The following is a 50,116-nucleotide window of genomic DNA, read 5'->3' as shown; positions in this document are numbered from 1 at the left end:
TACTGGATACGATTAACGGTTTATCCGTATAACCTGAACCGCCGTATACGGAACCGTACGTACGGTGGTGTGAGAGGACGGCGGATGTAAATCCGCCTCCTACTCGATCTGTCGTTTGGTGTTCCTTCAGGGATATTGGTCAATCGAACCGATAAATGTCCATCCCCAGCGCTCCCATCGTGAATCCCTCATGGGCGATGTTGAACTTTCCACCGGCCCCCCGGGCAAAATACAGCGGCAGCAAGTGTTCGTCGCTGGGGTGGCTGCGTACTGCGTTGGGCGCTTGGCGACGGTAGTCGTGCAGCGCCGGCTCGTCGTCGACCGCCAGTTGTTCGACCACCCAATCGCGGAAGGCCTTGGCCCACGGCTCGACGCTGTCAGGACCGGCGTTCCAGTCCAGGTCGCGCAGGTTATGCGTGATGCTCCCGGAGCCGATCAGCAGGATGCCTTCCTGGCGCAGGCTCGCCAGGGCCTGGCCAACCTGCGTCTGTAACATCGGACCTTGGCGGCTGGGCAGGGAAATCTGTATCACCGGAATATCTGCCGCGGGGTACATCAAGGAGAGCGGCACCCAGACGCCGTGATCGAATGGCCGCGCCGAGTCGAGACGCGCCGGCAAGTGCGCGGTAACCAGCAGACCGGCGACGCGCGCAGCCAGTTCCGGGTCTCCGGGCGCGGGATATTGCACCGCGTACAAGGCTGGCGCAAACCCACCGAAATCATGCCAGGTGCGCGGCTGCGGGTTGGCGTTCACCAACAGTTCATCGCTTTCCCAATGCGCCGAGACAATCACAATCGCTTTGGGCCTGGGCAGTTGCGCCGCCAGGCGAGCCAATGCCGGGCCGCTTTCACCGGGTTCCAGGGCAAGCATGGGTGAGCCATGGGAGATAAACAGGCTGGGCAGCATGGACGAGCTCCTGAGCGTTAAGATATGCCATCTTCGGTCAGGTCGATGTCCCAGATCTAATATAAGTTTTAACCTGTATTGATCGATATTTTGGAGCGATACCATGGAGCCGGAGTTTTGGCATAAGCGTTGGGCTGCGAACCAGATCGGTTTTCACCTGCCGCAAGTGAACCCTTATCTGCAGCGTTTCTGGCCGCAACTGGGTTTGCCCCAGGGAACTCGAGTGCTGGTGCCTCTTTGCGGCAAGACCCTGGATTTGCTGTGGTTGGCGCAACAAGGGTGCTCGGTGCTGGGCGTGGAGCTTTCGGAAAAAGCCGTCAGCGATTTTTTCCTCGAGCAGCAGCTTGAACCGAGCGTGACTGAAGAGGGCGCGTTCAAGGTGTTTCGAGCCGCAGACATTGAAATTCGTTGTGGGGATTTCTTTGCGTTGACGGCGGCGGATGTGGCGGATTGCGCGACGCTGTATGACCGCGCTGCGTTGATCGCCTTGCCTGCGCCGATGCGCGAGCGGTACGTGGCCCATCTGCAGGGCATCTTGCCGGACTGCGTCGGGCTGTTGATTACGCTCGATTACAACCAGGCCGAAATGCCTGGACCGCCGTTTTCCGTTGGGCATGACGAGGTACAGCGGTTGCTGGGTGCAGCTTGGCAATTGGAGATCTTGCAGGAACAGGATGTGCTGGGAGAGAGCTGGAAGTTCTTGCAGGCGGGAGTGAAACGTCTGGAGGAGCGGGTGTATCTCATATCCCGTCTCTGATGAGGACCTTTGCTCGCAACGCCTGACCAGCAGCAAAAAAAAGCCCGCATCGCTGCGGGCTTTCGTTTGAGGCTCTGGCTGTCAGCCGCGGCGACGCAGCGCGTCGATACGTTCTTCCAGCGGCGGGTGGCTCATGAACATGCGAGCCAGGCCCTGCTTGACGCCACCGTTGATGCCAAAGGCATTCAGGGTATCGGGCATGTGCACCGGCAGGCCTTGCTCGGCGCGCAGGCGCTGCAGGGCGCCAATCATGGCGCTGGTGCCGGCCAGGCGTGCACCGGCGTCGTCGGCGCGGAATTCGCGTTTGCGCGAGAACCACATGACGATGGCGCTGGCGAGGATGCCCAGGACCAGCTCGGCGAAGATGGTCGCCACGTAGTAGGCGATACCCTGGCCTTCTTCGTTCTTGAAGATCACTTTGTCGACGAAGTTGCCGATGATACGGGCGAAGAACATCACGAAGGTGTTCACCACGCCCTGGATCAGCGCGAGGGTCACCATGTCGCCGTTGGCAACGTGGCCGATCTCGTGGGCCAGCACGGCCTTGACTTCATCGGGCGAGAACCGCTCGAGCAGGCCCTGGCTGACGGCGACCAGTGCGTCGTTCTTGTTCCAGCCGGTGGCGAAGGCGTTGGCCTCGTAGGCTGGGAAGATCCCGACTTCCGGCATCTTGATCCCGGCTTCACGGGACAGCTGCTCGACGGTTTGCAGCAGCCATTGTTCGTGGCGAGTGCGCGGCTGGCTGATGATCTGGGTGCTGGTGCTCATCTTCGCCATCCACTTGGAGATGAACAGCGAGAACAGGGAACCGGCGAAACCGAACACCGCACAGAAGATCAGCAGCTGATTGAGGTTGAGATCAACCCCGTTGGCCGCCATGAACCCGTTGAAGCCGAAAAGGCTCAGGGTGATGCTGGCAATCAGCACGACCGCCAGGTTAGTGGCCAAGAACAGCAGGATGCGCATCATGGTGGTGGAAATCTCCTCATGCTAAAGATGTAGCGTTATGCGGGGTATATAAGGTGCTGCCTCAGGCTATTCAACTCGCCTACTATTTCAAACTGTGTCCTACAGGCGTCCTAAATGTTTGAAAGACTTTTCCGAAAGTGACTGCGGAAAAAGGAATGCGGCGCCGCTGCCCTGTGAACGTTGGCCCTGGCCGAACATCCGTTCTGCAGCTCTCAGTGTAGAAGGGCTGCCGAAGCTGGCGGAACGGATATGTTGCTGAATCAAACAGCGTGCGAGCGAGGCCGCTCGCACGCGCTCCGGGTTACTGGCGGTAGGACTTGAGGAAGTTGCCGATGCGGCCAATGGCCTGGTCCAGGTCATCGACCCGCGGCAGCGTCACGACGCGGAAATGATCCGGCCATGGCCAGTTGAACGCCGTACCCTGAACGACCAGCAGCTTCTCGGACAGCAGCAGGTCGAGGACGAACTTTTCATCGTTATGGATCGGACAGACCTTCGGGTCGATCCGCGGGAACGCATACAAGGCGCCCATTGGCTTGACGCAGCTGACGCCAGGAATGTCGTTGAGCAATTCCCAGGTGCGATTGCGCTGTTCCAGCAACCTGCCCTGGGGCAGGACGAGGTCGTTGATGCTCTGGTAGCCACCCAGCGCCGTCTGGATCGCGTGCTGGCTCGGCACGTTGGCGCACAAGCGCATGTTGGCCAGCATGTCGATGCCTTCGATGTAGCTCTGGGCGTGATGCTTGGGACCGGAGATGGCGATCCAGCCGGAGCGGAAGCCGGCGACGCGATAGGACTTGGACAAGCCGTTGAAGGTCAGGCACAACAGGTCCGGCGCCAGGGAGGCGGTGCACACGTGCACGGCGTCGTCGTACAGGATCTTGTCGTAGATCTCGTCGGAGAACACCACCAGGTTGTGCTGGCGGGCCAGTTCGAGCATACCCAGCAGCACCTCTCGGGAATACACGGCGCCGGTTGGGTTGTTCGGGTTGATGATCACCAGCGCCTTGGTGTTTGGCGTGATCTTGGCCTTGATGTCCGCCAGGTCAGGGAACCAGTTCGCCTGCTCGTCGCACAGGTAATGCACCGGGTTACCGCCGGACAGGCTCACGGCGGCGGTCCACAACGGGTAGTCCGGAGCGGGCACCAGCACTTCGTCGCCGTTGTTGAGCAGGGCCTGCATGGACATGACGATCAGCTCGGATACGCCGTTGCCCAGGTAGATATCCTCGATGCCGATGCCTTCGACCTGCTTTTGCTGGTAGTACTGCATCACCGCCTTGCGCGCGCTGAACAAGCCCTTGGAATCGCTGTAGCCCTGGGCGGTCGGCAGGTTGCGGATGACGTCCTGGAGGATCTCATCGGGCGCTTCGAAACCAAAGGGCGCCGGGTTGCCGATGTTCAGCTTGAGGATGCGGTGGCCTTCCTCTTCCAGGCGCTTGGCGTGCTTGAGCACCGGGCCGCGAATGTCGTAGCAGACGTTGGCGAGCTTGTTCGATTTGCTGACCTGCATGGCGATGTGTTCCCGAAAATGAACGATCCAGGCGGCGTATGAACTACCGTACTGGGGATCCTGCGTCTGTGCCCAGGCCTGACGCGATAGATGCGCCACAATCCGTTTGAATGCGCATGGCGTGACTGCCAGACTGGCATCTGACGAGGCGCAATCATACGTGCCGCCCGATCTGCGGAAAAGCGTCGGATCGGGCTTTTTCAATTGCCGAGGTAGGACGATGGAAAAGTTGCAGAAAACCCTTGAAGAATGGCGTGCGATGCTCGACCCGGAGCAGTACAACGTCTGCCGGTTGAAAGGCACCGAGCGGCCGTTCTCCGGTAAATACAACGACACCAAGATCGACGGTGTGTACCACTGCATTTGCTGCAAGGAACCGCTGTTCGATTCGCAGACCAAGTTTGATTCCGGCTGCGGCTGGCCGAGCTTTTACGCGCCGCTCGAAGGCAGCGCAGTGGTGGAGGTGCGCGATGTCAGCCACGGCATGATCCGCACCGAAGTGGTCTGCGCCAAGTGCGATGCGCACCTGGGCCACGTCTTTCCGGATGGTCCGCCGCCGACCGGCCTGCGTTACTGCATCAACTCGGTGTGCCTGGATCTCGTGCCACGCGAGTAAAAATGGCTCAATCCTTCGCCATGAGGTCATTGGCAGGGATTGGAGCAATTAAATTGCACACAATTTAATTGCTCGCTATCTTCCTGCTTCCCACTTCTATCTGGAGCCACCCCATGACCGACAACCTGTTGAGCATCCCTTGCACGACCATCAAGGGCGAACAAAAGACCCTTGCCGATTTCGCCGGCAAGGCGGTACTGGTGGTCAATACCGCCAGCCAGTGCGGCTTCACCCCGCAGTACAAGGGCCTTGAGACGTTGTGGCAGTCCTACAAGGACCAAGGGCTGGTGGTGCTGGGCTTTCCTTGCAACCAATTCGGCAAGCAGGAACCAGGTAATGAGGGGGCGATTTCCGAATTTTGCGAGCTCAACTTCGGCGTTAGTTTCCCGCTGTTCAAGAAGGTCGAAGTCAACGGTGCCAACGCCCATCCGCTGTTCGTCCAGCTCAAGCAGCGGGCGCCGGGTCTGCTGGGGTCCAAGGGTATCAAGTGGAATTTCACCAAGTTCCTGATTGGCAAGGACGGTCAGGTGGTCAAGCGCTTTGCCCCAACCACCAAGCCCCAGGACCTTACCGCTGAGATCGAAGCCCTGCTCAAATGAACCCGCTGCCAGTCGATTCGCTGAAGCTCGACAACCAGTTGTGCTTCAAACTGTACGCCGCATCGCGGGCAGTGATCCGAAGCTACAAGCCGATGCTTGACCAACTCGGCCTGACCTACCCGCAGTACCTGGCGATGCTGGTGCTGTGGGAATGGCAGGACAACCCGCCGGAGCAACCGACGGTCAAGGCGTTGGGGGAACGTTTGCTGCTCGATTCCGGTACGCTGACGCCGCTGCTCAAGCGTTTGGAGCAGTTGAAGCTGGTCCAGCGCCAGCGCTCGGCCCGTGATGAACGGGAGATGCATCTGAGCCTGGCGGAAGGCGCAAAGGCCCTGCGCGAGCGGGTCGGTCCGCTCAAGGCCCGTCTGCTGTGCGACAGCGGGATCGACCTGGCTCGCGCGGGTGAGCTGCGCGAGGGCCTGGATCATCTGCTGGCGCAGATCAAAGCGCTGACGTAGTGGGCACCCACTGATCCAGCAGTGCCGCCAACTCTTCGCGACGGAACGGCTTGGACAAATAATCGCTCATGCCCGCGGCCCGGCAGCGCTCGCGTTCTTCAGGCATCGCATTGGCGGTCAGGGCGACAATCGGCAGGTTCGGCCAGCGCCCGCTGCGGCGAATCTGCCGGCTGGCTTCGTAGCCGTCCATGACCGGCATGTTGCAGTCCATCAACACCAGGTCGAAGTCCTGCTGTTCGAGCTGGTCCAGGCCTTCGGCGCCGTGGGCCGCGACGACCACTTCGCACCCCAGCTTCACCAGCATGCCCTTCGCCACCAGCTGGTTGACGGGGTTGTCTTCCACCAAAAGCACTCGTCCACGCCGGGAGAGGGCCTGTGCCTCGATTTGTGCGTCATTGATCGTGGTCGCCTCGCTTTGCAGGGAGCGGCGCAGAATCTGATAAAGCGCATGGCGCGCCAAAGGCCGGGCCTGCTGCAGCAAGGGGGCGAGGGCGGCCGCTTCTTCGCTGGGCATGAAGCTGCCGTAGGCGGTGACCAGCAGGATAGGGGCGTCGAAGGTGGGCCGCAGGTTGAACAGGCATTCCGGGCAGTCGGTGATCAGAATGTCCGGATTGAGGCCGAGCAGCCCGTCATCCACCGTGCGCTGTACATAATCCAAGCCCCAGCCGGGCAATAGCATGCCCAACAATTCGGCCAAGCCGCTGCTGGCGGTAGTAATCGCGACGACATTGCCACGCAACGATTCGACGGGAGTCGCAGGGATGTGGCAGGGCAGCGGCAGCTCGGCGCAGAACCGGCTGCCGAAGCCTGTCTCGGAACTGATCGTCAACCGGCCCTGCATGGCTTCGCAGAGGTTGTAGGTCAGTGCCAGTCCCAGCCCGGTGCCGCCAAATTGACGGGTAATGCCTGCTCCGGCCTGAGTGAACGGCTGCAGGATGCGAGCCTGGGCTTCCTGCGGAATGCCGATACCCGTGTCGCAGATTTCAATCCGCACGCCACCTTCGTAATGGCTCAAGCGCACATCCACCCGGCCGAACCGAGTGAACTTCAACGCGTTGGACAGCAGGTTGCTGACGATCTGGCGGACGCGGGTCGGGTCACCCAGTACTTGCGCGGGGAACTGCGGTTCGATCAGGCACGCCAGCTCGACGCTCGGGGCGGCATTTTGGGAAAGCAGGTTGGCCGTGTCTTCGACCAGGGCGCCCAGGTCGAACGGGATGCGCTCGAGCTCCAATTGGCCTGCGTCGAATTTGGACAGGTCGAGGATGTCGTTGAGCAATTCCACCAGTACCTTGCCCGAGTCATGGGCAATCGACAGCTGTTGCTGTTGTTCGGCCGTGAGTGGGCCGTCCAGGGACAGGGCAATCATCCCCAGCAGGCCGTTGAGTGGCGTGCGGATCTCGTGGCTCATGTTGGCCAGGAACGCCGAGCGCGCGTCGGCCATGTCCAGGGCGGTACGCCGGGCAACCTCCAGTTCCTCGTTGGACTGGCTGAGGCGGGCATTGATGGCCTTGAGTTCGGCGGTGCGCGCCGAAACAATGGTTTCCAGTTGCGCCAGGTAGTCGGTGAGGCGGTTTTCAGCCGTGCGCCGCTGCTGGATTTCGGTGGAGATGTTTTCGAACTGCTGGTTGGCGACTGAAACCAGTACGCCGATCTCGTCGTACTGGTGACCGGAAGGACACTCCAGCGGACTCTGTTCGCTGCTGCTGGGGTCGCGGCTGCTCAGCTCGCGGATGACCCGCACCAGCGGCTTGGTCAGCATGACGTAGAACAGAGCCAGCAACAGCCCGGTCAGGATCAGGCTGCGGGCGAAACCATTGAGCAAGGTGATTTCGGCCCGGCGCAGGAAGCGACCGCCGAACGAATAGGTGTCGACGTCAAGTCGCAACACACCCAGGGACTCGCTGGGCAAATGACTCAAGTACAGCCGGTCCTCGAACTGGCGTTGGGCGCCGAACAGAAAGTCGCTGATGAACCGGTAGCTGCTTTGCAACTCGGGGCGTTTGACGCTTGCCAGTACGGTGTTGGTGTTATCGATCAGTTCGGCGCCGATGATGGCCGGCGAGCGCAACAGGCCCAGGGCCAGCTCCTGGGCGAGTTCGGCATCGATGTTATAGGCAATGCGCGAGGCCGGGTTGTGGCTGATTTCCAGCAACGAGAGGATTTCCCGGTTGATCGACGCGTCTTCGCTGGCATAATCGATGCCGATCTGCACCAGGCTTAGCAAGGTGCCCAGCACGAAACCCACCAGGACGGTCAGTCGGGCCTGCTTGTACGACAGCCGTTGGGTGAACCTGATGTCCATTGAATGGTGAACCACTTACGTTTCCCTTCGCCGGTCAAGCATAGCTGATCATCTCTGAATGTCGGTGTGGCCGGTGTGTAGTGTTTGAACAGACCCGCCATTGGCGTCGTCGTTTCGTCGCTGAAGCGTCATCATTACCGTGAACTTGTCCGAGGAGAAGACGTGGACGCCCGATTGAATGCTTTTCTTGAGCGCGCCGATGCGGTGCTGGCCCGTATCGAGCCCCTGTTGCCCGCTCCACGACCCGCCATCGACTGGTCCCGGACTTTGGCTGCCCGCTGGCAACGCGACGGGCGTAGCGGTTTCCTGCTGCCGCTTGAAGTCAGTCTCGATATTCGTTTGTCGGACCTGATCGGCGTGGATCGCCAGGTGGAGCAGTTGGGCCGCAACACCCAACAGTTCATCGATGGCATGCCGGCCAACCATGCGTTGCTCTGGGGTTCGCGTGGCACCGGCAAATCGTCGCTGGTGCGCGCCTTGCTGGCCGAACATGCCGGGCATGGCCTGCGCTTGATTGAGATCGAGCGCGATCACCTGGCCGATCTGCCCCGGGTGGTCGAGCAGGTGGCGAAACTGCCGCAGCGCTTCGTGTTGTTCTGCGATGACCTGTCGTTCGAATCCGGCGAGGGCGAATACCGCGTGCTCAAGAGCATGCTTGACGGTTCCCTCGAGCAGGCACCGGACAACGTCCTGTTGTATGCCACTTCGAACCGCCGCCATCTGGTGCCTGAAAAGGAAAGCGACAACGAGAACTGGAAGCGGGTCGACGGCGAGCTTCACCCCAGCGAAGCCGTGGAAGACAAGATCGCCTTGTCCGATCGTTTCGGGCTGTGGTTGTCGTTCTATCCGTTTACCCAGGAACATTTTCTCGACGTGGTGGAGCATTGGATCGGTGTGCTGGCCGCGAAGGCCGGGCTGGCCTGGCAACGTGACGAAGCGCTGGATATACAGGCGGTGCGCTGGGCGACCGGACGCGGCAACCGCAACGGACGTTGCGCCTATCAGTTTGCCCGCTACTGGGTGGGCCTCAAGCTTCTGGAGCACAAGGCATGATCGATTTGACGAGCACCGGGGAAGGCCTCGAAGGCTACGGGCTGTTATCGGCACAATTGCAATCGCTGCTGGCGGATGAGCGCGACTTCATTGCCAATGCCGCGCAATTCTCGGCGTTCCTGTTCAGTCAGTTGGACGATCTGAATTGGGCTGGTTTTTACCTCAATCGTAATGACGAATTGGTGCTGGGCCCGTTCCAGGGCCAGATTGCCTGCGTGCGGATCCCGTTTGGCCGTGGCGTGTGCGGTACTGCCGCGGCGACCCGCCAGACCCAGCGCGTGGACGATGTCCATGCATTCGCCGGGCACATCGCCTGCGACAGCGCATCGAACAGCGAATTGGTGGTGCCGCTGGTCAAGGACGGGCGCCTGATCGGCGTGCTGGACCTGGACAGTCCGAAACTGGCGCGCTTTACCGAGCATGACCAGGCCGGCATTGAACAATTGGCCGCGATATTCCTGCGCTTGACCGATTGCTGATCACGCTTTCAATCCTGCCTTGGCCAACAGATTGTCCGGGTCGATTTCATCGATCTGGCGCGGGTCGAGAAACGCCTCGGCGTAGTGCAGGTAGATCCGCTCGTCGATGAACAGCCCGAACAGCTCGGGATCGATATGGGCATCGCGGCACATCGTGGCCATGATGCCCAAGGCTTCACTCAGCTTCTTGGCTTTCTTGTAGGGCCGATCGGCTGCCGTCAGCGCTTCGAAAATATCGGCGATGGCCATCATTCGAGCCGGCAGGCTCATCTGCTCGCGCTTGAGTCGCTTGGGATAGCCGGTGCCGTCCATCTTCTCGTGGTGCCCCCCGGCGATTTCCGCGACATTTTCCAGGTGGCTGGGGAAGGGCAACTGGCTGAGCATCAGGATCGTCTGGACCATGTGATGGTTGATCACGTAGCGCTCCTCGCGAGTCAGCGTGCCGCGGGTAATGCTGAGGTTATAGAGTTCGCCGCGGTTGTATTTCCAGGTCGGCACATCGAGTTGGAAACCCCACGGATTGTCGGCTGGAATCAGCTCGGCCGGATGCCGTTCGAACAGATGTTCGGGCTTGTCCGCCAGCAGCGGTTCAGCGACGGGCAGCGTCGGCGCCGGCACGCGGGCCTGGCGCCGATTTTCCTCCCAGGACACGCCCAGGCGATCGTCCAGGGTTCGGGTCCAGGTGCGTTTGGCGATGCGTTGCAGGCGTTGCAAGTCGGTGTCCGCCATGGCTTCGGAGCCCAGGTTGCAGCGTGCAACGAAGGCGAAGTCATCATCAATGGCGGCTAGCGCGGTGTCACGTCGTTGGGCCAGGAGCGCCGCTTCGCCACCGGTTGCCAGGGCCTGCCAATAGTCGACCCAGGCGTCGCGCTTGAGGACTTCGAAGCGGGTGCGAATTTCGTGGATACGATCGTTCAAGGTTTCCAGCTTGGTGGCTTTGTCCACCACGTACTCGGGCGTGGTGACCTTGCCACAGTCATGCAACCAGGCTGCGATGTGCAGCGCCTCCCATTCATCTTCCGTCGGCTTGTAGCCTTCGAACGCCGGTGCCTGGCTGGCGGCAGCCGCCTGGGCGAGCATGAGCGTCAGGGCCGGTACTCGCTGGCAATGGCCGCCGGTGTAGGGGCTTTTGGCATCGATCGCACCGGCGAGCAATTGAATGAACGAGTCCAGCAATTGCTTTTGCCTGGCTTGCAGGCGCTGGCTTTCGATGCTCACCGTTGCGGTGCCCGAGACCGCCTGCAAGAAAGCGATGCGGTCTGGCTGGAGCTTTTCCAGGTCGGCTTCGGTGCCGGTGTCAGTGATCAATAGCACTAACGCGCCGACGGTTTCCTGATGACGGTTGCACAGGCGTATGCCGATCAAGTGCACGCGGGGGGCGTCCAGTGCCAACAGGACACTACGCAAATCGGCGGCCTGCTCGAAGCCCAAGGACGACACCAGGGTTTGCGTGGCGCCCAGTTCCCGGAACCACTGCGGGCTGTCCGAGGCGTCCAGTGCATAACCTTGTAGCGCGAAGGCCTGGAGATCCCGAGGCGTTCCGTTGATGACCAGTCCGTACGGCTTGATCTGCTCGCCGTCGTTTTCGCGCAGGTAGATCAGGCCGGCCTGGGCCTGGGCGATTTTCACAGTCTCGAACAGCACCCGCTCCAGCAGTGGGGCGAAACGGGTTTCGGCGCGCAGGCTGGCGGTGATCTCGAAAAAACTCGCCAGGGTTTCTTTCATGCGGGCCATCGAAACGCCCAGTTGATCCACCTCCAGCACAGGGGAGCGACGGGACACCGGGTAACTGAAATTAAAGCTGCGGATGGCGTCGGCTTCCCTTACCAACCCACGCAACGGCTTGACCAGAATTCGCGATGTCAGCCAGCCCAAAGGCAGGCACAACAGCAAGGTGGCAAGGGTAATCAGCGCGCCTTGCCAGCGCAGGCGATAGGCATCGGCCAGCAACTCGTCCTCCGGCACCAGCAGAGCCAGTTGCAGCCCCTCTGGCCCACCCTCCTGAATGTGGCTGCGGGAGACAATCCACTGGCGCCCGGCCGCCTCCAGGCGTGGCATGTCACTGTCATTGTCGAGGGCGGCGGCGATGGCCGGGTGCAAGTCACGCGCCTTGATCAGATGGGCCGACTGGCTGTCAGTGACCAGTCGCTCGCTGTCGGGGTAGCCCACGGCGTTGCCTTGAGGGTCGATCAGGGCGATCTCGGTGCCGGTCGTTACCTTGTGCTTGGCCAGCGTCTGGGACAACGCGGCCAGGGTCAGGTCAGCGCCGATGACTGCTCGCTCGCCGCTGCGTCGGGCGAGGGTCGTGCCGATATTACGGCTGGAAAAAAACACGTAGGGTTCGGTGGTGATCTGCTCCGTGGTGTCCATTGCGCTGCGAAACCAGCCCCGGCTGCGCGGATCGTAGTCTTCACCGAGGTGATCCTGGCGGCCGATCAATGTCAATGCCTGATCATAGAACGCCGACTGGGAGTGAACCGAACCTGCGTCACCTGCGCGCTCGACGGTCCACACCTCGTAGAGCGCCTCGGCCGGAGCCTTCAGGGCGTTTTTAGAGGCTTCGGTGCGCAAAGATCGAACCATCAGGAAATTGCCATCGCGATCGCCCAGGTAGAGCGATGCCAGGTTCGGATTGTCCCGCAGAGCCTGGCTGAAAGGGCCGAGCAGGGCCAGTCGTTGCGACATCTGGGGCATGCGTGTTGCTGGATAATCGGCCAGCAGGCCGAGCAAATGGCGGATCGGCTCGTAAGTGTCGTACAGGTCCAGGCGCACCGTCTGTTCGATTCGATTGAACAGCTTTTCACTGCTGGACAGGATGATCTGGGTGGTCTGTCGATAATTGAAGACGCCCAATACCACGCCGGTCAGCAGCAGGAGCAGCGTGAACATCACGCTGATATGGACGTGCAGGGGAAACCTGCGTTTTTCCGGACGCGGTGCGCTGGGCATTTCCGTCACTCCAAGTGTTGGGGGAGATCGCCCCCTGCTACGCACTGCTGAGCGAACAGCATAGTAAACACTGGGTTATTTTGCCTTGGCGATCGCTGCTTCCAGGCTGTGGCCCAGTTCAATCATCGCCTGGCTCAGCGCATTGATGCAGCCATCGATTCGTTCGGGGGGCTGTGCTTGATGGCAGGCCTGTTCCAACGCCTCGCACAGTTGAATCAGCGCAGTGGCCTGCACGATACGGGCGACACCTTTTATCTTGTGCGCCGTCTCGGTAATCGCCTGCCGGTTTGCGCCCCGGGCGACGTCAAGCAGTTCCTGACGGTCAGCGCAGTTGCTGCTGAGCAGTTCTGCCAGCAGGCGGTGGGTGGAGACCGGGTCGCCGCCGGTCAGCGTGTGCAGGCTTTGCAAGTTGAAAGCTCGGGAAGCATTGAGGGGTTTGATGGCGTTCATCCATTGATTAAGTGCGCTCAGACTGATCGGTTTGAACAGGCAGTCGTCCATGCCGGCATCCTTGCATCGCTGTTTTTCCTCGGGCTGCGCGTTGGCGGTAAATCCCAGGATGGTGCAAGGCGGCTGTTGCTGTGCGGCTTCGTGTCGGCGAACCGCCCGGGCCAGTTCGTAGCCGCTCATGATGGGCATGTTGCAGTCGGCGATGATCAGGTCGAAATCCCCGTCAAGCCAGGCCTTGAGACCTTGCTCGCCGTCGTGGCTGACATGGTGGGGATGACCCAGATAATTCAGCTGCTGGGACATCAGCAGCCGATTGGCCGGATGGTCGTCCACGACCAGGACGTTCAGCGTGCACCTCGCTGTTTCAGTCACAGGCGTAACCGGAACGCTGGCCTCTGCCTTCGGCAGGATGGTGAGCGGCAAGGAAATCCGCACCTGGGTTCCAAGGCCCGGCTGGCTGTTCATGTGCAGTTCTCCACCCATGGCCTCGCACAAGTGACGGCTGATTACCAGGCCAAGCCCCGCGCCCTTGCGGGCCATCCGGCTGCCGTTATCGGCTTGGGCAAACGGCTCGAACAGGCGCCCGAGGTCTGCCGGACTGATGCCGATGCCGCTGTCGCTGACTTCCATCTGCAATTGCAGCGTCTTGTCCCGGGCGGCCTGGGGCAGCTTCACGCTGACCTTCACTTCGCCTTGCTCGGTAAATTTCAGGGCGTTGCTGATCAGGTTTGAAAGCACCTGCTTGAAGCGCAGTGGGTCCATTCGCACGTCCGGGTTGATTCCAGCAGGCTCGAATTGCAAGGACAATCCAATGTTCTTTTGCCGGGCCAACCCTTCGAAAACCCGCATGACCGATTGCACCAGGGCCTTCAGGTCAACCCGTTCGGGCGTCAGGCTCAGATGGCCTGTTTCGATGCGGGCGATGTCGAGGATATCGCCTATCAGCTCCAACATGCCGGACGCCGACTCGTACGCGACCTCAATCGCCGAGCGGTCAACGTGGCCCTTGTCGGCGTGTTTGAGGGCCAGTTCAAGCATGCCGATCACTGCGTTCATGGGCGTACGGATTTCATGGCTCATGGTCGCGAGGAAAGTACTCTTGGCCCGGTTGGCGTCGTCGGCCTGTTCTTTGGCGGAGCGCAGTTGCTCGACGAGCTGGCGCCGTTCGCTGATATCAATCCAGCCGCCGATGATCCCTTGCACCTGTGCCGCAGAGTTACGGTACGGAAGGATCCAGTGATAGATCGTCAGCTTCCGGTTGCCAATGTGCAGTGGCCGGTCGGTGATCAACGCGGTGCCTTCAGCCATGACGCGTTGATAGTCCGCCTGGTATTCCCGGGCTTCGAAAGCATTGCTCATGGCACCGGGCATGATGTTCTTGCCGATGACCTCCTCACGCTTCGCGTTGAACGTTTCCAAGTAACTGTCGTTGCAGCTTTGCAGCACTCCCTCGCGGTCTCGCACATAGATCGGATGGGGTGTGCCGTTGAGCAGGGCGTGCATGAACTCGAGTTGGTCATTGAGCGCCAGTTCTGCCCGCTGGCGTTGCCTGATCTGTCGTTGCATGTAGCCGTTCCATGCCAGGGAAAGCAGCAATAACAGGCCGACGCCGGCGACGATCTGGAAAAACAGGCGGTTATAGGCGCGCCATGTGTGTTCCGAGGCCGAGACGTAGCCGCGCCAGCGGTTGTTGATCACGCCCAGTTCGTCGGGATCGATGCTGGTCAAGGCCTTGTCAAGAATGGAGCTCAGCTCCGTGGCGGTTCTTGCGGTGGCCAGCGAGAACATGGCCTGCTGAGTCCCCACGGTGCTGCTGATTTGCAACTTGTCTTTGAGCGAGTGGGACGAGATGAAGTAGTTGGCCATGACCAGCGAGTTCACGCCACCGTCGGCCTGGCCTTGGGCGATCATTTCAGCGGCGTGCAAGGAACCGACGGTTTCGATTATTTTGATGCTCGGGTACTGGTTGCGTAGAAACTCTATGATCGGATTGCTTTTGGCGATTGCCAGGCTTTTGTCCCCGAACTGGTCGAGGGTGGTGGGTGTATCGGAGTGTTTACGGGTCAGCAGCACGAATGAGCTATCGAGGTAAGGGCGGCTTAACTTCATCTGTTGTTGCCGTTCGCTGCTGGGTAAAAGTGCCGCAATCACGTCGGCCTGGCCTTCCAGGACCGCGGCAATCATGTCGTTGTCGTTCTGGTGGCGTTGGACGTCCAGGCGCATGCCGGTACGCAACCGGATCAGCTCCAGCAGGTCGGCGCTGATCCCGCGAAAATCGCCGTCCGAATCAAAGAAGGTGAACGGGGCCGCGGTTTCGTTCACCGCCACTCGAACCACCGGATGCCTTGCCAGCCAGCGTTCTTCCCGGTCGGTCAGTTGTATCTTGTGCTCCGTGAGGTACAGGTCGCTGCCGGCACTCCAACGCTTGGCGATAGCCGCTTGCTCGGCGATGGAGATCTGGTTCAGCGTGGCGTTGATGACCTCCAGCAACCGGGTATCGTTGCGTCGCACCGCGAACCCGAATCCGTAGGATTCATGTTTGCCGAAGCTGGCCATGCGGATGTTGCTCAAGTAACCCTTGCTGATCATGTAGTGGGTGGAAATGGTATCGCCGAGAAACACATCGGCTTGGCCGAAGGCGACGGCGTTGATAGCGTTCTGGTAGGAGGGGTACGTGGTGATAAGTGCCTTGGGGTACAGCTTTTCGATCTCACGGGGCGGCAGGTAGTGGTAGACCATGCTCAGCCGCAGCCCGTCCAGATTATCGGTCAGGGGGCGGTTTTCGTTCGTCCGAGTGACCAGGACAGGTTGATCCACGGCATAGGGAGCCGATAGAGCAATGCCCGGGTTTCGGGCTTCGAAGCCGTTTGCGGTGCCGAGCAGGTCTATCTGCCCGCTCTCGAGCGCGGCAATGGCTGCTTCGCGGGAATCGAAGCGCAGGACTTTCATGGGCAGGCCGGTGGTCTTGGCGATGATTCCGGCATAATCGGCGGTCATGCCTTCGTAATCGCGACCACTGCTGGATAGATCGAAGGGCGGATAATCCGGCGCAGAGGTCCCCAGGACCAGTTCCTGACGGCTTTGCAGCCAGGCACGTTGGGTCTCATCAAGCTTGATTTCGAGATGATCGGCGCTCGCACGGCTCAGCAGGGCGTAGTGCTCAGGCACATTCGGCGCAGCCACGAGAAACACCGCATAAAGCCCTGAACTTAACAGCAGCAGGTACTTGCCTATGCATTTGAGCATCCTGTTATTTCTCACACCAGTGCGTTGCGCTTTGCCATTTCGATCAAATCTACCAGCGACTTCACTTTGAGTTTCTGCATGAGCCGTTTTTTATAGGTGCTGACCGTTTTATTACTTAGGAACATGCCTTTGGCTATTTCCTTGTTGGTGCGGCCCTGGGCAAAAAGTTGCAATACCATCAACTCTCGGTCGTTGACGCTTTTGAAAAGATCCAGCTCGACACTGCGCGGATCATCGTCACGTACGGGGGTGAGCGCTTGACTGGGAAAGTAGTTGTAACCGGACAGTACGGCTTTGATTGCGCTGACAAGTTCACTGAGGTCTTCTTGTTTGCAAACATAACCGGATGCGCCGGACTGCATGCATCGAATACCGAAGAGCGTGGGGGATTGTGCTGTCAGCACCAGCGTCTTGAGCGGAGTGCTCATGGCATTGAAGCGAGAAAGTATTTCCAGTCCGTCAAGTTTGGGGATGCTGATGTCCAGGATGACCAGGTCCGGCATGCACTCACGCACCATTTGCATCGCGTCGACGCCATTATCGGTTTCCCCTACGACTTTATAGCCTTCATGCTCGAGGAGCATTCGAACGGCGAGGCGGATGACCGGATGATCGTCGACAATGAAAACGGAGTTCATGAATAAAGTCCCCTACGAGCTTAAATAAAGCGCGCACCTTAGCCCAGTTAAGGTCAAGTCGCGCGAGGAGACGGGCAGGCATCATCAATTTCAGAAGTTTCCTACAAAAAAAGAGGCGAGGTACCACGATGTATTTAATTGATTGGTAGGCAAGTGGCGTGAGGAGGGGGTGTTTTATGTTCAGTTGAGGGTGGGTTTAGTTCTAATAATTAATCAGGTAGTTAATTACGGCTATCGTCGTCGGTTGACAGGCGAAGACCTGCAACCGACTCCCGTTCGCTCAGGAGGCGGTTGCTGGATGAGGTTGCCTCATTGACGCGTGCGACCGGTCATTTCCTGGGCCATTTCGCTGGCGTAGCTGTCGGTCATGCCGGCGATAAAATCGATCATCCGCAGGAATGCGTTGTGCAGCGAGCCGTCAGGATCGGGTGCGTTATTGCCGAGAAGGTCAAGGATGCGCCGGTTCTTGAACGAAGGGGTACGGCCGCCGTGTTGTTCCAGGGCAGCTCCGCAGAATCCATTGAGCAAAATCTCCAGCGTGGTGTAGGCGCCGATTTCATTCAGGGTCTTTCGCTTGTCCTGGAATATCTTCTTGCGGGCCATGTCCTTGGCATTCAATACGCAGCGCTTGGCTGGACCGTGCATGTGTTCCACCAGGTCTCCCTGCAGCGTGCCCGCCAGCAAGGCCTCCTGCTGCTCGACGAACGCCCGGGCGGCGGCGTTGGTGAGGTGTTCGATGGCCTTGCCACGCAGGATCGCCAGTTTTCTGCGCCGCGAATCCTGCGGCCCGAGCTGGCGATAGGTTTCTGGCAAGTCGTCTCCGACCAGGTCCAGGAGCAGCGATTCCACCTGCGGGTATTCCAGCAGGTCCATCTCGACGCCATCCTCCAGGTCGATCAGCGCATAGCAGATGTCATCGGCCGCTTCCATCAGGTAGACCAGCGGATGCCTCGCCCAGCGCTGGTCCTCGAGTTGCGGCAGGCCGAGCTTATGGGCAATTTGTTCCAGCAGCGGCAGCTCACTCTGGTAACAGCCGAACTTGTGTTTCTTGTAGCCCAGGGAGTCGGCGTGACGAGCAGTCCACGGGTATTTCAGGTAGGTACCCAGGGTCGCGTAGGTCAGCCGTGTGCCACCGTCGAACTGATGGTATTCGAGCTGTGTGAGTACCCGGAACCCCTGGGCATTGCCTTCGAAATTAAGGAAATCGTTGCGCTCGGCATCGCTCATGGCGTCAAGCCAACCACGTCCCGCCGCTTGTTGAAACCAGTAGCGGATCGCGTCCTCGCCGGAATGGCCGAACGGTGGGTTCCCGATGTCATGGGCCAGGCAAGCCGATTGGACCACCATGCCCAAGTCACTTGGCTCGCACCAGTCGGGCAGGGCGCTGCGGATGGTTTCCCCGACACGCATGCCCAGGGACCGTCCCACGCAACTGACTTCCAGCGAATGGGTCAAGCGTGTGTGGATATGGTCGTTGCTGGACACCGGGTGCACTTGCGTCTTGCGCCCAAGGCGACGGAAGGCTCCGGAGAAGATGATGCGGTCGTGGTCTTTGTGAAATGGGCTGCGACCCAGTTCTTCCGGGCTATGCAGCGTTTTTCCCAAGCGTTCGCGAGTCAGCAGGGTGTGCCAATCCAAGGCCGGTGCTCCGTTTGATGAGTCGATGCCTTAGCTTCCCGGTTCGAGCGGTGTCCCGCAAGGCCCCAGAGCCGCGATCAGTTGTGCCTGGGTGTTGCGTCCACCGCCGGATCGGGTCATTCCCGGGCTTGAAGGTGTCAGGGTTTGCGCGCGCTCTTGGCCAGCTTGATCAGCGGAAGCACTGCCGTTGCCAGCCGGACCAGGCGCGACAAGCCGCCAGAACGCCCGCTTCGGGTTCGCTTGCCTCCAAGGAAACCGAGCAAGGAAACCGCAGCTACGCCCCAAAGGGACGCGTGCTTGAGGCCGAAGCCCTCATGCCAACTTTTCGTGAAGCCGCGTACCCGTTGCAGTGGATGCAGCAGTTGGCGCGTTTCCTGGCGGATTTCCTGGCGGTGCATTTCCATGCGCAGGCGCACCAGCGCCTTGCGCATTTCCTGTCGGGTACGGGCTTGGGGAATATCAGGCAGGCTCATGGCAACAGGCGCTCCCGGTCGTTGGCCAATTCTTCCAGGGTGGCATGGAAAGGGGAGGACTCATCGTAGATCGCTGCCTTGAGTCGAAGCCCACAAAACAACGCCGCCAACAGATAGAACAGGCACAGGCCGATAATCCCCGCCAGGCGATAGGTGTCCCATACCAGGATCAGCACCAGCGCCGACAGCCCAACCAACAGCAGCAAACCAAAAACCAGTGCAAGACCTGCAAACAACAGCAGGCTGACGGTACGCGCCTTCTGTTCCTGCAGTTCAATGCCGAACAATTCGACATGGCTGTGCAGCAACCCGAGGAATGCCGCGCCCAGGCGACGCGCTGTGGGTCTTGTGCCCGATTCGGGCGAGCCGGATTCGTCGATGCCCATCATCAGCGCCGAGTCGCCAGCAGTCCGATCAAGAAGCCCACGCCCGCCGCGATGCCGACCGATTGCCAAGGATTGGCCTGTACGTATTCTTCGGTGGCGATGACCGCCGCCTGGCCGCGCTCACGCACAGAGTCTTCGGTCAACTTGAGGGTGTCGCGGGCACGCAACAGGGTTTCGTGGATCTGGCTGCGCAATTCGTCAGCCTGATCGCCCGCCAAGGTCGCGGTGTGATCGAGCAATCGTTCTGTGTCCTGGACCAGCGTCTGGAAATCTTCCATCAGGGTTTCTTGAGCAGTCTTTGCCTGGGTTCTGGCCATGGGTGCATCTCCGTAAGTGACGTCTGAAGCGTTCGAGTATGAGCCTTGCCGGAAGGTTCAGTGAAACTGAGTGGTACATCTTTTGCTCTGGATTCTGCGATGTACTGGTGCGTCCACCCGCGCCAGTGCGCTGAAGCTGGGCGAAAGCCTCTGGAAACCTTAACTCAAATAATCAAAACCCGTGAAGCACCTCGACGCGGTTGCGTCGAGCTACCGGATTTGCGCACCAAAGCGGTTCGTCTGCCTGTGGTAAATCGACGAGCCGTTTCAATTTGGTGCGGTGGTGGCCGGAGCGAACCGCTTTGGTGCTTTTCAACTTCTTCAGGCCTGCCCATACCATGGAAAATATGCAAAGCGCTGTGGACAGTCTCGTCCATAGTTCCAACACGCTGTTCATCCTGCTCGGCGCGGTCATGGTTCTGGCCATGCACGCCGGTTTCGCGTTTCTGGAAGTAGGAACCGTACGACAGAAGAACCAGGTCAACGCCTTGTCGAAAATCCTGAGTGATTTCGCCGTGTCGACCCTCGCCTATTTTTTCATAGGCTATTGGATCTCCTACGGCGTGACCTTCCTGCAACCTGCGGCGGTACTCAGCGCCGACCATGGTTACAGCCTGGTGAAGTTTTTCTTCCTGTTGACGTTCGCTGCCGCGATCCCGGCGATCATTTCCGGAGGAATTGCCGAGCGCGCGCGGTTCGTACCGCAGTTATGCGCGACGGTGCTTATCGTGGCGTTCATCTATCCGTTTTTCGAAGGGATTGTCTGGAACGGTAATTTTGGCCTGCAGGCCTGGCTTCAGGCGCGTTTCGGTGCTGGGTTCCATGATTTCGCCGGCTCCGTGGTGGTCCATGCGATGGGCGGCTGGCTGGCGCTGGCGGCGGTGATTTTGCTCGGGCCGCGTAACGGTCGCTATCGGGAAGGGCGCCTGGTGGCGTTCGCGCCATCGAGTATCCCTTTTCTAGCGTTGGGTTCGTGGATCCTCATTGTTGGCTGGTTCGGCTTCAACGTGATGAGCGCCCAGACCTTGCCAGGCGTGAGTGGGTTGGTGGCCGTCAATTCGTTGATGGCGATGGTCGGAGGGACCGTGGCGGCGTTGATTGTCGGTCGCAACGACCCGGGCTTCCTGCACAACGGTCCGTTGGCCGGTTTGGTGGCGGTCTGCGCCGGTTCCGACCTCATGCATCCGGTAGGCGCATTGGCGACCGGCGCCATCGCCGGCGCTTTGTTCGTCTGGTGTTTCACCGCAGCCCAGGTCAAGTGGAAAATTGACGATGTCCTTGGTGTATGGCCCCTTCATGGGCTGTGCGGTGTCTGGGGCGGAATCGCCTGCGGTATTTTTGGCCAGGATGCCTTGGGCGGCTTGGGTGGGGTCAGCCTCACCAGCCAATTGGTCGGCACGGCGCTTGGCGTGATCGTCGCCCTGGTGGGCGGGTTTGTGGTTTACGGTGCGATCAAGGCAGTACTGGGCTTGCGGCTGACGCAAGAAGAAGAGTACTACGGCGCCGACCTGTCGATTCACAAGATTGGAGCGGTCAGCCAGGACTGAACATTGCGCTACGGTTCCTTGTCCTGATTGCCCGGGTAGAAACCGTGGAGCAGGCCATAGCGCTCGTGTCGGACTTGATCCACATGATGCCGGACCCGCTGCTCCGGCAGCCCGAGCATGATCAGCGCGTGAGAAGCCAGCATCAGGCTCGACTCCAGCAACTCCGGGACCACTTCGGTGGCCCCGGCAGCTTGCAACTCGGCCAGTTGGCTGTCGTCGCGGGTACGCACCAGGATCGGCACCTGCTGATTGACCCGCCGGGCCTCCTTGAGCACGGTCATTGCAATGTCCGTCTTGTCTACCGCGACGACCAGCAATCTTGCGCGACCCAGCCCGACGGCGGCGAGCAGGTCTGCCCGGCGTGAGTCGCCATAGTGCACGCATTTCTCGCCAACCGAGGCTTCGCGGATGATGACCGGGTCGTCATCCAGGGCAACGAACCCCAGTCCCTCCCGGCGTAGAAAACGCCCGATCGACTGTCCTACGCGACCATATCCGCAAATGACCACATGACCTGACAAGCCGGCATTGAGCTCGCTGATCTGGTCCAGCTGCGCTTCTTCGTTGGGCTTGCGATGGAGCCGGGCGGCTATGGCTGGCGCGGCGCGCAGCAATAGCGGCGTCAGCAGCATCGAGCAAAACGTGGCGGCCAATAACAGCCCGCCGATGTCGGCGGGCATGAGGCGGTTCTGTTGCATGAGTGCCATGAGGGCGAAACAGAATTCGCCGCCCTGGGCCAGGGCCAAGCCGCTGCGCCAGGCGGTTTCGCCATCGCTGCCGCGCCACTTCACCAGCGCGGCGACCACGCTGCCCTTGATGATCATCAATCCCAGCGTCAGCCCGAGAATCAGCAGGCCATCCTCGACGAACAGTTGCAAGTCGATCAGCATGCCGATGCTGACGAAGAACAGTCCCAGCAGGATATCGCGGAACGGCCGTATATCGGCCTCGATCTGATGCCGATAATGGCTTTCGCCAAGCAACATGCCGGCGAGGAATGCCCCAAGAGCCGGTGACAGGCCAAGCAGGTGGGTAAGCCATGCGGTCAGCAGCACGATCACCAGGGCCAGCAACACAAAAAGCTCGGCGGACCGGGACGCCGCTACTTCGTGGAACAGCCGTGGCAGCAGCAAGCGGCTGGCCAACAGCAAGCCGCCGAACAGCACCAGGGTCTTGCCCAGCGTCAGGGGCAGCGCCCAATACCAGGCGTGCTCGCTGCTGCCGGCAAACACCGGCACCAGGGTCAGGAGCAGTACCGCGACGACGTCCTGGAACAGCAGCACGCCGATGGCATTCTGGCCGTGACTGGTGAAAATCTCCCCCAGGCTGGTCAGCTCCTTGCTGACGATGGCGGTGGAGGACAAGGCCAGCCCGGCGCCGAGCAACAGTGCCGCCATCGCCGGAGCGCCGCAGCCCACCAGCAGGGCGCCCAGCAGCGCTCCCGAACCCACCACCTGCAGGCTGCCGAGTCCGAACACCACCCGGCGCAATTCGAGCATCTTCGAGAGCGAGAATTCCAGGCCCAGCGAGAACAGCAGGAAGACCACGCCGAGTTCGGCAAGGTCCGGCAGTTCCTCGCTGTCGTTCACCCAGTCCAGCGCGGTCGGGCCGACGGCCAATCCGACGCAGAGATAGCCAAGCACGGGCGGCAGGCGCACTCGCCGGAACAGGGCAATGACCACCAGGGACGAGGCGAGGATGATCAGCAGGTTGGTAAACAAGGGATACTCCGTTTCAGGTGCTGACACTCAGCGTAGAGGAGAAATGAACCGAGCATCGTCGAAAATACTTTCGTGCTCAATGATTTGCGTCAGCGCTTTACCGAAACATTCTGAATCACGGCACCCGTCTCGACGGCTTCACGAGGCAGGCCTAGAATGACCGTCTATCTTTTTTGGGTCTACCTGCCATGCCGCCTGAATGCCAGTTGTTCGGCACCCTGGGATGCCATTTGTGTGAAGTTGCAGAGGCCGAGCTGATGCCCTTCGTTGAACACGGATTGTTGGTGGAGTTGGTGGATATCGCCGAACGCGAGGCGTGGTTCGAAGCTTACGGTTTGCGCATTCCGGTATTACGCAGGGTCGACACTGGCGCGGAGCTGGATTGGCCCTTCGATGCCGATCAGGTCGCCGCCTTCCTGCGTTGATACCTTCCATCCTTTGAGTCACACGCCGCCATTGGCGAAATGAGATTCTTCGGTTACTGTATGCCTATACAGCTATCCGGAGTGCGTGCCTTGGTCAATGTCGAGCAATTGAAAAACAGCGTGAACAGGATGTCCGCGGACGTTGTGCGTGAGGCGGTCCTGGAGTTGCGCCTGGATGGTCTGGTGACCGAAGGGAAGACGCCCTTCAATAAACTGCACTTCAACACCTGTTTCGCCGAGATCGAAGCACTGTTCCAGCGCGCCGGTTATCACAAGCAGCTGGATGTGGTGGGTTACCAGGGGTTGTTGTATGCATTGTACGACCCGGGGCGGTGGGAGGCGGTCGAGGTGCTGCGCTGGCTGAAAGAGTTCACCGAAGCAGCAGCGAGACCGACGCCAATCCGCGCATGAGCCAATCATTGCTGGGCTGGTTTGCGTGACTATCGGATAATGCCGACCCCGTAAAGGTTAAAGAGTCTTCAATGTCTGGTTCATCGTTTTCCGCGGCTCACCATCAGGCGAGCACGCTGTATTTGCCGCCCGGCGCCTGGCAGACAGTGCTCGATTGTCTCTGCGAGCATTTCAGCGCGATCAGCCGCGAGCAATGGCTGGATCGGATCGCCCGGGGACGAGTATTGGACGAAGAGGGCAGGTCGATTCGTGCCGACTTGCCATACCGTGAAGGGCTGCGCATCCATTACTTTCGGGAAGTCCCCGACGAAAAGCCGATCCCGGTAGTGGAGTCGATTCTCCATGCTGACGAACACTTGGTGGTGGCTGACAAACCGCATTTCCTGCCTGTCACTCCAGCGGGGGAGTACGTTGAGCAGACGTTGTTGCGGCGATTGATTCGTCGGCTGGACAATCCCCATCTGGTGCCCTTGCACCGCATCGATCGCCACACGGCCGGGCTGGTGCTGTTTTCAGCCAATCCGCTGACCCGTTCAGCTTATCAATCGTTATTTCCGACGCGACGGATCGAAAAATATTACCAAGCCATTGCCCCCGCATTGCCTGGATTGGCTTTTCCGCACGTGCACAAGAGCCGGATGATCAACGGGGAGCCGTTCTTTCGGATGCAAGAAGGGCCGGGCGAGCCCAATACCGAAACGGCCATTGAAGTGCTTGAAAGGAATGGCGACCTGTGGCGCTACGGCCTGTATCCGGTGACCGGCAAGAAACATCAGTTACGGGTTCATATGAACGCGTTGGGGGCGGGCATCTGCAACGATCCCTTCTACCCCGACGTGGTTCGAGATGCCGAGGATGATTATTCCAGTCCACTCAAGTTACTGGCGCGTGGGTTGCGTTTCATCGATCCGATCACGGGTGTGGAGCGCTCCTTTGAAAGCGCGATAACGCTGCGTTGGTAATGGCGCCGCTTTAGGACAGGCAACAAAAAGCCCGCAACAATGCGCAATGCTGTTCACTTAAGCGGAGCAGCTTTGCGGTTAACCGGATACCGGGTTTTTGACATCTTCACCGCCCTGGGCCTCGCCGGTCTGGGGCGTTTTGTTATGAAGAGCACGCCTATGCTGCCTCGAAGTTCCTCCAGGCGCCTTGGGGTATGGGACGGCGATACGGCCCCGGCCATTACCACCAAATGGCTGGCAATGTGCTGACAGGCAAACTTGAAGCTTACTTCGCTCGGCGCTCGCTTGTGAGCAACCGCAGCCTGACTGGCCTCCCGGCGCACCACGTTATAAGCCAGTAACAGCCCCCATAATTCCTGATACACCAGATCCACAGTCTTGCTGCGAAGCGTCAGTGCATTGTCTTGCATTGAGCTTTTGATATCTCTGAACCCCAACTCGATTTCCCACCGCTCGTGGTAAAGCGTCGCGACCTGCTCGGCACTGAATTTTGAGGCCGGTAGCGAGGTGAAGACCGTCTTTTCCTTTCCTTCGACTTCATAGGTCACAGCGCGCACTTGCCAGTATTCAGGTAAAGCCGGATTCTTTTTACGCGCCTGCGGCGAGACCTTCATCTGTACCAGATAATCGCCATCGCCATAATGTTCGACTTCGGTTCTGACCGTCCCCTTGCGTTCGGGGATCATCCAGTGCCTGTCTTGCTCAGCGTTTTGAATACTTAACAACAGATCAGCGCTGAAAAAACCTTTGTCCAGTAAAGTCACCGAGTGGCTGGGTATGCTCTCGACAAAGTCCTTGGCCAGAGGAATTTCTCCCTTGCGATAAGGACTGATGGCTGCATTGGCGATAATGTGGGCGCGGGCATTCATCAGCGCGACAAGACGCAGTACCGGGTAAGGCGTCTGCCGATTGGAGGAGGTGTTACCTGAGCCGAAGTGCTCCCGTAACTGCGGTGTTTCCGGCGTTCGGAACAATGCGCCATCGACGGCAAAAACCTGGAGTCCATGCCAGTCGTCTTGCGGGTAACGCTCGTATCCCCAGGCATTGGCGCACTGTCGAAATAGCCATTGCACAGGCTGATTGCCCAGGCGCTGGCGCGCCTGTGACAGCCCGCTTTTTGCCAAGAGCACCTCGTTGGCTAGACCTTCGGCGCAGATATTGAGTCGGCGGGCGACCTCAACGATGGGCTCGCCTCTGAAAAGCGCCATCCCGACGACTAGCCAGAGCACCATGTCGCAGGGTAGCCGTCGACGTCGGATAGTCGCCTTCTCGGCCAAAGCTGCGGCAGTGCTAATCCACTCTTGAGGAATGTGATCAGCGAAAACGTCGAGGCGAGTGAGCGGCTGCTCAGCAAAGTCCAGAACAGCGCCTAAATCCTGAGCGACAGACATAAAAAATCCGGAATCCTTAATCAGATTCCGGATTTTCCTGCTGCCCGAGGATTAGTCAACAATCCTTAAGTGAACAGCATTGCGCAACAATGCGGGCTTTTCTTCATCTGCCGTGACGTCGAAGATTACAGGTCTTTAACGGTACGAACCTGATCCTTGTTCACGCGAGTCTGCTTGCCATCCAGTTGCTCGAATTCGTAGAAGCCGCTGTCTTCATCGTAATGTGGCGTGTCGACGGCCTGGATTTCGCGACCGTCATTCAAGGTAATCACTGTTGGCGATGCACACCCGGCGAGAGTGGCGAGGCCCAGCGCGAGCATGAAAGTAGCGAGGGTCCGTTGAGTCATGGTGTTTCTCCGAAATGAATTCTTCAAGTTACTGACCTTCAGACGTATACATCGCGAGCAAGTTCCTGGCTAGTGTCAATCTGACACGCCTGCGTGATGGGCGAGGAGCTCCGGTGTGTTGAGATTAGCCAGCCTCGGATCATTGGCGGGGCACTGCAAGGCCACGGCATGCAGCGTGCGCATGATGCGGCCAGGGCTGCGTTCGCCTTCCTGCCACGCCTGTTCAAACGTTGCTGCCAGCGCTACCGGGATGACGCACAGCAGCGGCTCCCAATGTTCGCCATGACGCACCATCAACGGCTTGTCGGGGTGTTGGCTTGCCGTCTCGCGCATGCTGTCGAGCAGGCTTGCATCAATCTGCGGTACGTCGCACGGCAGGACCAGCAGATAAGGATGCCGCGCCACCCTGAGGCCCGCACGGATGCCAGCCAGTGGGCCGGGAAAATCCCCTTCCTCATCATGAACCAGCTGATCTGCGTACAGGGCGTAACGTTCCGGGTTGCGGTTGCAGGAGATGATCAGGTCATCGCTCAAGGTCCGGGTCTGCCGATGAAGGTGGGCAATCAACGGTTCTCCGTGCCATTGCAGCAAACCTTTGTCTTGCCCGCCCATCCTTTGCCCGCGCCCGCCCGCCAGGAGCAGGACGGAACAGCAAGGCAGGGGAGTGTTCGAGGTCATCGTGTGTCTCCGCGCGGGCGAAAAAATCAGGCGCTGTGATATAACACCAGGCTGTTTCCTCTACAACTGGAAGAGCCTATGAAAGCCAAGGCTGATGTACCTTTCGTGCCGCTCAATATCGCGGTACTGACTGTCAGTGATACCCGTACCCTGGAAACCGACACATCGGGACAGGTCTTTGTCGACCGGCTCACGGAGGCAGGGCATAACCTCGCGGCGCGGGTGTTGCTAAAAGATGATCTGTACAAGATCCGCGCGCAAGTCGCCACGTGGATTGCCGACGAGGTAGTACAGGTGGTGCTGATCACTGGTGGTACCGGCTTCACCGGTCGTGACAGCACTCCCGAGGCCGTTGCGTGCCTGTTGGACAAACAGGTCGACGGATTCGGCGAATTGTTCCGGCAGATATCCGTGGCGGACATTGGCACCTCAACGGTGCAGTCCCGAGCACTGGCCGGCCTGGCCAACGGTACGCTGGTGTGCTGCCTGCCGGGTTCAACCAATGCGGTGCGCACCGGATGGGACGCAATCCTGGCTGAGCAATTGGATGCGCGGCATCGGCCGTGTAACTTTGTGGCCCATTTGAAACAGGCGGCTCCTTGTGAATCCCGTGGGTAAACCGGGCAAGACTGGGGCCTTGATGGCCGTCGAGGTCGCGTTGGAGCGGTTGCTTGAGATGGCGGCGTCTTCGCCGATCATCCAGCGCGAGCGGGTGCCCCTGGCGCTGGCGCAGGGCCGGGTGCTGGCCGAGGATCTGGTGGCGACGCTCGATCTGCCGCCTTGGCCCAACAGCGCCATGGACGGCTACGCTTTGCGCCTGGCCGACTGGCATGGCGAGGCGCTGGTGGTCAGTCAGCGGATTTTCGCCGGGCAGTCTCCAGACCCCTTGGCCGCGGGTACCTGCGCGCGAATCTTCACCGGGGCGCCCGTTCCGGTCGGCGCCGATTGCGTCGAGATGCAGGAAAACGTCGTGGTCGAAGATGACCAGCGGGTACGGTTCACCCAGCCCCTGGCGAGCGGGCAAAATATCCGTCCCCAAGGGCAGGAAACAACCGTCGGCGAACAGGTTCTGTGCAGCGGTACTCGCCTGGGTCCTATCGAGCTGGGACTCGCGGCATCCTTGGGTTGTGCATCGCTGGAAGTGGTGCGCAAAGTGCGCGTTGCAGTCCTGTCCACGGGCGATGAACTGGTGGAACCTGGCCAGCCCCTGGGGCCGGGGCAGATCTACAACAGCAACCGCGTGCTGCTTTGCGGGTGGCTGCAGCGTCTGGGGTGCGAGGTCGTGGATGCGGGCATCCTGCCTGACGATTTGTCCGCTACCCGCCGGTGCCTGGCCGGGCTGGCAGATGTCGACCTGATCCTTTCCACGGGTGGGGTCTCGGTGGGTGAGGCCGACTTCCTGGGCATAGCGTTACGTGAAGAAGGTGAGCTGACGCTGTGGAAGCTCGCCATCAAGCCCGGAAAACCGCTGACATTCGGACATTTCCGTGGCGTACCGGTAATAGGCCTGCCCGGAAATCCCGCTTCTACGCTGGTGACTTTTGCCCTATTGGCTCGGCCATATTTACTGAGACGCCAGGGCGTTCAGTCTGTGGAACCGCTCAAGTTCAAGGTGCCTGCCGGTTTCGTCTGGCCGAAGGCGGGCAGTCGGAGAGAGTACTTGCGAGGCCGTATTGAAAATGGCCGCGCAGTTATTTACCGCAACCAGAGTTCGGGCGTCTTGCGAAGCGCAGCCTGGGCCGACGGGCTGGTCGAGATCCTCGAAGAGCGAACGCTGGTCGAGGGCGATGAAGTGAGCTTTATTCCCTTGAGCGAAGTCTTGGGTTAGCTCTGATTCAACATATTCAGGCCCGAGCAGGTACTCGGGCCGCTACTTGTAATTTTTAGCGCGACAGTAACGTCACCAGTTGGTCGAATCGGTTGTTCGCGACCCAGCCCAGCAATCCGATTACCACTGCCGCCGCACCGGCCATATAGGCAAGTCGGTGTCGAACCGCCTTGACGTCGGTGCGGATTTCATCCATGTCCCTGCGGATGTACTTGAGGTGGGTTTCCAGTTCAACGACGCGCGGTTCCAAATCAGTTCCTCCAGCAGGGTTACTGCAGCTTTTTCCTTCGTTTTGCTCATCGGCTCGTTCACCACAGAAGGGTACGAACTGCCGGAGCGATACCTTGTTTTCATGGCTATGCATGGGGCGTTTCTCCCCGGCAAACATGATTTTTCCCGCGATCAAGCGGACCTCTACAGGCCGTGGCATATCCGTCCATGGGCAACACATCCTTCTAAATGATCGATTTTTTGTTTCAACGTAACCTGATGCCAAGGTGTCTCAATATGACTAGAGGGTCAATTGAACGGATTCGCCAAGACTTGTAAGAAAATTCCTTGAATAAGGAAATCCCTGAGAGAAGCCGTGCGGTTTTTTGTGGCAACGAAAGGCGAACCGTGGGTTTTTTATAAAGATTGAACGAATCCGGGCTTTTTCGGCTGCGCGGGCGGTCTCATTTCCTGAACCTTTCCAATGACGGAGACAACGATGAGCAAAGGCAAGGCGCTATTGATCCTGCACGGTAAGCAGGCGCTCAACGAAGAGGTTCGCGCGGCAGTGATGCTAAAGCGCAAACAAGGCTGGGATCTGGCGGTTCGGCTGACGTGGGAAGCCGGCGATGCCCAGCGATGTGTCGAGGAAGCACTGGACGCCGGTTACACGCAACTGATCGCTGGCGGCGGCGACGGAACCTTGCGCGACATCGCCGAGGCCATCGCCCTGCAGGCTGGTGACGCCAGCCTGGTGTTGCTGCCGCTGGGCACTGCCAATGATTTTTCTCGGGCAGCGGGGATTCCGCTGGACCCGGAGCAGGCCCTTGATCTACTCGATGTCGAGCCCCGGGCGGTTGATCTGGGCGAGGTCGGTGGACGGATCTTCCTCAACATGGCCACCGGCGGTTTCGGCAGCCAGGTCACTGCGAATACTTCCGAGGACCTTAAAAAGGTCCTTGGCGGTGCCGCCTATCTGTTTACCGGCCTTTCACGATTCAGTGAGCTGAGTGCTGCCTATGGCGAGCTGCAGGGGCCCGGTTTTCATTGGCGTGGCGATCTGTTGGCGTTGGGTATAGGCAATGGTCGGCAGGCCGGAGGGGGCCATGTGCTGTGCCCTGAGGCGCTGGCCGACGATGGGTTGCTCGATATAAGCATCCTGCCCGCACCTCAGGAAGTAGTCAGTACCCTCAGGGATCTGTTGTCCGGCGGGCTGGGTATCGACAACATGTTCGTACGGGCGCGCTTGCCATGGGTGGAAATCAAGGTAGCCCAAGGCCTGGATATCAATCTGGATGGCGAACCCTTGGAGGTCGATGAGCTGCGTTTCACAGTGCGGCCCAAGGCGTTGCGCGTGCACTTGCCATCGGATTCGCCTCTATTGGGATCTTCGGGCCTGCTCAGTCGTCCAGGCTGATAATCTGCTCGCGTACCGCAAATAGCACCAGCCCCGCGACATCATGGATTTGCAGGCGCTTCATGATCTGGGCTCGGTGGGTTTCTACGGTCTTGATGCTCAGGCTCAGGCCGTTGGCGATTTCCCGGGTGGATTTGCCGCGAACGATCAACCGCAGGATCTCCAATTGGCGAGCGGTCAGGTTATGGGTCTGGGCTGGATCGGGTTGGTGTTTTTGCACACGGGTCAATGCTTGGTTGATCACGGTATGGGCGATGGCCGGGCTAAGGTAGCGCTCGTTATTGCGCAGGGCATCCAGGGCGTGTTCCAGCTCGGTGGCTGTGGTGTCTTTGAGCAGATAACCATGGGCTCCGGATTCCAGCGCCTGCATGATCAGCGCGGGATCGGTGTGCATGGACAGGATCAACACCTTGCTCTGGGGACGCGCTTGCTTGAGTTGCTGCAAGGCTTGCAGGCCGCTGGTATCTTTCATCGAAATATCCAGCAGCACGATATCCGGATCGAGTCGCTCCACCAGTTCCAATAGCTGTGCGCCGTCGTTGGCTTCGCCGATGACGGCGTAGCCAGGCAGATCCAGGACAAGGGCGCGCACCCCGGCCCGGATCAGCGAGTGGTCATCTACCAAAAGCAAATTACAAGTCAATGGAGAACCTTATTCTTGCTGGCCCGTTCCAGGGTGCGAGGCGCCCAGGGAATGCGAGCTTCGATATGCGTGCCTTTTCCGGCCTCGCTGGTAACCTTGAGGGTGCCGCCCAGTTGTGCGACTCGCTCCGCCATCCCGGCCATGCCGCGTTGCCCTTCGCGGGCGGGATGGGTGGCCGGGACGAATCCCTGGCCGTCATCACTGATCAACAACGTAAGACCCTCGGGCAGGCGTTGCAGGCGTACCAGGAGATTCGTCGCCTGGGCATGGCGCAGGATGTTGGTGACCGCTTCCTGGGTGATGCGGAAGGCGGCGACCGTCATTTCTTCCGGTATGCCGGTCATGCGCTGCTGACAGTCCAGGCTCCAATTCACCGGCGTATTGGCCAGCGTCTTGAGCAGGTGCGCGCGCAGGCTGGCTTCGAGTCCCAGGCTGGTCAGCTGTCTCGGGTTGAGAATGGCCGACACGTCCCGCACTTTATTCAGGGTTTCGTCCAGCGTCTCGCAGAGCACGGAACATTGGCTTTGCAAATCTTCCGGCATGCGGCGTTTGAGCCATTCGCTTTGCAGCTTTGCCGCGGTCAGTAATTGCCCGATGTCGTCGTGCAGTTCGCGGCTGAGTCGATGGCGCTCGTTTTCCTGGACTTCGAGCAGCCGATCCGCCAGTTCCTGCGGTTGGAACTTGATGGACTTTCGCGACAGCCGATAGTGGATCCAGACACAGGCAAGGGCCGCGACATTCAACGCCAGCAAGCTCAACGGCACGGTAACGGCCGTCAAGTAGGCCAGCAGGCAGCCGAGGGTCGAGCAGATGCACAGCAGCAACGTGAACCGGCGGGCGTTTTCTCGGGAGGGTGGCCAGGATATAAGTGACTTGAAGCTGGCGTACATAGCGGATGGAGCCAATGGATGTTCGCTGCGGGCAGGCCGGTCAGCGCATCTGACGGGCCGGGTCGGGTAAACGTTTCAGGTCGGGGACGGCTTCAGTTGGCGGCGGCTGTTCGAAGCGACTGACGCGAGACATAGTACCACTTCAAATATCGTTGGTCGCGTTCGGCTTGGCGGCTGCAATGCCCAGCGAGCCGGACACCTGATCGCGAGCCGTAACGAGCGGTTTCAGGCTTGTTTCTGAGCGAAGGGGACCACTGCCAAGGAGCGCGGTGGTTGTAATACCTCGCAAGGACTTTGGCCTACCTGAAAAGCAAATGCTTCGATCAGAGAGGTCTGTTCGCTGTTGTCCAGGCCCAGCTTGCCGGTGGTGTGGTCGACCAGTTCCAGTTGCCAGGCCATCAGTGTGAAACAATCTTTCAGCGCGTCCAGCGCTTGATCGTGCAGCTCCATGTGATGTTGCGCATGAGTGAGCAAGCCATGGATGTGCAGCGAAAACTCCGAAACGGCCTCCAACGCCAAGGCATCGGCCTTGTTTGCCAGCTTCAGCAAGGTGCTGAGCATGCAATCAATGGCGTCCTTGTCGTTGTTGATCAATTGCAGGTGGCTCAGGCATTCTTCTGACTTGGCCAAGAGCGTCTCGGCTTCAATCAGGAACTCGGGAAGGCGCTGGCTCCAGTTCTTGCGATCGTTCGGCATGCTTATCTCCACAACATCATGTCAGGCGAAAGTGATCGCGTGTGGCGAACGGCTGGGTCTCATGACCGACAACGAGCGACGGCGCGTCGCCAGCCTCTGCCGCTCGGCCAACGCCGGCTCGCAAACGATTGCACCGGCAAGCTCGGCCGAACGACTGGAAGTCCGATGTCCTACGGTCGCGCACAAGGGCCTGACTCCATTCAGCAATGAGAATGGCGTCACATTAATGGCTATTGGATAGCGGGAATATCAGGTTAGACCTGATTGTGCCTAGGGGAATCCCTTAGGCAGGGGAACTTTGCACGCAAACCGAAGTCGCGCAGCGAGAAAAATTACGGGTAGAGACGGGAAGCCAGTAAAGCATGATGTTAATGTGACATCAATGCCCCTCGCAGCTATTTCATGTCGGGGTCAAGAAACGGCTCATGCAGCCGATAAAGCCTTTACAGGATTCATCCGAACAAGCCCAGGAGTCATCGATGGCCGGCATTCTCGACACAGTAGATCAACGAACCCAACTGGTGGGTGAGAATCGCCTGGAAATTCTCATGTTTCGCCTGGCAGGGCGGCAGTTGTTCGCCATCAACGTTTTCAAGGTCCAGGAAGTGTTGCAGCTGCCGAAGCTGACGTTGATGCCCCAGCGCCATCCGTTCGTCTGTGGCGTGGTCAATCTGCGGGGCCAGACGTTGCCGGTCATCGACCTGTCCCAGGCCATCGGCATGCGTCCGCTGGTGCCGGGACCGAACAGCACCATCATCGTCACCGAGTACAACCGCTCGGTCCAGGCGTTTTTGGTGGGTGGCGTGGACCGCATCGTCAACATGAACTGGGAAGCCATCCTGCCGCCTCCGACCAGCGCCGGCCGAGAGCATTACCTGACGGCCATCAGCAAGGTGGACGACCAGTTGGTGGAGATCATCGACGTGGAAAAAGTCCTCGCCGAAATCGTGCCTTACAACGCCAAGGTGTCCCGGGAAAAACTCGAGGATCCGGTATTGGAGCGCGCCCGCGGTCGTGAAGTATTGCTGGTCGACGACTCCAATGTCGCGCTTTCCCAGTTGCGTGACACCCTGGGCCAGTTGGGCGTGAAGATGCACATCGCCAGCGATGGCCTGAAGGCGTTGAACATGCTCAAGGCGTGGGCGGATACAGGGGAGGTCATGACGGACAAGTTGCTGATGATTTTCACCGACGCGGAAATGCCGGAGATGGATGGCTATCGCCTGACCACCGAAATCCGTAACGACCCGCGCCTGCGCGCGCTCTACGTGGTATTGCACACCTCACTGTCCGGCAGCTTCAACGACTCGATGGTGAAGAAGGTCGGCTGTGACAACTTCCTCTCCAAATTCCAGCCGGACAAGCTGGTCGATGTGGTGCGTCAGCGGTTGATGCTCGACCACGGCTGATCGAGGTTTGCTTCGACAGTCGGCTCGTATAAGGTTGCGTTTTTTCGCCACCAGGGAAGTTGACCATGTTGCGGCTGAGCGCGCTGTACCGTTATCCGTTGAAGTCCGGCAAGGGCCAGCTGCTGCAAGGGATTGGCCTGGACAAGCTCGGGCTCGACGGTGATCGGCGCTGGATGCTGGTGGACGAGGCCAACGGACGGTTCCTGACCCAGCGAGCCGTGGCAAAAATGAGCCAGCTCTCGGCTGTGTGGAACGAGGCGGGTGGTCTGACCCTCAGCGCGCCGGGCCACGGCACCATCGAGGTGCCGCTGCCGTCCGCCGGCGAAGAACAACGGCGCGGCGTGATCATCTGGCGTGACACCTTGCGCGTGCCGGATGCAGGCGACGAGGCGGCGGCCTGGGTCAGCGGATTCATCGGCAATCCCACCCGGTTGGTCCATGTGCCGGTGGAGTTGGCTCGCACCACGGCGGCCGGCTACGGCAAGGACGACGACAAGGTCGCCTTCGCCGATGGATTTCCGCTGCTGCTGATTGGCCAGGCCTCTTTGCAGGATTTATCGAGCAAGGTCGGTCGCCCGCTGGAAATGCTGCGCTTTCGTCCCAACCTGGTGATCGAAGGCAGCGAGGCGTTCGCCGAGGATGGCTGGAAGCGCATTCGCATAGGCGAGGTGGAGTTCCGGGTGGTCAAGCCGTGCTCGCGCTGCATCATGACAACGGTCGATCCGCATACGGGCGAACGTGATCCGAAGCGTGAGCCTTTCGCGACATTGCAGCAGTATCGTTCGACCCCGGATGGCGCGATGTTCGGCCAGAATCTGGTCAACGACGGCGATGGCAGCCTTGAAGTCGGCATGCCGGTCGAAGTGCTGGAATAAAGAACCCTTGAATAAAAATGCCCGTGCCATTGGACACGGGCATTTTTGGTTACGCCGACGCCATTACCTCGTCACAGATGAGTGACGCGTCCGCGCCGTCGGTTCAGCCGCGATATTCACACAGGTAAGCCGTGTCGACGGTCACTTTGAGCTGGAATTTGCTGTTGGCCGGGACATTGAACTGGCTGCCAGCGGCAAAGGTTTCCCAGTCGGTGCTGTCGGGCAGCTTAACCGTCAGGGCGCCGGAAACGACGTGCATGATTTCCCGCTGGGCGGTGCCGAATTCGTATTCGCCCGGTGCCATGACGCCGATGGTCGCGGGACCTTCGGCAGTGCCGAAGGCGATCGACTTGACGGTGCCGTCGAAGTACTCGTTGACTTTGAACATGGGCGATTCCTCAAGAAAGGGCTGAAAAAGGCCGGCCAGTATGCACAAGGCCACAACCGTCGTCATCTGTCGCGCCGGACCCTACGGTCAGGCTGTGAGCACCAGGGGCAACAGTCTCGCCGTGTTGCGGGCGTCCTCCAGCGCGCGGTGCTGTTGCCCACAAAATTGCATTCCGGCCAGCTGTAGCGCCCCATTGAGCCCCAAGGGGCGCTCCAGCCGACGGGCCTTGGCAAAGCGTTGCTTGAGATTCATATGCGGTACCTGGTCGAGAATGCTGTGCAATTGCTGCTGCTGCCATTCCTGAAGCAATTGCTTGCGATCGTAGTCGCCCCAACTGACCCAGCCTTCAAGGCTTGCGTGATAGGGCGCCAGCCAATGTTCGAACGCTGGCCAGACTCCGGCAAGCGGTGCTGCGCTGTCGACGTTGGCCTGGCTGATGTGCGTCAACTGGCGACAAAAAGACGTGAGCAATGGTCGCCTCAAAGGCCGGACAAACCTCTGGAAATGATCCACTTCCCGGCCATCTCGATTCACCAGGGTGGCGCCGATTTCGATAATTTCCATTTCGGTTACCGGCCAGCCACCTTCATCGGTCGTGGCCTCCAGATCAATCACCAGCCATTGAGGCATTGCAAGGTTCCTGGTATCGGCGTGTTGATGGGTTTGAGCGTAGCCAAACCCGGCATATCCGCCTAGTCCTGTCTTGTTTTGCAATATTGCGCCGATCCGCTGGCATGCTTGATCCGGACGACCGCGCCCGAGCGCTTGCCTGGCTGCCCCGGTCAGCTTAAATTGCCCGCGCCACCTGGATTTGCTGAAGTGGCCCGCGTTGGCCGATCAACGGTAGGAGAGAGTGGGTGGACGAGCGAAAAGCCCTGCGCGTGATGCGTGAGCTGGTCGACAACGGGCAACTGACCGATCCGGACAGCGCACGCGGCAAATTGCTTCAAACCGCCGCTCACCTGTTTCGCAACAAAGGCTTTGAACGCACCACCGTGCGCGACCTCGCGAGCGCCGTTGGCATTCAATCAGGGAGCATTTTCCATCACTTCAAAAGCAAGGACGAGATCCTGCGGGCGGTGATGGAGGAAACCATCCGCTACAACACCGCGTTGATGCGCGCGGCGCTCGCCGAAGGTGGCAGCGTGCGCGAGCGAGTGTTGGCGCTGATCCGCTGCGAACTGCAATCGATCATGGGCGGTACCGGCGAGGCGATGGCGGTGCTGGTCTATGAATGGCGCTCCTTATCCGAAGAAGGGCAGAGACAAGTGCTGGCCCTGCGTGATATCTACGAAGCTGTGTGGCTCGAGGTCTTGGGCGAGGCCAGGGATGCCGGGTATATTCGCGGGGACGTGTCGATCATGCGGCGCCTCCTTACCGGGGCGTTGTCCTGGACCTCCACCTGGTTTCGCGCCGAAGGCAGCCTGAGTCTCGATGAATTGGCCGAGCAGGCGCTGATCCTGGTGCTGAAAGAACAACAATAATCGAACTCAGGCGTAAGGGCCACGCGGTTGGCTGAGCGGCTGCAACCGCCCGGCATCATTGTATTGATGGGAATTCTTGGGGAGTGGGTTATCTTGATTTTTTCGCCAATGGGGATGACCTCGCGTGTTCTGCTGGCCGCTCTGACCCTTTTGTTGATGCTGCCTGTCGAGGCGGCGCAATTGGTCCGGATCGGCGCGGCACATTTTCCACCTTATACCGTTCGTCCCGAGAATGGTGCCGACACTGGGCTGCTGCCGCAACTGGTGGAGGCGTTGAATCGATCGCAGGCCGATTACCAGTTCGTCCTGGTGCCCACATCGATCCCACGCCGTTTCAATGACTTCAAGCAAGGCCGGGTCGACATGGCCATTTTCGAGAATCCGGACTGGGGCTGGCAGGATGTGCCCCATACGCTGGTGGACATGGGCCTGGAAGATGCGGAGATCTTCGTAACGCAGAAACTGCCGGATCGCCAGCAGAGCTATTTCGAAGACCTTCGAGGCAAGCGGCTGGCATTGTTCAGCGGCTATCACTACGCCTTTGCGCAGTTCAACTCAGACCCCAAATTCCTCATCGGCCAGTTCAACGCCACGTTGACCTATTCCCATGACAGCAATCTGCAAATGATGTTGCGCGGGCGTGCGGACATCGCGTTGGTGACCCGTTCGTACCTCAGCGATTATCTGTTGCGCAGTCCCCAGCTCGCTTCCCAGTTGCTGGTCTCCGAGCGTATCGACCAGGTTTATCACCATTACGCGCTGATCCGACCGCAGGCGCCCATTTCTGCCGAGGCGTTTGGTCGATTGCTGCAGAAATTGCGGGAGGACGGCCAGCTCCTGGCGATTTTCAAGCCCTACCAAATCGAGCTGGTGCCGACCCACGCCCACTGAATGCGTGACTAAATTTCCCCTTCCGGCTCACGTCACCCGTTGACTACCGACGAATACGCGAGCCCCTTCGATGTCTCACTTCAATCCTGCGACGACGCTTCCCTTGCCTGGTGGCCGTAGTCTCGGCGCCGATGAAACAGAACGCCACCTCAGCCTGATGCTCGAGGACACGCCGCTGGTCCGGTTGCGCCTGGAGCGCGGTCCCCAGTTACATGTGCATTTGCAGGAACCCAATGATCGGCCTGTAGGTCCGGCGCTCTGGGCGGCTTGCTATTGGTTGTTTGCCAGGGATCCGGGGTGCCAGCAACTGGTCTGGCACCTCGATGAACGTCCAGGCGAGGCACTGCTCAGCGGCTTGCTGGTGGGCACCTCGCAGCCCAACGAATACCTGTGCGAGCGCACGCTGTTCTGGCAATTGCCGCAGCCCTGGCTGGGCGAATCGTTCAGCGGCAGTTATCCGCAGCAGATGATCATCACCGATGGCAAGCGCCATCCTCGCCGACCCGTCAAGCCACGAGGCGAGGTGTATCGGCGTTTCGACGCACGCCTGGGGGCGTGGGTGTCCTTGCGAACCCTGGAAATCGAGCATGACCTGACGCGCTTCAACCGCTGGCAGAACAGCCCGCGAGTGGCCAGTTTCTGGCAGGAAGAGGGCAGCCTGGAGCAGCATCGCCAATACCTGACCAAACTGCAGCACGACCCTCGGGTCCTGACGCTGATCGGCTGTTTCGATGAGCAGCCATTTGCCTATTTCGAAGCCTATTGGGCCAAGGAAGATCGAATCGCGCCGTTCTATGAAGCGAGCGACTACGACCGCGGTATCCATATGCTGGTCGGCGAGGAGCAGCACCGCGGCCCGCACAAGGTGGCGAGCTGGCTGTCGGCGCTGGTCCATTACCTGTTTCTCGATGACCCGCGCACTCAACGAGTGGTGGCCGAGCCTCGCGCCGATAACGCGCGGATGATCGGGCATTTGCATAACCAGTGCTTTCATTGCGAGAAAGAATTCGATTTCCCGCACAAGCGAGCGGCGCTGATGATCCTGGGACGCGAGCGGTTTTTTGAGCGGTGTTCGTTGGTGTAGGCCTTGAAGCCTCATCGCGGGCTTGCTCGCGATGAGGCTGAACAACTACCGATGATCAGCGTCGGGCGAAGGTGTCCGCACGAACCCCTGAGACCTTGCGGCAATGCACCAGGGCGTCGCGGATCATGAAGTTGACCAAGGTCGGCGAGACCCCCAGTTCCTTGGCGATGTCCTTCTGCGGCACGCCGTGCAAGCGGTACATCTCGAAGGCGTAGCGGGTACGGCTGGGCAACTCGGTCAGCGCCTCGGCAATGTGCTCCAGCGTGGAAAAATTAATGTGCGAGGTCTCCGGCGAAGCACCCTGGATCACCACGTTCAATCCTTCCTCCTCCGGCCCCGAGTATTTCTGTTCAAGCGCCTGCTTGCGGTAATGATCGATCGCCAGGTTGCGCACGATCTGGAACAGGTAGCTGAGCTGGGCCTTGAAAGATGAGGTGATCTGTGGCGCCGATTGCAATCGGAAAAACGCATCCTGGACGACGTCTTCGGCGCGGGACCGGCAACCGGTTATACGCGCGGCGATCTTGACCAGGATTGTTCGGTTATCGACGAATGCTTGAAGTAGCGGTGAGTCGCACCTGCTTGTGGATACTTGTTCCGTCATGGAATTCACCTTGCTGCAAATAGTTAGCAGGACGACGGGTCCATCGGACCTGTCCTACACATCGACGGCCAAATTAGGCTTAATGATAATTATTGTCAATTGAGAAGAAGAATTATTGATGAGCGGAAGTCCAGCTTGAACGCTGCGACCCTTTGTCGCTCTGCGCAACGGTCAAGCGGTCTGTTGCGAAGGGTCGGCGACTAATTATTTGCCGGCGCTATCCGTTCCCATGGGTGACAACTTGCAAGCCGAATTCAGGCAGGAACCCCCCATGACCGACGCGTTCGAACTTCCCAGCACCCTGGCTCATGCCCTCCAGCGCCGCGCCGCGTTGACGCCGGACCGGGTGGCCTTGCGCTTCCTCGCCGACACCCCGCAGCAGAGCGTGGTGCTGAGTTATCGCGACCTGGATCTGCGCGCCCGGACCATCGCCGCCGCCTTGCAGGCCGAGTGCGACGCCGGTGATCGAGCGGTGCTGCTGTTTCCCAGCGGCCCGGATTACGTCGCGGCGTTCTTTGGTTGCCTGTACGCCGGTGTGATCGCCGTGCCGGCCTATCCGCCGGAGTCCACGCGTCGCCATCACCAGGAGCGGCTGCTGTCGATCATCGCTGACGCCGAACCACGGTTATTGCTGACCAGCGCTGACTTGCGTGACACCTTGCAGGCCATCGAATCGGCACCGCCGGTGTTGTGCGTCGACGCCCTCGACCCGGCCCGCGCCGGAGAATGGTTGGCGCCGGACCTGCAAGACGATGACATCGCGTTCCTGCAATACACTTCCGGCTCCACCGCGTTGCCCAAGGGTGTGCAAGTCAGCCATGGCAACCTGGTAGCCAATGAATTATTGATTCGTCATGGCTTCGGCATTGATGTGAATCCCGACGACGTCATCGTCAGTTGGCTGCCGCTGTATCACGACATGGGCCTTATCGGCGGTTTGCTGCAGCCGATCTTCAGTGGCGTGCCCTGCGTGCTGATGTCACCGGCTTATTTCCTCGCTCGACCGTTGCGCTGGCTCGAAGCGATCAGCGAGTACGGCGGCACCATCAGCGGCGGCCCGGACTTCGCCTATCGGCTGTGCAGCGAACGCGTTAGCGAATCAGCCTTGAGCCGCCTCGACCTGAGCGGTTGGCGCGTGGCCTATTCCGGCTCCGAACCGATCCGCCTCGACAGCCTGGAGCGCTTCGCCGAAAAGTTCGCCCCGTGCGGCTTTACCCCCGACAGCTTCATGGCGTCCTACGGGCTGGCCGAAGCGACCTTGTTCGTCGCCGGTACGCCGCGGAGTCGAGGCATTCCTGCGATGCGGATGGACGACGCGGCATTGGCGCAAAACCGCGCCGAACCGGGGCAGGGCAACGCGGTGATGAGTTGTGGCGTGAGCCAGCCGGGTCATGCGGTGCTGATCGTCGAGCCCTCCACGTTGCAGCCGCTGGCCGACAGTCGGGTCGGCGAAGTCTGGGCCGCCGGGCCGAGCATCGCCCACGGTTACTGGCGCAATCCCGAGGCCAGCGCCAGGACCTTTGTCCAGCATGACGGTCGCACGTGGCTGCGTACCGGCGACTTGGGTTTTGTACGTGACGGCGAGCTGTTTATCACCGGCCGCCTGAAGGACATGCTGATCGTGCGTGGCCATAACCTTTATCCACAGGACATCGAGCAAACCATCGAGCGCGAAGTGGAGGTGGTGCGCAAAGGACGGGTCGCCGCTTTTGCAGTCGACGACAACGGCGAAGAAGGCATTGGCATCGCAGCGGAAATCAGCCGCGGCGTGCAGAAAATTCTCCCGCCCGAAGCCCTGATCAAAGCGATTCGCCAGGCTGTGGCCGACAGCTGCCAACAAGCACCCAGCGTCGTGGTGCTGCTCAATCCGGGCGCGTTGCCGAAGACCTCCAGCGGGAAACTGCAGCGTTCGGCGTGTCGCGCCCGGTTGGCGGATGGCAGCCTCGACAGCTATGCGCTGTTCCCCTCGACCGAAGGGCAAACGGTCGATGAGCCTGCGTCTTCGTCCGAGCTTCAGGCCTTGATCGGCCAGCTCTGGTGCGAGCAATTGCAGGTCGACCAAGTGAGCGGCGACGACCATTTCTTCCTGTTGGGCGGCAATTCCATTGTCGCTACCCAAGTCATCGCTCGGCTGCGCGAAACCCTGGGCCTGGAACTCAGCCTGCGCATGCTTTTCGAAGCCCCGACCCTGGATGCTTTCGCCGCAGCAGTGGCAAACCTGCAACAGGACGGCGGCCTGGCTCAAGGCCTGATCAAGCCGTTGTCCCGCGCCGAAGCGCTGCCACAATCCCTGGCCCAGAACCGCTTGTGGCTGACCTGGCAGTTGGACCCTTCGAGCTGCGCCTACAACATTCCCGGCGCCGTGCACTTGCGCGGTGAGCTTGACGAGGACGCATTGCGCGCCAGCTTCCAGCAACTGGTCGAACGCCACGAGTCCCTGCGCACGCGGTTTCTGGAACGTGACGGGGTAGCCTTGCAACAGATTGACCCGGCCGGTGAGTTCAACCTTCAGGTGATCGACCTCAGCGACGTGCCCGCCGACCAGCGCGAAGCCCGTGCGCTGCAGATCCGTGAAGACGAAGCGGCCACCCGATTCGATCTGGAAAAGGGACCGCTGCTCAAGGTCACCTTGTTGCACCTGGACGAAGACGAGCATCAATTGCTGGTAACGATGCATCACATCATCGCCGACGGCTGGTCGATGAGCGTGTTGATCGATGAATTCTCGCGGTTGTACGCCGCTGCGTCCCAGGGACAGGTGGCGGAACTGGTGCCGTTGCCGTTGCAATATGCCGACTACGGCAGTTGGCAGCGGCAGTGGCTCGCCCAAGGCGAAGCCGAACGCCAATTGGAATACTGGAAACAGCAGTTGGGTGATGAGCATCCGCCCCTGGCGCTGAGCACCGATCATCCGCGCAATGCCCAGCAGCGTCGCAGCGCCGCGCGCCACAGCGTGCGTCTGGACAAGGACCTCGGCGAGGCCCTGCGCCAGGTCGCCCAGGCTCATGACGCGACGCTGTTCATGCTGTTGCTGGCGGGTTTGCAAGCATTATTGCAGCGCTACACCGGCCAATCCGACATCCGCATCGGCGTGCCCAACGCCAATCGCCCGCGCCTGGAAATCCAAGGACTGATCGGCTTCTTCATCAACACCCAGGTGCTGCGCGCGCAAACCGATGCGCGCCAGCCGTTCGCCGCGCTGCTGGCCGAGGCCCGGGAGGCCACGCTGGGTGCCCAGGCTCATCAGGACCTGCCTTTCGAACAACTGCTCGAAGCGTTCCCCCAGGCCCGCGAGCAAGGCCTGTTCCAAGTGATGTTCAATCACCAGCAGCGGGACCTGGGTGCGTTGCGGCGTCTGCCCGGACTGCTGGCCGACGAGTTGCCGTGGCACAGCCGCGAAGCCAAATTCGACCTGCAATTGCACAGCGAAGAAGACCGCAACGGTCGGCTGATGCTGTCGTTCGATTACGCGGACGAACTGTTCGAAGCGGCGACCATCGCGCGCTTGGCCGAGCATTTCTGCAACCTGTTGCGATCCGTCTGCAGCGACCCGCAGCAGGCCATCGGTGATGTGCCGTTGTTGAGTGCCGAGGAACTCGCCCAGCAACGGCGTTGGGAAGCTGCGCCCTGTGGACCCGCCGCGCAGTGGCTGCCGGAACTGCTGAATGAACAAGCCCGCCGCACCCCGCAACGCACCGCGCTGCAGTGGGACGGTGGTTCGCTGGACTACGCCGAGCTGCACGCCCAGGCCAATCGGCTGGCACATTACCTGCGCGACAAAGGCGTCGGCCCCGACGTGTGCGTGGCGATCGCCGCCGAGCGTTCGGCGCCATTGCTCATCGGCGTGCTGGCGATCATCAAGGCCGGCGGCGCTTACGTGCCGCTGGATATCGATTACCCGAGCGAACGCCTGGCCTACATGCTCCAGGACAGCGGCGTCGATTTGCTGCTGACCCAGACCGCATTGCTCGAACGCTTGCCGGCCTGCGAGGGCGTCAGCGTCATCGCCATGGACGCCCTGCACTTGGAGCAATGGCCGAGCAATCCACCGGGCCTGCACTTGCACGGCGATCACTTGGCCTACGTGATTTATACCTCCGGCTCGACCGGTCAACCCAAAGGCGTCGGCAATACCCACGCCGCCCTGGCTGAGCGCTTGCAATGGATGCAAGCCGCCTATGGGTTGGATGAAAGCGACGTGCTGATGCAAAAGGCGCCGATCAGTTTCGACGTGTCGGTGTGGGAGTGCTTCTGGCCGCTGGTCACCGGCAGCCAATTGGTACTGGCCGGGCCAGGCGAACACCGCGATCCGCACCGCATTGCGCAGTTGGTCGAGCGGTTTGGCGTGACCACGTTGCATTTCGTGCCGCCGCTGCTCAGCCTGTTCGTCGACGAACCGTTGAGCGCCCGCTGCACGAGCCTGCGGCGGATTTTTTCCGGCGGTGAAGCCCTGCCGGCCGAGTTGCGCAACCGGGTGTTGGCGCAACTGCCGTCGACGCAGTTGCACAACCGCTACGGCCCGACTGAAACCGCCATCAACGTCACCCATTGGCACTGCACCGAAGCCGATGGCGAGCGCTCGCCGATTGGCCGGCCGTTAGCCAATGTGCTGTGCCGGGTGCTCGACGCTGAGCTCAATCCCGTGCCGATTGGTGTGCCGGGCGAGCTGTGCATCGGTGGCCTGGGCCTGGCCCGGGGTTACCTGGGACGTCCGGGCCTGACGGCCGAGCGTTTCATTGTCGATCCGCAAGGGCTGGCGGGCGCGCGGTTGTACCGTACCGGTGACCGGGCGCGGTGGGGCGCCGATGGCGTAATCGAATACCTTGGCCGTCTCGACCAGCAGGTCAAGCTGCGCGGTTTTCGGGTCGAGCCACAGGAAATCGAGGCCCGACTGCTGGCCCAGCTTGGCGTCGCCCAAGCGGCGGTGCTGGTGCGGGACACGGCGGCCGGCCCGCAGTTGATCGGCTACTACACGACCGACGCGGCCCATGAAGACGAAAGCGCCCAGGCCACGCGCCTGAAGACCACCCTGGCCGCCGAGCTTCCGGAGTACATGGTGCCTGCGCAACTGCTGCGCCTGGACGCCATGCCGTTGAGCCCAAGCGGTAAGCTCGACCGCCGCGCCTTGCCCGAGCCGCAATGGCAGGTGCGCGAGCACGTCGAGCCGACCAGCGCACTCCAACAGCAGATCGCCGGCATCTGGCGCGATGTGCTGGGGCTTGCGCGCATTGGCCTGCGGGACGATTTTTTTGCCCTGGGCGGTCATTCGTTGCTGGCGACCCAGATCATTTCCCGCACCCGTCAGGTTTGCGACGTCGAGCTGCCATTGCGGGCATTGTTCGAGGCCAGTGAGCTGGGGGCTTTCGCCGAACAGGTGCGCTTGATCCAGGCCAGCGGCCAGACCAACCGCCAGCCGCCCATCGAGAAAGTCGACCGCAGCCAACCGGTGCCGCTGTCCTATTCCCAGCAGCGCATGTGGTTCCTCTGGCAGATGGAGCCGGACAGCCCGGCCTACAACGTCGGCGGCATGGCGCGGTTGCGCGGGGTGCTGGACGTCGGGCGTTTCGAAGCAGCCTTGCACGCGTTGCTCCTGCGCCACGAAACCCTGCGCACCACGTTCCCGAGCATCGACGGCGTGGCCCGCCAGCAGGTGCACGGCGAGGCAGGCCTGCGCATGGACTGGAAGGACTTCTCGATGCTCGACGCCGATATTCGCCAGCAGCGCGTGCAGCAACTGGCGGACAGCGAGGCCCACGAGCCCTTCAATCTGGAAACCGGGCCGCTGCTGCGGGCCTGCCTGGTCAAGACCGCCGAGCATGAGCATTACTTTGTGCTGACGCTGCACCACATCGTCACCGAAGGTTGGGCGATGGACATCTTTGCCAGAGAGCTGAGCGCGCTGTACGAAGCCTTCGTCGATGACCGCGAATCGCCGCTGGAGCCTTTGCCGGTGCAGTACTTGGACTACAGCGTCTGGCAGCGCCAATGGCTGGAGTCCGGCGAGCGCCAGCGACAGCTGGATTACTGGACCGCGCAATTGGGCCGCGAACATCCGCTGCTGGAACTGCCGGCGGACCGCCCGCGTCCACCGGTGCAAAGCCATCGTGGCGAGTTGTTCCGCTTTGACCTCAGCGATGAGCTGGCCGCGCGCGTACGTGCCTTCAATGCCGATCGTGGCTTGACCTTGTTCATGACCATGACCGCTGCCCTGGCCGTGTTGCTCTATCGCTACAGCGGCCAGACCGACCTGCGTATTGGCGCGCCGGTGGCCAACCGCATTCGTCCGGAAAGCGAAGGGCTGATCGGCGCGTTCCTCAACACCCAAGTGTTGCGCTGCCAGCTCGACGGGCAGATGTCGGTGGGCGAATTGTTCGAGCAAGTTCGCCACACCGTGATCGAAGGGCAGTCCCACCAGGACTTGCCGTTCGACCATCTGGTGGAAGCCTTGCAACCGCCGCGCAGTGCGGCGTACAACCCGCTGTTCCAGGTGATGTGCAACGTGCAGCGCTGGGAATTCCAGCAGAGTCGCACGTTGGCTGGCATGAGCGTTGACTACTTGGTCAACGACGCCCGCGCGACCAAGTTCGACCTGAACCTGGAAGTCACCGACCTCGACCATCGGCTGGGTTGCTGCCTGACTTACAGCACTGACCTGTTCGACGAACCGCGCATTGCGCGCATGGCCGGGCACTGGCGCAATCTGTTGGAAGCGTTGCTGGTCGATCCGTCCCGGCGACTGAGTGAACTGCCGCTGCTGGACGCGAGCGAGCAACGGCAGCTCTTCGACAGCCTCGGCGAGGAGGCGGGTGAACATCGCCTGGATCAATGCATCCACCCGCTGTTCACTGAGCAGGCCCAGGCGCGCCCGGAAGCGCCGGCCCTGACCTTCGCCGGCCAGACCCTGACCTACGCCGAACTCGAAGGCCGGGCCAATCGCCTGGCCTGGATGTTGCGCGAACGTGGCGTCGGGCCGCAGGTGCGGGTGGGCCTGGCGCTGGAGCGCTCGCTGGAAATGGTCGTCGGCCTATTGGCGATTCTCAAGGCGGGCGGCGCCTACGTGCCGCTGGATCCGGAATATCCGCTGGACCGCTTGCATTACATGATCGAAGACAGCGGCGTCGGCCTGTTGCTCAGCGACCGGGCCATGTTCGAGGTCCTTGGTCCATTGCCGGAGGGCGTGCAGCGCTGGTGCCTGGAAGACGATTCGGCGGCCCTGGCGCAATACGCGGATCACGCGCCGGCGCTGATCAACCTGCCGCAACATCAGGCCTATTTGATCTATACCTCCGGTTCCACCGGCAAGCCCAAGGGCGTGGTGGTCTCCCACGGTGAAATCGCCATGCATTGCCGAGCGGTGATCCAGCGCTTCGGCATGCGCCCGGACGATTGCGAACTGCATTTCTATTCCATCAACTTCGATGCCGCCACCGAGCGCCTGCTGGTGCCGTTGCTCAGTGGCGCCCATGTGGTGCTGCGCGCCCAGGGCCAGTGGGACGCCGAGGAGATTTGCGGGTTGATTCGCCAGCACCGCATCAACATCCTCGGCTTCACGCCCAGCTACGGCAGCCAGTTGGCGCAATGGCTGGCGAGCCAGGGGCAAACGTTGCCGGTGCGCATGTGCATCACCGGTGGCGAAGCCCTGACCGGCGAGCACTTGCAGCGCATCCGCGCCGCCTTCAATCCGAGCCTGTTTTTCAATGCCTATGGGCCGACCGAAACCGTGGTAATGCCGCTGGCGAGCCTGGCCCCGGAACGGCTGGAGGAGGGCGCGGGCAGCGTGCCGATTGGCAGGGTGATTGGCGCTCGGGTGGCCTACATTCTCGACGCCGACCTGGCGCTGGTGCCGCAAGGTGCCACGGGCGAGTTGTATGTCGGTGGCGCCGGCCTGGCCCAGGGTTATCACCAGCGCCCGGGCATGACCGCCGAGCGTTTTGTCGCCGACCCGTTTACCGCCGATGGCGGACGGCTGTACCGCACCGGCGACCTGGTACGCCAGCGCGCCGACGGCCAGGTCGAATACCTGGGCCGAATCGACCACCAAGTGAAAATCCGCGGTTTCCGCATCGAGCTGGGGGAAATCGAAAACCGTCTGCTGGAACACGACGCCGTGCGCGAGGCCGTGGTGTTGGCCCTCGATCTGCCGGGTGGCAAGCAACTGGCCGGTTACCTGGCCACCGACATCGCCGAACAGGACTCGGTGCAACAAGCGGCCTTGCGCGAAACCCTGAAACATCACCTCAAGGCGCAACTGCCCGAGTACATGGTGCCTACCCACCTGATCCTGCTGGCGAGCATGCCGCTGACCGCCAACGGCAAACTCGATCGGCGCGCCCTGCCGATGCCGGATCCGGAACTCAACCGCCAACACTACGTGGCGCCGAGCAACGCCTTGGAGCAGTCGCTGGTGACGACCTGGTGCGACGTGCTCAACGTGAAACAGGTCGGCCTCAACGACAACTTCTTCGAGCTGGGGGGCGATTCGATCCTCTCGATCCAGGTCGTCAGTCGAGCCCGACAGCAGGGCATACACTTCACTCCGCGTGATCTGTTCCAGCATCAGACCGTGCAGGCCCTGGCCGCCATAGCTACCCGCAGCGAGCAGGTGTGCGCCGAGCAGGGCTTGTTGAGCGGTGAGTCCGGGCTGACGCCGATCCAGCATTGGTTCTTTGACCGCCCGATCCCCAACCGTCATCACTGGAACCAGGCGCTGTTGCTGGAGCCGGCGATGCCCCTGGAGCCGCGTTACCTGGAACAGGCATTGCGTGCCGTTTTCGAGCGCCATGATGCCTTGCGCCTGGGCTTTGGCTGCATCGCGGAGCATTGGCGCGCGGAGCATCAACCGCTGTTCGACGGCGCGCTGTTGCAGCATCTGTCGATGGCGTCGCCGCAAGCCTGCGAAGGGATATTTGCCCAGGCGCAACGCAGCTTTGACCTGGCCAGAGGACCGCTGCTGCGCGCCGTGCTGGCGGACATGCCCGACGGTCGGCAACGGTTGCTGATCGCCATCCATCACTTGGTGGTGGACGGTGTGTCATGGCGGGTATTGATGGACGATCTGCAAACCGCCTACCGCCAAGTCGTGGACGGGCAAGCGCCGCAGTTACCGGCCAAGACCAGCCCGTTTCGAGATTGGTCGGCGCGCTTGCAGGCCTACGCTGGCAGCGAATCCTTGCGTGAGGAGTTGGGCTGGTGGCAAAGCCAACTGAGTGGCCCGGACGTGGCGCTGCCTTGCACGCGTGCCGATGGTGGACAACAGGAGCGTCACGCGCAAACCGTCAGCGTGCGCCTGGACGCGGAGCGCACCCGCCAGCTGTTGCAACAGGCGCCGAGCGCCTACCGCACCCAGGTCAACGACTTGCTGCTCACGGCGCTGGCTCGTGTGCTGTGTCGCCGCACCGGTCATGCATCGGCGCTGATCCAGCTTGAAGGCCACGGCCGCGAAGCACTGTTCGATGACATCGACCTGACGCGCACCGTGGGCTGGTTCACCAGTGTCTATCCGCTGCGGCTGAGCCCTGGGGGGGACGATCTCGGCACCTCGGTCAAAGCCATCAAGGAACAACTGCGCGCCGTGCCCCACAAAGGCCTCGGTTATGGCGTGCTGCGTTACCTGGCCGACACGACCACCCGTGAAGCCATGGCCGCCTTGCCGCAAGCGGCGATCACCTTCAACTACCTCGGCCAGCTTGATCGTACCCTCGGCCAGGAGGCGTTGTTCCGGCCCCTCGATGCACCACTGGGGCCGATTCACGACCCTGACGCGCCACTGCCCAACGAACTGAGCGTCGACGGCCAGGTCAGCGGCGGTGAATTGGTGCTGCGCTGGACCTTCAGCGCCGAGCGCCATGACCGCCAAGCCATCGCCGCGCTGGCCGATGCCTACCTCGACGAGTTACAGCGCCTGATCGAGCATTGCCTCACGGACGAGGCGGGCGGCCTGACGCCGTCGGATTTCCCACTGGCGAAACTGACCCAGGCCCAGCTCGACAACCTGCCGGTGCCGGCCGCGCAGATCGAAGACGTTTATCCGCTGACGCCGATGCAGGAAGGCATGTTGCTGCACACGTTGCTGGAGCCGGGCACGGGCCTGTATTACATGCAGGACCGTTACCGCATCAACAGCGAACTGGACCCACAGCGTTTCGCCCAGGCCTGGCAGGCGGTCATCGCCCGCCACGAAGCCTTGCGTGCTTCGTTCTGCTGGAACGTCGGCGAAGACATGCTGCAAGTCATCCACAAGCCCGGCCGCACGCCGGTGGACTGTCTCGATTGGACGCAGGTCCCCGAGAATGAGCAGGAACCCAAGCTCCAGGCGTTGCTCAAGCAGGAGCGCGAGGCCGGTTTCGATCTGTTGAACGAGGCACCGTTCCACCTGCGATTGATCCGGGTCGGCGCGGCGCGCTACTGGTTCATGATGAGCAATCACCACATCCTCATCGATGCCTGGTGCCGTTCGCTGCTG

The 50,116-nt window shown here is 60.7% G+C and carries 41 protein-coding genes (1 of these 41 cut by a window edge); 19 read left to right on the top strand and 22 right to left on the bottom strand.

The genetic code is table 11. The annotated features are described in order from the left end of the window. Positions 1-139: 139 nt before the first annotated feature. The gene (locus HU762_RS11775; RefSeq protein WP_186636850.1) at positions 140-907 is read right to left on the bottom strand and encodes a class III extradiol ring-cleavage dioxygenase; all 768 of its coding nucleotides are present in this window, start codon (positions 905-907) and stop codon (positions 140-142) included. 103 nt (positions 908-1,010) lie between these two features. Here HU762_RS11775 and HU762_RS11770 point away from each other — a divergent pair, with 103 nt between their 5' ends. Beyond that, entirely contained in the window at positions 1,011-1,664 is a 654-nt protein-coding gene (locus HU762_RS11770) for a thiopurine S-methyltransferase (RefSeq protein ID WP_186636848.1), read from the top strand. A gap of 81 nt (positions 1,665-1,745) precedes the next feature. On the opposite strand, the gene htpX is transcribed toward HU762_RS11770, so the two are convergent. Both htpX and HU762_RS11760 read right to left on the bottom strand, forming a co-directional pair. Further along, complete coding sequence (htpX, locus tag HU762_RS11765) at positions 1,746-2,633, bottom strand: protease HtpX (protein WP_186636836.1); 888 nt, start codon at positions 2,631-2,633, stop codon at positions 1,746-1,748. A gap of 301 nt (positions 2,634-2,934) precedes the next feature. Further along, on the bottom strand, positions 2,935-4,146 hold the full coding sequence (locus tag HU762_RS11760) for a pyridoxal phosphate-dependent aminotransferase (protein WP_018603142.1): 1,212 nt from the start codon (positions 4,144-4,146) through the stop codon (positions 2,935-2,937). A 220-nt stretch (positions 4,147-4,366) separates the two neighbouring features. Between HU762_RS11760 and msrB the strand changes: the two genes are divergently transcribed. The 3 genes from msrB to HU762_RS11745 all read left to right on the top strand — a co-directional run bounded on the left by msrB (position 4,367) and on the right by HU762_RS11745 (position 5,819). Continuing rightward, a complete protein-coding gene (gene msrB / locus HU762_RS11755; RefSeq protein WP_186636834.1) occupies positions 4,367-4,762 on the top strand; it encodes a peptide-methionine (R)-S-oxide reductase MsrB in 396 nt (131 codons plus the stop codon). A 113-nt stretch (positions 4,763-4,875) separates the two neighbouring features. Continuing rightward, on the top strand, positions 4,876-5,361 hold the full coding sequence (locus tag HU762_RS11750) for a glutathione peroxidase (protein WP_186609931.1): 486 nt from the start codon (positions 4,876-4,878) through the stop codon (positions 5,359-5,361). Continuing rightward, positions 5,358-5,819, top strand: coding sequence for a MarR family transcriptional regulator (locus HU762_RS11745; RefSeq protein WP_186636832.1), 462 nt, complete (start codon positions 5,358-5,360; stop codon positions 5,817-5,819). The genes HU762_RS11750 and HU762_RS11745 overlap by 4 nt, the downstream gene beginning before the upstream one ends. On the opposite strand, the gene HU762_RS11740 is transcribed toward HU762_RS11745, so the two are convergent. Continuing rightward, positions 5,803-8,124, bottom strand: coding sequence for a response regulator (locus tag HU762_RS11740; protein ID WP_186636822.1), 2,322 nt, complete (start codon positions 8,122-8,124; stop codon positions 5,803-5,805). The two genes, HU762_RS11745 and HU762_RS11740, sit on opposite strands and share 17 nt — an antisense overlap. Before the next feature lie 162 nt (positions 8,125-8,286). Between HU762_RS11740 and HU762_RS11735 the strand changes: the two genes are divergently transcribed. Continuing rightward, on the top strand, positions 8,287-9,177 hold the full coding sequence (locus HU762_RS11735) for a DUF815 domain-containing protein (RefSeq protein ID WP_186636819.1): 891 nt from the start codon (positions 8,287-8,289) through the stop codon (positions 9,175-9,177). Beyond that, the gene (locus HU762_RS11730; protein ID WP_186636816.1) at positions 9,174-9,656 is read left to right on the top strand and encodes a GAF domain-containing protein; all 483 of its coding nucleotides are present in this window, start codon (positions 9,174-9,176) and stop codon (positions 9,654-9,656) included. Before HU762_RS11735 ends, HU762_RS11730 begins: the two co-directional genes overlap by 4 nt. On the opposite strand, the gene HU762_RS11725 is transcribed toward HU762_RS11730, so the two are convergent. The 7 genes from HU762_RS11725 to HU762_RS11695 all read right to left on the bottom strand — a co-directional run bounded on the left by HU762_RS11725 (position 9,657) and on the right by HU762_RS11695 (position 19,753). Continuing rightward, positions 9,657-12,605, bottom strand: coding sequence for an HD domain-containing phosphohydrolase (locus tag HU762_RS11725; protein ID WP_186636814.1), 2,949 nt, complete (start codon positions 12,603-12,605; stop codon positions 9,657-9,659). Positions 12,606-12,680: 75 nt separating this feature from the next. Further along, a complete protein-coding gene (locus HU762_RS11720) occupies positions 12,681-16,301 on the bottom strand; it encodes a transporter substrate-binding domain-containing protein (protein WP_186636812.1) in 3,621 nt (1,206 codons plus the stop codon). A gap of 11 nt (positions 16,302-16,312) precedes the next feature. Next, on the bottom strand, positions 16,313-16,939 hold the full coding sequence (locus tag HU762_RS11715; RefSeq protein WP_186636811.1) for a response regulator transcription factor: 627 nt from the start codon (positions 16,937-16,939) through the stop codon (positions 16,313-16,315). A gap of 309 nt (positions 16,940-17,248) precedes the next feature. Further along, complete coding sequence (locus HU762_RS11710) at positions 17,249-18,577, bottom strand: deoxyguanosinetriphosphate triphosphohydrolase (protein WP_186636810.1); 1,329 nt, start codon at positions 18,575-18,577, stop codon at positions 17,249-17,251. A 137-nt stretch (positions 18,578-18,714) separates the two neighbouring features. Beyond that, positions 18,715-19,050, bottom strand: coding sequence for a hypothetical protein (locus HU762_RS11705; RefSeq protein ID WP_186609923.1), 336 nt, complete (start codon positions 19,048-19,050; stop codon positions 18,715-18,717). Continuing rightward, positions 19,047-19,436 (bottom strand): phage holin family protein, encoded by a 390-nt coding sequence (locus tag HU762_RS11700; RefSeq protein WP_186609945.1) that lies wholly within the window; start codon positions 19,434-19,436, stop codon positions 19,047-19,049. The genes HU762_RS11705 and HU762_RS11700 overlap by 4 nt, the downstream gene beginning before the upstream one ends. A gap of 2 nt (positions 19,437-19,438) precedes the next feature. Continuing rightward, positions 19,439-19,753 (bottom strand): YqjD family protein, encoded by a 315-nt coding sequence (locus HU762_RS11695; RefSeq protein WP_186609922.1) that lies wholly within the window; start codon positions 19,751-19,753, stop codon positions 19,439-19,441. Positions 19,754-20,091: 338 nt separating this feature from the next. On the opposite strand from HU762_RS11695, the gene HU762_RS11690 reads away from it, so the two are divergent. Beyond that, entirely contained in the window at positions 20,092-21,300 is a 1,209-nt protein-coding gene (locus tag HU762_RS11690) for an ammonium transporter (RefSeq protein ID WP_186636809.1), read from the top strand. Between the two features lie 8 nt (positions 21,301-21,308). Here HU762_RS11690 and HU762_RS11685 read toward each other — a convergent pair whose 3' ends face one another. Beyond that, positions 21,309-23,021, bottom strand: a complete 1,713-nt coding sequence (locus HU762_RS11685; protein WP_186636807.1) for a monovalent cation:proton antiporter-2 (CPA2) family protein — start codon at positions 23,019-23,021, stop codon at positions 21,309-21,311. A gap of 188 nt (positions 23,022-23,209) precedes the next feature. On the opposite strand from HU762_RS11685, the gene HU762_RS11680 reads away from it, so the two are divergent. The 3 genes from HU762_RS11680 (at position 23,210) to HU762_RS11670 (ending at position 24,819) form a co-directional block, all read left to right on the top strand. Then, the gene (locus tag HU762_RS11680; RefSeq protein ID WP_186636796.1) at positions 23,210-23,446 is read left to right on the top strand and encodes a glutaredoxin family protein; all 237 of its coding nucleotides are present in this window, start codon (positions 23,210-23,212) and stop codon (positions 23,444-23,446) included. A 90-nt stretch (positions 23,447-23,536) separates the two neighbouring features. After that, positions 23,537-23,857 (top strand): transcriptional regulator, encoded by a 321-nt coding sequence (locus HU762_RS11675; RefSeq protein WP_186609944.1) that lies wholly within the window; start codon positions 23,537-23,539, stop codon positions 23,855-23,857. A 71-nt stretch (positions 23,858-23,928) separates the two neighbouring features. Next, entirely contained in the window at positions 23,929-24,819 is an 891-nt protein-coding gene (locus HU762_RS11670) for a pseudouridine synthase (protein ID WP_186636794.1), read from the top strand. 53 nt (positions 24,820-24,872) lie between these two features. Here HU762_RS11670 and HU762_RS11665 read toward each other — a convergent pair whose 3' ends face one another. From HU762_RS11665 to mobA, 3 genes are all read right to left on the bottom strand, one after another. Beyond that, a complete protein-coding gene (locus HU762_RS11665; protein WP_186636792.1) occupies positions 24,873-26,210 on the bottom strand; it encodes an IS4 family transposase in 1,338 nt (445 codons plus the stop codon). 125 nt (positions 26,211-26,335) lie between these two features. Beyond that, the gene (locus HU762_RS11660) at positions 26,336-26,557 is read right to left on the bottom strand and encodes a YgdI/YgdR family lipoprotein (protein ID WP_039588986.1); all 222 of its coding nucleotides are present in this window, start codon (positions 26,555-26,557) and stop codon (positions 26,336-26,338) included. Between the two features lie 75 nt (positions 26,558-26,632). Continuing rightward, a complete protein-coding gene (gene mobA, locus HU762_RS11655; protein WP_186636790.1) occupies positions 26,633-27,235 on the bottom strand; it encodes a molybdenum cofactor guanylyltransferase MobA in 603 nt (200 codons plus the stop codon). A 78-nt stretch (positions 27,236-27,313) separates the two neighbouring features. Here mobA and moaB point away from each other — a divergent pair, with 78 nt between their 5' ends. Then, complete coding sequence (moaB, locus tag HU762_RS11650; protein ID WP_186636788.1) at positions 27,314-27,853, top strand: molybdenum cofactor biosynthesis protein B; 540 nt, start codon at positions 27,314-27,316, stop codon at positions 27,851-27,853. 22 nt (positions 27,854-27,875) lie between these two features. Next, a complete protein-coding gene (glp, locus tag HU762_RS11645; RefSeq protein ID WP_186636858.1) occupies positions 27,876-29,063 on the top strand; it encodes a gephyrin-like molybdotransferase Glp in 1,188 nt (395 codons plus the stop codon). 55 nt (positions 29,064-29,118) lie between these two features. Here the strand turns inward: glp and HU762_RS26725 are convergent, their stop codons facing one another. Further along, complete coding sequence (locus HU762_RS26725; RefSeq protein ID WP_238340377.1) at positions 29,119-29,427, bottom strand: hypothetical protein; 309 nt, start codon at positions 29,425-29,427, stop codon at positions 29,119-29,121. A gap of 345 nt (positions 29,428-29,772) precedes the next feature. On the opposite strand from HU762_RS26725, the gene yegS reads away from it, so the two are divergent. Beyond that, on the top strand, positions 29,773-30,690 hold the full coding sequence (gene yegS, locus HU762_RS11635) for a lipid kinase YegS (protein WP_186636784.1): 918 nt from the start codon (positions 29,773-29,775) through the stop codon (positions 30,688-30,690). On the opposite strand, the gene HU762_RS11630 is transcribed toward yegS, so the two are convergent. The 3 genes from HU762_RS11630 to HU762_RS11620 all read right to left on the bottom strand — a co-directional run bounded on the left by HU762_RS11630 (position 30,674) and on the right by HU762_RS11620 (position 32,919). After that, complete coding sequence (locus tag HU762_RS11630) at positions 30,674-31,333, bottom strand: response regulator transcription factor (protein WP_186636770.1); 660 nt, start codon at positions 31,331-31,333, stop codon at positions 30,674-30,676. The two genes, yegS and HU762_RS11630, sit on opposite strands and share 17 nt — an antisense overlap. After that, positions 31,330-32,223 (bottom strand): sensor histidine kinase, encoded by an 894-nt coding sequence (locus HU762_RS11625; protein WP_186636856.1) that lies wholly within the window; start codon positions 32,221-32,223, stop codon positions 31,330-31,332. The genes HU762_RS11630 and HU762_RS11625 overlap by 4 nt, the downstream gene beginning before the upstream one ends. 225 nt (positions 32,224-32,448) lie before the next feature. Beyond that, on the bottom strand, positions 32,449-32,919 hold the full coding sequence (locus HU762_RS11620; RefSeq protein WP_186636767.1) for a hypothetical protein: 471 nt from the start codon (positions 32,917-32,919) through the stop codon (positions 32,449-32,451). Positions 32,920-33,398: 479 nt separating this feature from the next. On the opposite strand from HU762_RS11620, the gene HU762_RS11615 reads away from it, so the two are divergent. Together HU762_RS11615 and HU762_RS11610 are read left to right on the top strand one after the other, a co-directional pair. Further along, positions 33,399-34,328 carry a chemotaxis protein CheV gene (locus tag HU762_RS11615; RefSeq protein ID WP_186636764.1) on the top strand — a complete coding sequence of 310 codons (930 nt, stop codon included), beginning with the start codon at positions 33,399-33,401 and terminating at the stop codon, positions 34,326-34,328. A 65-nt stretch (positions 34,329-34,393) separates the two neighbouring features. Next, positions 34,394-35,203 carry an MOSC domain-containing protein gene (locus tag HU762_RS11610; protein ID WP_186636761.1) on the top strand — a complete coding sequence of 270 codons (810 nt, stop codon included), beginning with the start codon at positions 34,394-34,396 and terminating at the stop codon, positions 35,201-35,203. A 103-nt stretch (positions 35,204-35,306) separates the two neighbouring features. On the opposite strand, the gene HU762_RS11605 is transcribed toward HU762_RS11610, so the two are convergent. Together HU762_RS11605 and HU762_RS11600 are read right to left on the bottom strand one after the other, a co-directional pair. Next, complete coding sequence (locus HU762_RS11605) at positions 35,307-35,591, bottom strand: pyrimidine/purine nucleoside phosphorylase (RefSeq protein ID WP_186636758.1); 285 nt, start codon at positions 35,589-35,591, stop codon at positions 35,307-35,309. A gap of 87 nt (positions 35,592-35,678) precedes the next feature. After that, positions 35,679-36,221, bottom strand: coding sequence for an exonuclease domain-containing protein (locus HU762_RS11600; RefSeq protein WP_186636755.1), 543 nt, complete (start codon positions 36,219-36,221; stop codon positions 35,679-35,681). A 227-nt stretch (positions 36,222-36,448) separates the two neighbouring features. On the opposite strand from HU762_RS11600, the gene HU762_RS11595 reads away from it, so the two are divergent. The 3 genes from HU762_RS11595 (at position 36,449) to HU762_RS11585 (ending at position 39,050) form a co-directional block, all read left to right on the top strand. Then, positions 36,449-37,075: a TetR/AcrR family transcriptional regulator gene (locus HU762_RS11595; protein WP_186636752.1), complete on the top strand. Its 627-nt coding sequence runs from the start codon at positions 36,449-36,451 to the stop codon at positions 37,073-37,075. A gap of 114 nt (positions 37,076-37,189) precedes the next feature. After that, positions 37,190-37,966, top strand: coding sequence for a transporter substrate-binding domain-containing protein (locus HU762_RS11590; RefSeq protein WP_186636750.1), 777 nt, complete (start codon positions 37,190-37,192; stop codon positions 37,964-37,966). A gap of 70 nt (positions 37,967-38,036) precedes the next feature. Next, complete coding sequence (locus HU762_RS11585) at positions 38,037-39,050, top strand: GNAT family N-acetyltransferase (protein ID WP_186636748.1); 1,014 nt, start codon at positions 38,037-38,039, stop codon at positions 39,048-39,050. A gap of 55 nt (positions 39,051-39,105) precedes the next feature. Here the strand turns inward: HU762_RS11585 and HU762_RS11580 are convergent, their stop codons facing one another. After that, positions 39,106-39,654 carry an RNA polymerase factor sigma-70 gene (locus HU762_RS11580; RefSeq protein WP_186636745.1) on the bottom strand — a complete coding sequence of 183 codons (549 nt, stop codon included), beginning with the start codon at positions 39,652-39,654 and terminating at the stop codon, positions 39,106-39,108. Between the two features lie 271 nt (positions 39,655-39,925). Between HU762_RS11580 and HU762_RS11575 the strand changes: the two genes are divergently transcribed. Continuing rightward, on the top strand, positions 39,926-50,116 hold the 5' portion of the coding sequence (locus tag HU762_RS11575) for a non-ribosomal peptide synthetase (RefSeq protein WP_186636742.1). The gene runs 2,796 nt beyond the window's last position; 10,191 of the gene's 12,987 nt are visible here — the first part of the coding sequence; its start codon is at positions 39,926-39,928; its stop codon lies off the right edge, out of view.

The organism is Pseudomonas sp. SWRI92 (assembly GCF_014268685.1).
GTDB lineage: Bacteria > Pseudomonadota > Gammaproteobacteria > Pseudomonadales > Pseudomonadaceae > Aquipseudomonas > Aquipseudomonas marvdashtae.
Note: the sequence above shows the minus strand (reverse complement) of the source record. Positions and strands in the feature narration are given on the sequence as shown.

What these genes read in the sequence shown, in the direction of transcription:
- HU762_RS11745 (WP_186636832.1), top strand. Translation starts at nt 5,358, where the DNA reads ATGAACCCGCTGCCAGTCGATTCGCTGAAGCTCGACAACCAGTTGTGC.
- HU762_RS11700 (WP_186609945.1), bottom strand. Translation starts at nt 19,436, where the DNA reads ATGGGCATCGACGAATCCGGCTCGCCCGAATCGGGCACAAGACCCACA.
- HU762_RS11580 (WP_186636745.1), bottom strand. Translation starts at nt 39,654, where the DNA reads ATGACGGAACAAGTATCCACAAGCAGGTGCGACTCACCGCTACTTCAA.
- HU762_RS11605 (WP_186636758.1), bottom strand. Translation starts at nt 35,591, where the DNA reads ATGTTCAAAGTCAACGAGTACTTCGACGGCACCGTCAAGTCGATCGCC.
- msrB (WP_186636834.1), top strand. Translation starts at nt 4,367, where the DNA reads ATGGAAAAGTTGCAGAAAACCCTTGAAGAATGGCGTGCGATGCTCGAC.
- HU762_RS11715 (WP_186636811.1), bottom strand. Translation starts at nt 16,939, where the DNA reads ATGAACTCCGTTTTCATTGTCGACGATCATCCGGTCATCCGCCTCGCC.
- HU762_RS11670 (WP_186636794.1), top strand. Translation starts at nt 23,929, where the DNA reads ATGTCTGGTTCATCGTTTTCCGCGGCTCACCATCAGGCGAGCACGCTG.
- HU762_RS26725 (WP_238340377.1), bottom strand. Translation starts at nt 29,427, where the DNA reads ATGCATAGCCATGAAAACAAGGTATCGCTCCGGCAGTTCGTACCCTTC.
- HU762_RS11775 (WP_186636850.1), bottom strand. Translation starts at nt 907, where the DNA reads ATGCTGCCCAGCCTGTTTATCTCCCATGGCTCACCCATGCTTGCCCTG.
- HU762_RS11625 (WP_186636856.1), bottom strand. Translation starts at nt 32,223, where the DNA reads ATGTACGCCAGCTTCAAGTCACTTATATCCTGGCCACCCTCCCGAGAA.
- HU762_RS11610 (WP_186636761.1), top strand. Translation starts at nt 34,394, where the DNA reads ATGTTGCGGCTGAGCGCGCTGTACCGTTATCCGTTGAAGTCCGGCAAG.
- HU762_RS11660 (WP_039588986.1), bottom strand. Translation starts at nt 26,557, where the DNA reads ATGACTCAACGGACCCTCGCTACTTTCATGCTCGCGCTGGGCCTCGCC.
- moaB (WP_186636788.1), top strand. Translation starts at nt 27,314, where the DNA reads ATGAAAGCCAAGGCTGATGTACCTTTCGTGCCGCTCAATATCGCGGTA.
- HU762_RS11600 (WP_186636755.1), bottom strand. Translation starts at nt 36,221, where the DNA reads ATGCCTCAATGGCTGGTGATTGATCTGGAGGCCACGACCGATGAAGGT.
- yegS (WP_186636784.1), top strand. Translation starts at nt 29,773, where the DNA reads ATGAGCAAAGGCAAGGCGCTATTGATCCTGCACGGTAAGCAGGCGCTC.
- HU762_RS11665 (WP_186636792.1), bottom strand. Translation starts at nt 26,210, where the DNA reads ATGTCTGTCGCTCAGGATTTAGGCGCTGTTCTGGACTTTGCTGAGCAG.
- HU762_RS11760 (WP_018603142.1), bottom strand. Translation starts at nt 4,146, where the DNA reads ATGCAGGTCAGCAAATCGAACAAGCTCGCCAACGTCTGCTACGACATT.
- HU762_RS11705 (WP_186609923.1), bottom strand. Translation starts at nt 19,050, where the DNA reads ATGAGCCTGCCTGATATTCCCCAAGCCCGTACCCGACAGGAAATGCGC.
- HU762_RS11750 (WP_186609931.1), top strand. Translation starts at nt 4,876, where the DNA reads ATGACCGACAACCTGTTGAGCATCCCTTGCACGACCATCAAGGGCGAA.
- HU762_RS11585 (WP_186636748.1), top strand. Translation starts at nt 38,037, where the DNA reads ATGTCTCACTTCAATCCTGCGACGACGCTTCCCTTGCCTGGTGGCCGT.
- HU762_RS11770 (WP_186636848.1), top strand. Translation starts at nt 1,011, where the DNA reads ATGGAGCCGGAGTTTTGGCATAAGCGTTGGGCTGCGAACCAGATCGGT.
- HU762_RS11680 (WP_186636796.1), top strand. Translation starts at nt 23,210, where the DNA reads ATGCCGCCTGAATGCCAGTTGTTCGGCACCCTGGGATGCCATTTGTGT.
- HU762_RS11730 (WP_186636816.1), top strand. Translation starts at nt 9,174, where the DNA reads ATGATCGATTTGACGAGCACCGGGGAAGGCCTCGAAGGCTACGGGCTG.
- HU762_RS11740 (WP_186636822.1), bottom strand. Translation starts at nt 8,124, where the DNA reads ATGGACATCAGGTTCACCCAACGGCTGTCGTACAAGCAGGCCCGACTG.
- glp (WP_186636858.1), top strand. Translation starts at nt 27,876, where the DNA reads ATGGCCGTCGAGGTCGCGTTGGAGCGGTTGCTTGAGATGGCGGCGTCT.
- mobA (WP_186636790.1), bottom strand. Translation starts at nt 27,235, where the DNA reads ATGACCTCGAACACTCCCCTGCCTTGCTGTTCCGTCCTGCTCCTGGCG.
- HU762_RS11615 (WP_186636764.1), top strand. Translation starts at nt 33,399, where the DNA reads ATGGCCGGCATTCTCGACACAGTAGATCAACGAACCCAACTGGTGGGT.
- HU762_RS11690 (WP_186636809.1), top strand. Translation starts at nt 20,092, where the DNA reads ATGGAAAATATGCAAAGCGCTGTGGACAGTCTCGTCCATAGTTCCAAC.
- htpX (WP_186636836.1), bottom strand. Translation starts at nt 2,633, where the DNA reads ATGATGCGCATCCTGCTGTTCTTGGCCACTAACCTGGCGGTCGTGCTG.
- HU762_RS11720 (WP_186636812.1), bottom strand. Translation starts at nt 16,301, where the DNA reads ATGCTCAAATGCATAGGCAAGTACCTGCTGCTGTTAAGTTCAGGGCTT.
- HU762_RS11695 (WP_186609922.1), bottom strand. Translation starts at nt 19,753, where the DNA reads ATGGCCAGAACCCAGGCAAAGACTGCTCAAGAAACCCTGATGGAAGAT.
- HU762_RS11725 (WP_186636814.1), bottom strand. Translation starts at nt 12,605, where the DNA reads ATGCCCAGCGCACCGCGTCCGGAAAAACGCAGGTTTCCCCTGCACGTC.
- HU762_RS11620 (WP_186636767.1), bottom strand. Translation starts at nt 32,919, where the DNA reads ATGCCGAACGATCGCAAGAACTGGAGCCAGCGCCTTCCCGAGTTCCTG.
- HU762_RS11590 (WP_186636750.1), top strand. Translation starts at nt 37,190, where the DNA reads ATGACCTCGCGTGTTCTGCTGGCCGCTCTGACCCTTTTGTTGATGCTG.